This is a genomic window from Pedobacter polysacchareus (assembly GCF_019802255.1).
Classification (GTDB): domain Bacteria; phylum Bacteroidota; class Bacteroidia; order Sphingobacteriales; family Sphingobacteriaceae; genus Pedobacter; species Pedobacter polysacchareus.
In genome coordinates, this window is record NZ_JAHYSS010000005.1 from 634,387 (window position 1) to 675,269 (window position 40,883).

Consider the following 40,883-nt stretch of genomic DNA (forward strand, 5'->3'; position numbering starts at 1 on the left):
TTCCTTTTAATGTGTTGATGACTATCCTCTTGCCTTTGCCTCGTGAAAATCTTCAAGCTTGGTTAGTATTTTGATCAATTGCATTTTTTCTTCATGCGACAAGGGTGCAGTGACATTCTTTGTTGCAGCTCTTATATTCTCCATACTTTCATCTAGCAGCTGGGTTCCTTTTGAAGTAATGTGGATCATTCTATTCCTTTTGTCTGTATCAATCGTAGTTTGTTCCACCAATTCCATGCTAATTAATCTGTTGATGATTTGTATCCCTGCGGATTTTTCATGAACATTCAATTTTATCAAAGCGGTTTTTGTCATGCTTCCAAATGCAACCAGACTGATCAAATAAATGAAATCATCAGGAGTGGAAAATGCAGTGTCGGCAATCGCCGCCTTTGCCTGTAATTTCGCATACCTGGACAGGTGCACTAATGAAGTGTTGATCACACTATCAGCCGATCGTCCTTTGGATTTTCCCGGCCATTCAGGCTCTGAAGACATCTGCATACCTTCTTTTTTGGAATATTCATTTAGCCATTGCCCAAATGAATGGACATCCTGTGGATGCTGATCATTCTTCCCTTCATAAATCTCTACTAAACTAATCAGGTCCTTTATTAAATCGTATTGCATATTGCTAAAATCATGGTAGGCTAATAATTAGGCTAATATAGTATTATATTGTACTAATAAGTAAATTAAATTAGTTTTGTGTGCTTAAATAAGGTGTATTAATATACTAATATTAGCCTGAACAAATTTACACTGAGGCTGTTATTCAGTACAGAAAATATATTGAAAAAATAGGGATATTGGAAATAACAACGCTATTTAATACAAAACAACATGAAGAAAATACTTCCTTTCGCCAATGGCATCGCTTTATTGATCACAATTTTGGTCAACTATCTTTCTAATTCAGGAATGCTGAATGGCAATACCATGAAAACAATTTCAGATCGGTATTTCAATTATTTTACTCCTGCAGGGTATGCATTTTCAATATGGGGACTGATTTACATTGGTTTGATCGCTTTTGTATTTTACACATGGCGAGATTTTTCTAAAAGGAAGGACGAAGAATCCATCGTGTTGAAAATAGGGTGGTGGTTTGTACTTTCTTGCCTGGCAAATTCTCTTTGGGTACTGGCCTGGTTGTCTGATGATACCGCCTTATCTGTTCTGCTAATGGCAGTTCTGCTGATTTCTTTGTGTAAGATCATCATCAATACCCGTATGGAATTAGATGCACATCCATTTAAAAGCTACCTTTTTGTTTATTGGCCTTTTGCCCTGTATTCCGGATGGATATCTGTTGCTTTTATTGCGAATATCGCCGCCTACCTTACCAAAATTCAGTGGAATGGCTGGGGGATTTCTGCAGTCACCTGGACCATTATCATGATCGTAGCAGCAGGATTGATCAATATTGTGATGGTTAGGCTGCGAAATATGCGTGAATATGCATTGGTTGGTATTTGGGCATTAATCGCGATTGCGGTCTCCAATGGCAAGAACAATGGTCCTGAGTCAATTGTATATGCCTGTTATCTAACTGCAGTTATTATATTTGTTTTCATTAGTATCAGTGCGATGAAAAATCGCCAGAGCTCTTTAGAAAATATGTAAAACAATATGATGAAACGCTTTAAAAATAACTTCCTGTTTGCCAGTTTAATTCTTGTCTCTTGTGCTGCATTTGCTCAAAAGAAAGCCCTAAAACCGGAATTAAAGCCTAACATCATTTTCATTATGGCCGATGACCATACTTCCCAATCCTGGGGGATCTATGGCGGGGTATTGAAAGATTATGTAGTCAATAAGAATATAAAAAGAATGGCAGCTGAAGGTGCCGTTTTAAACAATGCTTTCTGTACAAATTCTATTTGTGTGCCTAGTAGGGCCACGATCATGACCGGTCAGTACAGTCAGAAAAATAACGTCTATACTTTAGGTGATGCTTTGGATCCCGCACATCCAAATATTGCTAAAGTATTGCAGGGAAATGGCTATCAAACCGCACTAATTGGCAAATGGCATCTTAAAAAGCAACCCACAGGCTTTGATCATTTCATGGTTATGGACGATCAAGGCGTATATTTTAATCCGACATTTAAAACAGAAAAAGACTGGAAAGACGACGGTGAAAAGGCTGGTGTGGTACACAAAGGATACAATACAGATCTGGTGACGGACTACTCCATAGACTGGCTGAATCAGCGGGATAAAAACAAGCCTTTCTTCATGATGACACATTTTAAAGCTACACATGAACCCTGGGAATATCCGGAAAGATACAATAACCTGTATGACGGGCTGACCATTCCTGAGCCGGTATCTATACTTGATTTCGGACCGGAAACTAATGGCCGGACTTTTAAAGGACAGGATTTAGAAGATCTGGAAAAACGCTGGGAACAATATCAGAAAAATCCCGACAAGTATTGGACTACTTATCCCGGAATGCCCTTTACCATTAATGGTTTAGACAGTGTTCAGGCCCGTAAAAAGATCTATCAGAAGTTTGTTAAAGATTACCTGAGGTGTGCTGCAGCAATTGACGACAATATCGGCAGGCTGCTGGACTACCTGAAAAGCAATGGCCTGGCGGAAAATACCATTGTGATTTATACTTCAGATCAAGGTTATTTTTTAGGCGAACATGGCTTTTTTGATAAGCGGATGATGTACGAGGAATCGTCAAGGATGCCTTTTGTGATCTGCTATCCTAAGGAAATTAAAGGTGGCAGCCGTGTAGATGACATCATCCTAAACATCGATTTTGCCGCGCTTTTCGCAGATTATGCAGGCCTGAAAAAACCAGAATTTATTCAAGGGGAAAGCTTTAGAGAGATTTTAAAAGGCAAAACTCCAAAAAACTGGCGTAAATCTATGTACTACCGTTATTGGGAGCATAGTAAAGACAGACCCGCTCATTTTGGAATTAGAGACCAGCGTTATAAACTGATTTTTTACTACGGAAGGGGGCTTGGAATGAAAGGTGCTTCAATTGAATCCACTCCAGCCGCATGGGAGTTTTATGACCTTTCAAAAGATCCAAAAGAGCTGCACAATGCGATGAGTGATCCAGCGTATAAACAGCAGATCGGCAGGATGAAAATCGAGTTGTTGAAACAAAAGGAGCAGAGTGGTGATGACGATTCCGGCAGGCCTGAGATGAAGGCCATGATGAACAGCTCGTTTTAGTATAATTTAACCTGCATGATTTTTACAATTTTTACTCTTCGGGAATACTTTCCTTTGCAATACAAAATTGTAAATGATGAAAGTAATTCTCTCTATAGCCCTGATTTTCATAACCAACCTGGTTGATGCACAAAGTACCTGTGAATGTGGTGTGACTTTAGATCGATTGATAAAAAAAATCGAGACTGAATACCCGGGATTTGAAGAAAAGACGAAGGATAAGATATTATATGAAAGTTTTAAAGTACAGGTAAAAGAGGAAGCCAATAAAACTGAGAAATCCTCCTGCTTTGCTATTCTTAAAAAGTATACAGCTTTCTTCAGAGATGGTCATATCTGGATAAATCCAGCAACGGCTATAAATAAACCAAAAGAAACAGTCAGTACCACGATGGTCGATGTTGATATCGAGAAGTTTCGGAAGAGGAGCAAAGCGACTGCTGATCCGGTCGAAGGAATTTGGAAAAACAAGTTTGAATGGACAGGAGGGGCGCTCTATGAAATAGGAATTACCAAAAATAAGGCTGGTGTGTTGGTCGGGTTTGTGATGAGTTCCAACTCTGCTTTTTGGAAACCAAAAGAGACGAAATTCAGGTTGTATCCTGATGGGAAGTTTGAATTTTACACCTTCGACAAGAAAATGAAGACAGGGACTTATGAGATTTATAACCACAGTATTGTCTATTTTAAAGAGGCAAGGGCTGCTTTTATAAAAGAATCACCAACATCAAACCTGACACAGGAACAGATAAAAAGAAAAGTTGCTGCATATTTTGGGTTTGGGGCAAAAAAGCTCAGCGATAAAACCATGCTGCTCACCTTGCCATCTTTTGATTATCCTTTCGTAGCGATTATTGAAGATCTTTTAACAAACAACCGTTCTCAACTCGAAACCAGTAAAAACTTAATCATCGACATTAGGGGTAATTCTGGGGGGACAGACAATGCCTATCAGTTACTATTACCTTACATTATGACCAATTCCATCAGAAATATGGGAGTGGAATACCTGGCTACGCAAACTTTGGTAGTGGGACTTAAAGGTTACCTGAAAAACTTGCCTGAAGATAAAGAGCGACAAGGAGAAACGGAGCGGGTGGGGCGATGGATTAGTCTTTTTGAGGAAAATATGGGAAAATTCGTAAACCTCAAAGACAGCACTTTTTCCCTGCAAAAAGTTGTGCCTTCCGAAAAGAGCCCTGCTCAGGTATTGATCCTGATCGATAAAAGAGTTGGAAGTGCTGCAGAAAGCTTTACTATGATGGCGAAACAAAGTAAAAAACTGAAAGTAGCAGGTACGGTCAGTTCCGGAGGATTGGATTATGCAGCAGCAAGGATGTTCAATTTTGGCTGTCCCGAATATCTACTGCAATTGCCAACCTACCGTTCTTTAAGGCTGCCGGATTATCCAATTGATAACATTGGCATTCAACCAGACATTTTCCTGGACAAGAGCGTCCAGGATTGGCTGCAATTTGCCTTGGCATATTTGGAACAATAGGGAAACTGATCCTGGGAATCGTGTGGACAAAAAATCAGCGCAATGCTAGTTTTGCGCCGTATAATCTGCTAGTGTACTAGAGATTTCTTTGATCGTTTTCAGACTAAAAGGATGTCTGCCAATCAGCCATCTTTTGATTTCATCAGGATTGATATCCAAGGCCACAGCTAGATCATTTTCTGAAAGAATGTGATCGGCTAACATTTTTGAAGCTTTGCTGGCAAGATCCTGGTTCAGCTGTGTCAATTCTTCTATAGCGGGGTTTCCACTTTCCTCCAGCCAGATGGCTACAAAGTCGTTCTCTTCCATTGATGTTCTACGTAATAATTTAAAGTATTGCAGGCCTTCTGCACCGTTTGCCTCATTTGGGCTCCAAATTTAACGATATTCCTAGTAATATTGCAACAAGAGTGACAGCCAGCCAGGTTATAATGGAAAAATTGTAGCTTCGGCAGGTGTGATGGAAGCGTATTGCCGAAGGAAATGTGATCATGTTATAGTGTGAATGAATATGGAAATAAAAAACTTAGAAAATATAGATCTTGAAAAATTAGTGGCAGTAATAAATTTATCATTTTCAGATTATATCGTGCCTCTCCGGCTGGATTTAGAAATATTAAAAGCCAAAATTAAAGCAGAGGATATTAAGCTGGAATTGTCTGTGGGCGTGTTTGATGGCGATGAAATGCTCGGTTGTATGTTACATGGATTACGGGATGCGGAGGAAGGATCAACAGTGTACAATGGTGCTACAGGGGTAATTCCAAGCCATAGAGGGAAAGGATTAGTCCGGAAAATGTATGCACATCTGCTGCCGGAATTGAAAAAGCTAGGGGTAAAGAATATGGTGCTGGAAGTGATCACTGGAAATCATCCTGCAATAAAAGCATATGAGAAAATGGGATACACTGTACTTAGGACGCTAGACTGTTATAGAGGGGAAATTCAGGTCAAAAATCACAAGCCGGTCAGCACATTGAAAGAAATTGATTTAGTGGAATGGCCTGAATTGATGTCTTTCTGGGATACAACACCCTCCTGGCAGAATGCAGTTCAGTCCTTAGAAAACAGCAAAGAAAATTGTCGGTTTGTGGGTGCTTATCGGGATGATTTATTAGTCGGTTATGCTGTCTTTAATCCAACATCAAGAAAAATAAATCAACTTGCCGTCGCTAAAAATTACCGAAATAAGGGAATTGGTACGGAGCTGTTTGCTCATATCAATGAGGTGGTTGATCAGCAAGAAGTTTTTGTCTTCAATGTAGACCATCATGCGGCCTCCACTTTGGCATTCTTAAAAGCTCAGGGGCTTCGAGAACACATCTCGCAGTTTCAGATGAGCAGAATGGTCTAATGCTTAATGCCCATCAATAAAAATGATAGGCATTAAACATTTAGCTTCCTGGATTAAACCTATTGTAGATTAGAACTTATAGCCCAAACCTACGCCTAGTAACCATGGTTTTATTTTCACATCTGCATTGATGCTGCCCAGTACTGGTGCTAACTGCGGACTTGCTGCTGGTGTCAGGTTTGAAGCATCAACCGTTGCTGTGGTAGAAAGGAAGATCTTCTTTAAATCCACATTAATAAAGAATTTATCGCTGATATCGTAGTCAAAACCAGCTTGAGCTGCAAAGGCAAACTTATCTTTGTACTTGATATCTTTTACAGTTGGCCCCGCATCTGCACTATAAAAGATGGTATAGTTGATCCCTGCTCCCAGGTAAGGATTAAATTTTCCAACAGGGTAATGATATTGTAAGGTCAGGGTAGGAGGAAGCAGCCATACTTTTCCCAGATTTACATTTGCGGAATTGGAGGCGCCGATCGCACTAAGATCGGAACCGACTGTGCTCACTTTATGTCTGGTGGTACCGAGAATCAGTTCTGCCGCGAAATTTTTGTTAAAGAAGTAAGTGAAATCCAGCTCAGGAATGAAAGAATTGGAAATCTTTGCATCGCCACCAATCACGCCAATTGTAGCACTTTCCTGAGGCATTACCGCCACACCTCTTAATCTAATTCTCCATTTTTCAGCAGGCTGACTGCTTTGTGAAAATGCGCAAAATCCGGTCATCAATAGGACCATAAGTATACTTAACCTTTTCATAATTTTGATATTTATTTAGGACAAATCTATCCTGGAATACCGATCAAAAAAATGTGCGAAAACATCGATTAAGCTGATCTTCGGCAGTTTTTAGCAATTGATGATTTCGACAATTTGATTGAGATCATATTTTATCAGGTATGAAGATATCATCCCTCAGTTCAATAACAATAGGGTGGGTTTATCGGATGTCATTGTAAGAAACAACTGAGATTATAGCTGGTTAAATAGGCATTGACTCAGGTAATTTTATGTAAATTGCTGCATGAGTTTTTTAACAGCCGAATGGAGAAAACTAGCTATTGCAAACTATGTAGTAGATCCAGCGCTCCTCTATCCTTACTTGCCAGCAGGCACAGAGATTGATTTATTTAATGGAAATTGCTATGTAAGTTTAGTTGGCTTTCTATTTAAAGAAACCAGGTTACTAGGGGTTCGTGTTCCTTTTCATGCTAATTTTGAAGAGCTGAATTTACGATTCTATGTGAAGTATAAGGAAGGAGAGGTTTGGAAAAGAGGGGTGTGTTTTATAAAAGAAATCGTACCAAAATTTGCACTGGCATTCATAGCGAATACAGTTTACAATGAAAACTATGAGGCCATGCCGATGAAACATCGTTTTTCCGAAACTGAGAAAGAGTTAAGCGTGGAATATCAATGGAAGTATAAAAATAAATGGCAATTATTTGGCCTGAAATCAGCCCTGACCTTGTCGGAAATTGGGGAAGGAACTGAAGCGGAATTCATTACAGAACATTATTGGGGGTACGCAAAATTTACGGATACAGTAACGAACGAGTATGAAGTAAGGCATCCAAGATGGATGGAATATAAAGTAACAGCTTCAATATTGCGGTAGACTTTGAACTTAATTACGGAAAGGATTTTAAGTTTCTGAATGAAAAGAGCCCTGCGTCAGTCATGCTGGCAGAGGGCTCAGAAATAACGGTGGAACGGAAGAATACCCTGCGCCTGATTTAGCTTTTCCTGCTTTGTTCATAGGTAGGCCCATAGATACTGGGCACTATATTTCCTGTTGCACGCAGGTATACAATCAATTCGCCGCGGTGATGATAGATGTGGTTAAATAGAAATCCACGAGTCACGATGCCTCTTGGCATTGGGCCAAGAATGGTATGGTCACCGGCCTTCATGGTCCAATTGTCCTGCAATTTTTGTTCTGTAAGCGAGGCTAATGCAGCCCTGGCTTTTTCAACATTGCGTTCAAAAAGTGCCAGGGTCGATTTAATATCATTGGTGTCTCCACGTTCCAGCTTATCTTTGCTTATATCGTATACATCTTCGGTTAATGCACCCACATACCAGTAATAAATGGTGGCAATATGCTGGGCGAGTTCGCCCATGGTCCAGGAGATTTCAGCGGGTTTATACCCAAGGTCTTTTTCCGGAACTGCCTGGAGTAATTTACGTGTATTGTTTACTTCGCTTTCAAATTCACTTTTAAGATATTGGATGATCATAGCCGTACTTCTTTAAAATTTAATAAAAAATAATAGCTATAAAACACCAATATTGCTCATAAGTTTTTACACTTGGCTAGTTTTTTTCTTTTTACGGCCGCGCCAGATCAGGAATCCTGTTATAGGCAAACTTGCCGCAATTAAACTCGCCAGAAAAGCCAATATTTTACCGGGTAGGCCAGCTATTGCCCCAACATGGATGTCGTAGTTCATTCTGGTTATTTTATCTGCAGCACTTGCATTTTTTAGTTTTCCAAAACTATGGGTAACTTCCATTTCCTTTAAAGTATATTGGTCGTAGTAAAGGTAATCAGCTTTCCAGTACGTGTCAGTATCTGGATTTATTGCTACTTCTATGGCCGACTTTGCATTTTCAGGAACATGTACTTCCAAGCCTCCAGTGTAACCTGGTAAACCTTTTAAAGTCTTTGCCCATAAGATGTCCATCGCTGGCTGCGTCCCTTTTAAGCTATTTACCTGTGTCGTATCCGAATAACTTTCCGCAAACTGTTTCATCTGGTCTCCACCCGAGGAAATCCAATACACCGATTTTGCAAACCATTGAAAGCCCATTACGAGGCCAGATATGGCTATAAAAATCAGGATCCAGGTCATGTAAAAACCCAATACATTATGTAAGTCGTAGTTGACGCGTTTCCATTTTGCATTCCATTTAATACTAAACCTTTTCTTACTCGCAGCTTTGTTTTTTGGCCACCACAATACCAGACCTGAAATCAGCAAAAAAAGAAACATTAAGGTGGCTGAGGCGAGGATCGGCTGACCGATATGCGCCGGGAGCCAAAGGTAATAATGACCCATGATCATGATCCTGAAAAAGTCATCCTCCATATTTTTAACCTTCAGTACCTCTCCGGTATAAGGGTTTAAAAATACGATCCAATAATAAGATGGGCTTTCTGCAAAATAAACCACCTGTGAAGATTTACCTGCCTGATAACCCACACTATGGGCATGTTTACCGGGCAAGGCTTCATCGGCAATTTTTTTAAGTAAGGAGGGGGCCATCAAGGCACGCTGCTCTACTTTTGTGAAGCGATAAGGCTGTGTAATGTTTTCAATTTCGCGTTCAAAGGCTAATATACATCCGGTAATCCCTAAGAAACACACAAATAGGCCGGATGTTAATCCGAGCCATAAGTGCAATTGTCCTGTCCAATATTTGAACGTCTTTTTTTTATGGTTCAACACAGATTTCATTAAAATTTGTAAGCAATGCTTAGTCTGTAATTTCTTGGTGCTTCAGTTTGCCAGTAGTAATAATCGCCATAAGAAGCGCCGCTATATAGGTATTTGTCCAGGATGTTGAATACATTTCCTGTTAAGCGGATTTTATCTTTTTCCCAAAATACGCCACCGTCTAATTTAAAGTAGCTAGGCATTTCCTGAGTTCCTGCACCTCCCCATGACCATGAACTGCGGTCGGCCAGGTAGCTGAAACCACCACTTACGCCAACGCCTTTTAAGTCGCCATCCTGAATTTTATAGCTCAGCCAGGCATTTGCATTATGTTTAGCATAACCTGCGATTTTAGTTCCAACAGGAATCAGCACGCCATAAACTTCAGTCGCTTTACTTACTCTGGAATCGGTAAGCGCATAGTTCGCAATCAGATTTAACCCAGGTAAAATCTCCCCACGAAGGTCAAATTCGATCCCTTTTGTTCTGCTTTGTCCCAATTGTAAAGAGTACGGGGAGGCAGGTGTACTGGTTGGATCTGGCGACAATTCATTGTTTTTAAGGATGCGGTAAGCAGCAATAGTCGTGTTCCAGCGGCCATCAAACCAATCTTTCTTGATGCCGAATTCGATGTTGTTTCCGGTGATCGGTTTAGGCTGTGCTCCGCTTTTAAGCGCACCTGTCTGCGGAATAAAAGTCTGGTCAAATAACCCATAAACAGAAGTTTCTTTATCAATGGATACACTTAAACCCACTCTAGGGGTGAATCTTTTGTCTTCTGTGTCTACGCCATATTCAGATTGTTTGACATACGTGAATCTTCCGGCTAGTGTTAAGCGGATTTTGTTTTCCAGAAAGCCAAGCTCATCCTGCATGTACAGGCCAGTATAAGATTGATTCACACAGCTATTTGCACCTCTTTGGTATAAGCTCTTACTGCGGTCGAACTGAGGAATCCCATTTGCAGGAGCACCATATACTGGATTGTAAATGTTAAACGGTTTAGCAGCATTGTCAAGTTTAGCTGATTGTCCAAAATCATAATAACGCTCTTTATCACCTACATCGAGGCCTACTAAAATACGGTGACTGATGCTTCCGGTGGTTGCTTGTCCATTTAAAAATACCTGACCGAATTTATAGTTCAATGCGGCATCGAACAGGTAAAGATCACGAATGATATCGCCATTGGCAGCTACAGATGCTGGCCATATATCACTTGACTTCTGACTGAAATTTACATACGCTAATTGTGCGGTAAGTTTCCAGTTTGCATTAAAATGGTGCTGCATGTTTAAGAACAAGCTATGCTCTTTCGCAAGGTTAGGCTCTAAACCAGGTTCAGACATGGTGAAATTTCTAGGTAATGTTGCATAGCCATCCGGAGCGAAAACATAAGCTGAACCCAGGTCTGATAGCTTAACATGCTGATAATTGTATTCCGCAGTGATCAGGGTTTGATCATCCACCTGGTAGCTAATCACGGGGGCGATGCTATATCGGTCGTTATATTCATAAGCACGATGTGAGTTTTTGCTTTGGCCCATTAAGTTTAGTCGGTAGGATAATTTCCCGGATTTGTTCAGTTTTCCATCCAGATCAAGCGTGCTGCGGTACATATCGTAACTGCCTAAAGTAAAAGAAGCTTCACCATTAAAGTCTCTTCCAGTAGGTTTTTTAGTGACTACGTTGTAAATACCGCTTGGTTCACCGTTAGACATCATAAAGCCAGATGGGCCTTTCACAAATTCAATATGGTCTACAAAACTCATGTCTTCAGTAAGCGGACCCCAATCAGAGGTTAAATTTATCCCATTTCTAAAAGCGGCTGCTCTTGCGCCACGGGTGTTTACGCGGGTGTATAAATCTCCCCAATGCTCTAATCTGGTGACCCCACTAACATTTCTGATGACACCATCACTCATACTGGTAATTTGCTGGTCGGCAAGCGTGGAAGAAGTAATGATTTGAATGTTTTGTGGGACCTCTAATAGTGGTTCGTCCAACCTCAATGAGGAGGAGGGGGCATCCACTTTATATTTTCTTTTGTTACCAGAAACGACTACCTCTTTTAATTGATCGGCACTTTCTGATAAGCTGAAATTGATATAGATCGTTTGATCACCTGATACGGTTACTGCTTTTTCTGCACTTTTTAAACCTATCGCGGAAACGCGGATGATGTAATGGCCGTCTTTTATTTTTACAAAGCTATATTCTCCTTTATCGTCTGTAGTCACTGCAATTCCTTTACCCTTCAAGCCTACGCTAACGTAAGCAGCGGCTTGTCCGTCGGCGGTAAGTATTTTGCCTTTAATGCTATTATTTTGCTGTGCATTGGCTGCAATCGAGCATAAAGAGAGCAGGAATATTAAATTTAGTAGTCGAAGTATATTCATGTTTTTATTTAGATTAATTCTAATTGACGGCAAATATTGCATCTATTTCGTTACGAACAAAATTTATTTAGAATTATTCCATTTAAGGGTCTTCCCTATAATTAGCGCTAGGATTGGCTGAATGCTTTTTGGTTCTGCCGGAGATGAGCCCCTCTGGAAATTGTTGTTATAGTTGCTCAAATTTTGTGTTGCTGTATTCAAGAATTTATGTATAATTGCGCCAAAAAAGCTGTAAATTTATACTATAGAAACGATCATGTTTGCTAGGCCTCTTGATAATGAAAATGAGCTATTGGCTGAAATTGCAGGGGGCGACAAGCGGGCATTTGAGATTCTGTTCAAAAATTACCACAAATATGTTCTGGCTTTCAGTAAAAAAATCACCCGTTCTGAGGACATGGCGAAAGAGGTGGTTCAGGATGTATTTCTCAAGATCTGGTTAAGCAGAGATAGATTACAAACGCTGGAAAGTTTCGGCTCTTATTTAAATACGGTGGTCCGCAATCATTGCTTCAATAGATTGCGTCAGCTTTCCCAGCAAAATAAATCCACTGAACTCCTTCGACTTGAGGTTACTGAAGTTTGTGATGCTACTGTCCAGGAGCTAGATTATCGGGAGGCGGAAAGCATTTTGAATCAGGCCATTGAGACCTTATCCCCACAGCAAAAAATGGTCTACCAGCTCTGTCATCAACAAGGACTTAAATATGAAGAAGCAGCACTGGCAATGAACATTTCGCCCCAAACTGTTCATGCCTACATGAAAGATGCCCTTCGGAAAATCAGGACCCATTTTAAAAATCATGCAATTGGTTATACCGTTTTCTTTTTAAGCCTGTTTAAGTAGTCAATTGGTGTTAAAAACATCATAGGAAAGCCATTATTAAGGTGTTTTTTTTAAAAAATATCACTGTAAATCAGTTGGTTGAAAATTTATTTTGTTTTCGATACCCCCGCGCTATAGGGTTGTGGGTCAATGTTATTTAAAGGTTAAGTTATTATTTAGCCCACAACAACATTGAGCATATGAAAAATCTAAGGCTTCAGGAATTACTAAAACTTTACCTTGATGGTGCGATTTCAGATTTGGATCTGGCAGAGTTATGGGATTATGTACAAGATCCAATTTTTGAAGCAGAAATTAAGCAATTTATTGGTCATGCTTTTGACCTGCATCATCAAGCTTTGGAGCTTGATGATGCAGAACAGCAGCTGATGCTGGAGTCTATCTATGCAGCAGATCCGACCAGCATTCCTAAAGCACGTAAACTTTGGCCTTTCGTATCCGTTGCGGCCACGATTATCATTGCATTAAGTGCAGCATTGATCTTTTATGTGAATGAGCTGAAGCAGAAAAATACAGACAATATCGGTTCCGGAAAGGACATTTCTCCTGGTAAAGAGGGAGCGACCCTCACCTTGGCCAATGGCAAACAGATTAAATTGTCTGATGCGCTGAACGGCCTAATTGCTAAAGAAGATGGCATCAGTGTATCTAAGACTGCAGCGGGAGAACTTGTTTATGAGCTGAAGAACAGCAGTGCTGAACCCGGGATGATCAATACTTTGAGCACCGGGAGAGGAGAAACCTATGTGCTGAGCTTACCGGATAAAAGTAAAGTCTGGCTTAATGCTGCAACTAGCCTGACTTATGCAGCTGGTTTAAATGAGGCAGGAATCCGCAAGATAAAACTTAAAGGGGAAGCCTACTTTGAAGTCGCTAAAGATAAAAAACGACCTTTTGTGGTGGAAACCGAGGATCAGCAGATCGAAGTTTTAGGGACGCATTTTAACATCAGCAATTATGAGGATGGCGTAGCAGTAAAAACAACACTATTGGAAGGATCTGTTCGCGTAAAAGCTGGTGCTCACTCCTTGGAGAAAATCCTGGCACCGGGCCAGCAGGCTATCATACAAAATAAGGTCATACAGGTACTTCCTGCTGATACTGCCTCAGCTGTGGCCTGGAAGAATGGTTTCTTCCGTTTTAACGATGAAAATATTGAAGATGTGATGCAGCAAATTTCCCGCTGGTATAACGTCGACATCAGCTATAAGGGCAAACCTGTTGAAGAGCGATTTACAGGAAAGGTTTCCCGGGCAAAAAACCTCAGTGAGGTACTTTTAATTCTTGAAAAAACGAAAGGTGTTCACTTTAAAATTGAAGAAAGGAGGATCTCTGTTATGCGATAATGGCTAAATGAAGGCCTTTCAAATAAAAAAGCCACCCCGAATGCAATCGGGATGACTTGTAGTTTGGAACGATGCCTATAACGAATTACATGATCAACTCCGCTGTGCCCGCTCATCTGGAAAATGTGAAGCACAGCGAAAAACCAAACTAAGCAAATGTATAAATTTTACACCAGGAATATTAGGGTGCGGCTACGCATTTCTATCAAATTAATACGGATTATGAGACTGACCACACTCATTCTGATCAGCGCCATGTTACAGGTAAGTGCAAGTTCCTTTGCACAGCGAATCACTTTGTCCGTGAAGAATACGCCACTCTTTACTGTCTTTGAAAAGATCAGTGCACAAAGTGGCTATGATTTCATGTTTAGCAGTTCTACGCTAAGCAGCGCAAAAAATGTAAACCTTAACCTCAAAAATGTTCCGCTAAATGAGGCCTTAAAACAGATTTTTGAAGGTCAGCCTTTAGAATATGTAATCGCGGTTAAAACGGTTGTAGTCAGCAAGAAATCAGCTGATCTGAAGGATAATCCGATAGATCGAGTCTCAAATATCGAGGTTCAGGGTAAAATCATGGATGAAAATGGGAAACCTTTGCCCGGAGCAACAGTGCAGGTAAAAGGTTCGAAACGCTTTACGCAGACGAACCATGCCGGCGAGTTTATCCTGAAAGACATCCCAGATCATGCTACGCTGGTGATCAGTTTTATTGGCTACAAATCAAAGGAAATTGAAGCTTCTTCGGTTACCGCCTCAAAACCGATCCTCATGCAGGAGGATGCTTCTAAATTGAATGAGGTCGCTGTGATTTCTACTGGTTATCAGAACATTCCTGTAGAACGTGCTACTGGCGCATTCTCTATGATAACTGCCTCAAAACTGGAGAATAAATTACGTCCGGACCTGAAAGCCGCCCTGGAAGGCCAGGTGGCAGGGATGGTAGTCACAAAAGAAGGAAACGTTGAAATTCGTGGCGTTTCCACTTTTCAGGGAGAAAGAGCACCATTAATTATTGTGGATGGATTCCCGCTTACCGGAACCACCATCAATCAGGATGGGATACAAGTCCCTACGGGTTTAGAATCTTTAAATATCGACAATATTGAATCCGTTACGGTGTTAAAAGATGCGGTTGCTGCGTCAATATACGGCGCACGCTCCTCGAATGGGGTAATTGTGATCACCACTAAATCTGCGAAAGGTGGAAAACTGGCTATTGACTACAGAGGTTCAGCAGGGGTGACTTTAAAACCAGATCTGAGGTATTTGAACCGTTCCCGTACGGCGGATTATGTTGATGCGGAGGTCGATGTGTACGCGCTCAATCCGGTTACAGCCCTGAACGACTACAACAACAATAGTGCTTTAACAAGAGTTCAATACCTGTTGGTCGCTAGAGATCAAGGGCTGATTACTGCCGCCGCTGCCAATGCAGAAATTGAATCGCTAAAAAACAATGATGGCTTGAAGCAGGTGCAGGATCATGTGCTGCAAAATAATTTTATGCAGCAGCATAACCTTTCTTTTACTGGTGGAAATGAAAAAAGCCAGTCGAATGCAGCAATTAAATACATCGATAGCAGGTCTAATATTAAGAATGGGCGCGACAGCAGGTTGATTTTCGACATGAAGAACGATTGGAAAATTTCGGAACGCTTGTCGGTCAAACTGCTAACCAATGCTAATTATGCAACCTCCCGCAGACCTGGCCGCAGTTTAAATGACTTCGTGAATTTTACGCCGCCGCTAACCACTGGTGCAAATACCCGTCCTTACGATTTGCTGGTAGACCCGGCCACTGGATTGCCACAGGATATCTTCCAGGTTAATCCGAAAAAGATCAGCGCTTACCAGGCCATTGACGGTTTAAAACCTTTGAATTTTAATCCTATTGCAGACCTGGATCTGGAATCAATCCTACAAAAAAGCCTTCAAGTAAGAATGGGAGGAAGTGTAAACCTGAAACTTATTGATGGATTAAGCGCAGATGTAGGCGGATCATGGACATTAGGTTACAATACCTCCAATACTTTATATGATAGTGAGGCTTTTAGAGTTAGACAATGGTTTGATGATGGTCGTTCTAAAACGAATCCTTCGAAATATTATATTCCAGATGGCGAGTATCTGAATGAAAGCAGGAACACCAATGAGGCTTTTACCATCAGAGCACAATTGAATTTGGATAAAAAGATCGGTACCAGGCACCAGGTGAGCGCTCTACTTGGTACTGAGGTGAACAAGGATGTTTTCAACAACAATGCTTATCCTACAAGGCTCGGGTATAACGTGCAGGCTGGAACCTTTGCCCAATTCAATTATGAAGACTACATTTCTGGGGCCTATACTACAGATATGCTTGGCGGAGCGACTGGCTCACGTCCTACAGATCCAATGATGACTATAGGAAGTATGGCTTTGAGGGACAACCGCTTTGTTTCCATGTATGCCAATAGCTCCTATGAATTTGATAACCGTTTTATTTGGAGTGGCAGTATCAGGATGGATCTGGCGAATTTTTTCGGAACTGATCCTAAATTCAGGTATAAACCGATCTGGTCCGTAGGAGGAGTGTATAAACTCGGACAGGAGAAATTCATGAAGATCAGTTGGCTGGACAAATTAAATGTTAGGTCTACTTATGGAATTAATGGAAATATCTCCCTCAGACAAGGGCCTTTTCTAGTGACCAGTCCGGGTGTGTATAATCAATCGACAGGAGCGATCAGTTCGTCTATTATCACGCCTCCAAACTCTACCCTGAGATGGGAGAAAACGAGCACGATCAATTTGGGCTTAGATATCGGCCTTTTCCGCAAACTGAGAATCACCGCAGATTATTACAGACGAATGAGTACAGATTTACTGGCGCCAGAAACGTATGACCCAACACTTGGTGTTAGCTTAATCACAGGATTGACACGCAATATTGGTAAATTGAAAAATACTGGACTTGAGCTGCTTGTGGAGGCTGATGTGATTAAAAACGATTCCTTTAGCTGGACTACAAATGCCACTTTGAGCTTTAATGTCAATAAGGTGCTGGAATACAATTTCAACTTTACGGGACCAGTACAGCTGGCGGCTTCTGGCAGTGTTTACAAGGAAGGATATCCAATAGACGCGCAGTTTAGTTATCGTTTTGCAGGCTTAAACGCGAATGGAAATGGTACCTATTATACTAAAGATGGGAATGTAGTATTGGGCAGCAATACAAAAATTGAGGACCTTGTTTTCTCTGGAACCTTACGTCCAAAATATGTAACCGCGATCACCAATTACTTCCATTATCGTGCATTTGACCTTTCCTTTATGCTGATTGCCAAATTTGGCAATGTGCTGAGGAGGGATGCATTTGGGGGTTCTAATTATCAAAACAGATATGTGGCTGAGCGTTGGAGAGTTCCTGGTGATGAATTAACCACCATCTATCCAAAATTAACTCAGGGGCTTAGTGGTGATATGGCTTACTTCCCATTCGCAGATGTATTGGTGGAGTCGGCAAATTACATGAAATTAAGAGATGTGACCTTTAGTTACGACCTCAATAAAAAGGCGGTCAACCGTTTAGGAATCTCAGCGGTGAAACTCTATCTGCAAGGCAGAAACCTACTTCTGGTAACTTCTAATAAGGATAAACGTGATCCAGAGACCTCGGAGATGAACCAGTCGATAGGAAGAAACGCCTTTACAGAACAAGGATTTACCTCGCTTCCATTGAGGCCAGAATTCTATGCAGGCTTTTTAATCAAGTTTTAATTCAAAAAAAGATGAAAACATATATCATATATCCGATCATGATCGTCTGCCTGCTGGCAGTATCGTCCTGTAAAAAATACCTGGATGTAAAACCTGTGGGCAAAATTATTCCTGGCTCTGTGGGAGAATTCGATGCCTTACTGGATAATGACGCCATTGTCCGCTGGAATTTTATCGACAATAACCTGGGCTCAGCCATAGGTTTTCTTACCGACGACCTGCAACTGTCGGATGGCCTGGGAAAGGTCCGTTATGTAGGGAACAATCACCCGAATCTGGAACGTTTTTACGCTTATATCTTCAGGCAACCTTATAAAAAACATTCCAGCACGGATTTGTTCTGGAGTTATGGCTACCGCAATGTATTCTATTTTAACAATGTGATTGACGGCATTGAAAGTCTGAAATCAAAATCTGCAGTGGAAGAAGCGAATGGGAAGGCGGTTATTGCGCAAGCCTTAGTCAACAGGGCATGGTGGTATTTTAATGCGGCATTGGTTTTTGGACCTGTGTATAAGCCAAATGGAAACAACACTGAAAAGGTGATTCCTTACCGCACGCAATCAGACATCAATGCGCCTATGGAGGAGCTGAGCAGTCAGGAAGAAATGTTTGCGAAAGTAGCGAAGGATATCCACACAGCGCTTCCGAATATTCCTGAACATGTAAACTGGCCTTCACGTCCAAATAAAGTAGTTGCGCAAACCTTGATGGCCTATTATCATTTGTTTACGCAGAAGTATGATAGCGTGGCCTATTATGCAAATCTGGCATGGACAGCGGCATCATCAAAAGGAGTGGATGCGGTGATTTATGATTATAATACGCTGTCATTGGCCACACCTTCCAATCCTGCGGGAAGCCTGCTGAATTCTCCTGATGGCCTCATTAGAGCCGCAAACAGCAGGGAAATGCTGTATTATAGAACTCCTGATTTTGGCGCAGGCAGCGTTACCGGTACGCCAAGTTATCCTTCTGACGAGCTCATCGCGCTGCATGACAAGAACAATGACATGCGTTACAAATGGTTTTACACGCTGACTGCCGGGTACAAGAGCACTTTTAATGGGGTCACCTATGACGATGGACAAAGGGTACAGAATTTTCGCAGTGCTTCAAATGCAACTTCTACTCAGAATGGCAAGACAATCATGACCGTTGGTTTTACCTACCCGGAACTTTTGCTGATGCGGGCAGAAGCTTATGCGCGTACCAACCGTTTGGCTGATGCGATTGCCGATGTGAATACCTTGCGTAGGTATCGATACAAACCAGGGACACCAGCATTAGTGGTAGGCAGCCAGGACGAGGTGATCACAGCGGTGCTTGATGAAAGAAGAAGGGAACTTGCTATTCTTGGTCTTAAGCGGTTTATGGATTTGAAAAGATTTAGTCTGGAGGTGGGTAAACCATGGTGTAAAACGAGAATCAGCCATCAGTTTGACGGGCAGACTTATCAGGGAACGGTAGATTCTAAAGATTTTATTTTCCCAATACCAAATACAGTTATTCAATATAATCCACAGTGGGGTGTTCCTTTAGACAATAGGGTATGGTAAAGTTTTTTAATCGCATCAATGTATGCTGGTCCTTACTCTTCTGTTTGATGAGTATGACCCTAAGTGCCCAAACACCGGAAGGGAAAAATATGACCATCATCGGTCATGTAAAAGGGGATACTAAAGGGTATCCTCAAATCTATTATTACAGTAAAAATGTCAAACCGGATTCTGTTCAGATCAAGGGGGGGAAGTTCAAAATCATATTGCCATATAATGGGAGAACCACCTGGTTTTTTTATAGCCAATATGAGCGTAAGACTAAAAAGTCTTATCGTCCATTTCCTATGTTGATTGACCAGCCAGGGACAATCAACATTGATTTTAACATTGAGAATGGCTTTTACAGCTCCACATTGAAGGGAGATAAAACTGCAAAACTGTATGCTGAATTTTTTACAAAAAAAGATCAATTATCTTTGCTTTCTAAAGCTGAAGCCCCTAAGAAAAGAGATTCTTTAAGAAAAAGCTGGGTAGCAAAATGGTGTGCAGACTTTGTAGAAAGTAATCCTGATGAGTTTGTGAGTGCTTATGTGCTGAATACTTCCGGCAAATCTGTCATGACCATGGAACAGCTTGAAAAAAGTTTTAACAAATTGTCTGCTGAACTTCAGCAATCTAATGAGGGTAAGAATGTTGCGACATTTATCAGAGGCATGAAGCAAATTGGTTCTGGTAAGCCCATCAAGAATTTTGTTCTGAATGATCCTGAGGGAAAACCTATTGATTTTTCAAGGTTCAAAGGGAAATATGTATGGATCGATTTCTGGGCAAGCTGGTGTGGTCCTTGTAAAAAAGCCTTTCCACATATGCGTGAGCTTTATGAAAAATATCGGGGAGCACAGTTCGAAATTTTAGGGATTTCTACGGATTCAACAATCGAGCCCTGGCTTAATATACTGACCGAGATTAAAAATCCATGGCCGCAGGTTTGGGATTCGAGGAACATCGCATCAGAATTTACGGTGACTGCTTTTCCGACCTCATTTCTAATAGATCCAGATGGCAGCATCATTTTAAAAGAGATTGGATTCGAACCTAATGGTGCAATGGAAAGAAAATTAAGGGAGATTTTCGGGAAGTAAATAGGAGGAGGAACCTTTATGACCAGGCTGTTCGCTGCGTTTCGAAAAAAAGCACCAGCAGCTGTATTTAGAATAAGGTAAAAATGGGCTAAAAGCCCATTTTTACCTTATCGATTAATATCGGGATATAACGGTCCCGATAATAAGTAGTGATGCCCGGAGTTTTCCTCGAGGACAGATTGATGATTGCTATCTTCGGATTTTCCAGCCATTCCTGACCGTTTGCTGGGCTAATTCCCATGGCTATTAAATCCTCCAGGGTGGAAGGAATTATAAATTTAGCGGTATAAAATTTACCTGCTTCTTGAATAGGAGCTGAGGAGGATGGAATCCGATGCCACTCATTTAATCCTATTGGTATTCTGATCCCTATTTTCACTTCATCAATGCCGGTATTAAAAGGCAATAGGTTTACGCCAATGGATCGATCGGCACTTACATCTGAAAATATAGTAGGACCAACACTTTTACTCGCTGCAAATGTAATTTCCACCGCTTTCAATCCTTTTAATTTCAATTTTTCATAAGGAATGAGCCGAAGCGTGGAGGAACTGGAATCTTTCGGTAAATAAGGATAGATCTTTCCTGATTTTGTAAATAATAGGTCTGCGGCATTTGCAAACTGCTTCACCGCACCTTCCTTTTGATCTCCATACCAGTCTGCGACTTCAGTTTGCAACATAAATTGGATCGTGGTAGAATTATTATCCACACTTGTATTTATCCACTTTGTAAATTCATCTGTGACATATTTTAACGGAAGGATTTCTTGCGTATTAAGGGGGGCTAATTGTACTTCATCGCCATTTAAACGTACAATCCCCAGAACACTGCTGATATCCAGGGGTAGCTCCTGGCTGTTAAATGCAGCATCTTCGTGGACGTAGGAAGCAAGGGTCATTTTTCCATCTCTTATTTTCATTTTCCCTGAATAATTCCCATTATCAGAGGTCAGTTCGCATGGGGCAATGCGTACTAAACTACCTTCCCAGTCCTTTTTATTTGCTTGAAGTTCTCTCACACTAGTTACCCGGGGGATAATCTTTCCAAACCCTAGTTTTTTCACCAAGTTATTTGCGACATCCTGCAGGACGATTGCACCATTCAATTTTGTGACCATCTGGTCGAAAACAGCTATTTCCAGGCTGTCATTTAAGACAAAATTATGGTCAGTTTTTAACTTGATCATGATTCCGCTTTTGCCGCTGCCTTCCTGTAGAAATAAAGTTTTATTGTTATCGACATTTTTTGAGCTGGCATCTGAAATCACTACGCCTCTTATTACACTCTCGTCTTTAATTTTCACAAGCTCTGCTGTACTTAGCGCCTTTATCGCAGCAATTGAAATCTGTTTGGCATCAGGAGGGATCGGAATTAAATCCGGGATCTTATTTTTATCTTTTGAGCAAGAGGCGATACTCGATAGGAAGATTAACAGAATGGATACGGTTATCAGATGACTTGTGTATGTCTTTTTCATAGCTAAATTTTAGAGGTGATTTAATGAAATCTTCTATTCGGTTGGCGTAACCAGGAGCAGCAAAAAACTTAAAGCATATAGGATCGGATCTGTGTTGGTGCGGTAATTTTGTTTAATCTGTAGGATATTTTATTCCTAAAAATTTAACAGTAATAAATATATGATATTTTTATGTGAAAATATTATCTAAATAAATATTTGAGTAATTTATTTATTTTTCAAAGAAACACAAGGGGGCTGTTCATCGTAAACCTTAATGATGAAGCATGACCCATTTAGGTTTCTAGGAGAGTTGATGTGAGGTTCTTTGCACTGACTGGGCTAAAGAAGTTGATCAAATTCCCATCGGGATCGCGAAATAGTAAGGAGCGATTTCCCCAGGGCATGGTAGTCGGCTCCTGAACAATTTCAGCTAATGAACCTTTAATCTGGTTGTAATCTTCATCCACATTCTTCACAAGAAATTCTATGATGACACTTTTGTTACTTGCTGGTTCTGCGAAATCTTTTCCGAACAAAGTCATAGTCCGTGTACTTCCTATGGCTAAATTACCCTGGCCGATTTTGAGCTCTGCAAAGTCTGCTGTTGACCAATGAGCAGTTAAACCAGTGATTTTTTCATAAAACTGAACCAGTCTTTTGATGTCTGCCGTAATGATTCTTAATGATGCTAAATTCATGATGCTATTGTTTAATTCTTTAGCACAAAAATAAATTGGCCCGGTGACAGCTATATGTCAGCAGGATTTAAACCATCAAAACCACTAAACAAAGTAAGATTAACACCATAAATACAAAAAGGATAATCTTGGTCCAACTTAAAGGGCGTTCTCCAATGACTTCACCGGTACTGGCATTGATCGTAAACTGATAGATTTTCTTGTTGTAAACATAAGCACTAACCCATACTGGCAGCATGATATATTTGATCGCTTTCTTGTTGAAATCGGTATAGAAACCGCTAATCTGCTGTTCATCTCCGCCAATCTTAGATTGTATGGTGAACCTGATGCTATCCTTGGTTTGGTCTGAGGCTAAGGAAAAGCCCTGTTCAGGGCTAATCTGATAGGTTTCAGAGCGGAAGCCACTCATATAGCGCTCGTCGAACTTCACCAGCAGGTCAAAATTCCAGGGCGACAATGCCTTTAATGTTTTATGAGGAAGCGACTTACTGGCAGGTACCATTAAGTCATTAAAGATGTTATCGACTTCACCTGTAACAGGGGTCCAGCGGGTATGGCGCACTTGCCTGGTCCTGTTTTCCGTTTTGCCATTCTCCGCAGTCACTGTATAGTTTTCTGTGGTGTAATAATAATCGCCTCGATTTCCAGTAAAAGCGCTGGTTGTGGTGGTATCAAAAGACCAGTGGGGTAGGTAAACTCCCTGAATGGCTGAAGTACTGGATTTTACCTGTTTGATCAGGTCACTTGGAGTCCACCAAAGTTTATTGAGCCAATTTTGAAAGAAATAAGTAGCTTGTTCCTTACTAATTTCGAATGGTAAAATGTAATGTGGAGGCACATATTGCTGTCCATTTTGTGTACTCAACACCAATGGTGCGGTACAAAACGAGCACCTATCTGAAGTGGTAAAGGCGCTGAGTACAGTTTCCGAACCACAGCTGCTGCATTTGACCATTTTAAGGTCCTCATTTTTTTTGCTCTGATCGATGTGGTCTACAAAAAGCTTATAATCAAACGACTTGATAGTGCTGGCATTTTGGTCAGTTGCTATAGGATTGCTGACCCCGCAATGATCACATTTGAGGTTCCCGCTGCCGGGTATAAAAACTAGCAATGCACCGCAGCCATTACATTTTAAAGAAGAATTAAGGACCAGAGGTGGTACTGTGTTGTTCATGATTTAGATTAGTGGTGGTGGTTCATGGTCAAATAACTCGGTCAGGGTTCCTGCAGGAGCCCATGTCGCCATTCCCTTTTTCCAAACCTGAGTTTCTCTATTGATCACATTTGAAGCAATTAAGGTTTTAATAGAACCAAGGCTGTGAGGGCCATCAGGTTTTCCATCTTTTGCGAAATGATATTCTACCGCATTTAAAGATGGGGGAGCATCCGCGCCTTTTGCATTGGGATCAAACTGGTTTTGCTGAAAAATATTGCCCACCTGACCCATCATCGCTGCGCCAACGCCGATTCCCATACCTGCTGCACCGAGATTACCTCCAATGGTGTTTTCCGCAGATTTTTCGATCGCATTTGCGGCCTGAAACTGCGCATAAGCGCCCAGGTTTCCGATGATGCCCATCTGACTACGTTTGTCTAGTGCCTCCTCTACTTCAGGAGGTAAGGATATGTTTTCAACCAATAATTTGCTGAGCTCAAGTCCGAGTTCGGCAAAATCAGGCTGTATATGTTGTGTCACCAGAAGTCCCACTTCATTGTAATTGGCAGCCAGATCAAGTACGGGTATTTTGGACTCTGCTACCGTATCCATTGCACGTGAAACTACGGTATTGCGCAGCTGCTCGTTAATGTCGTCGATACTGAAATTGGGATTGGTGGCAGAGATCTGTGTAAGAAATACTTTGGCGTCCAGCACTTTAAAGTTGAATGAACCAAAAGCACGCAGTCTAACTGGGCCGAATTCTGCATCACGTATCATCACTGGGTTTTTAGTACCCCATTTTTGGTTTAAAAAAGTGCGTGTGCTGACAAAATAAACGTCTGCCTGAAAGGGACTGTTGAAGCCATATTTCCAACTCATCAGCGTGGTCAGAATCGGGATGTTCTGCGTACTGAGCTCATACATCCCCGGAAGGAATACATCCGCAATTCGACCTTCGTTCATAAAAATGGCCACTTGCGATTCCCGTACGGTCAGTTTAGCGCCCATTTTAATGGCGTTGTCGTTACGCGGGAATTTCCAAACCAGGGTATCCTGACTATGGTCTACCCACTCAATAACATCTATAAACTCGCCTAATAATTTGCTGAATAATCCCATTGGATGATAATTTGTAAGTTTTTTTTGATAAATATAGTTTTATTCTGCAATCTGTCAAATATTACCTTAGAATCACAAAGGTTTAATTGTTACCGAATTTTTCAATAAAAATGAGGGTGTATAAACACCTCACACAATTGCATCAATGCTTGCGGTCTAATTATTACCTCCGTTATAGGGTAGAGTTGTTTTCTGAAATCCTTATGTTAGCGAAAAATTATGATCAGATGGTTCGTATATTGTTATTATTAATCTTGCTGAAGATGCCTGTTTATGGTCAGGACATGAAATCGCTGGAAAACAAGCTACATCATTTATCTCAGCAACGGGAGAAATGGAGTCACAGCCAGGAGGATAAATCATATGATTCGCTTGCCAGGTATAATAAGGAATTGGAAGCATTGATTCTGAATTTTACTGCCAATAACCCTAAAACCTTAAGCCATCAATTTGACAAAACAAAGGTTGGATTGGATATTCTTACTTCTAGTGATGGTCTTTTTAGAATCTACACCTGGAATACGCTGGAAGGTGGAACTATGCAGTATTTTAAAAGTGTTTACCAATATAATGCTGCGGGGAAAGTATCTTCAATGAAGAGTGATACCCCAGAGGAAGAAAACGGATGTCTTTTTATGGAAATCAATGACCTTACAGCTGCAGGTAAACGGTATTATCTAAGCACTAGCATCAGTGTTGGAAGTAGCGCCTTATACGATTACCAGGCGAAAATATTCTCCATTGAAAATGGAAAGTTAAATCCAAATACCAGGCTGATTAAAACTAAAACTGGGATCAAGAATGTAATCGGTTATGAAGTTGATCTTTCCAGCTCGTCTAACAGGGATAGAAAAGATGGGGTGGAACCTAGAGATTATATGAAATTGCTTTATGATCAGAAGAATCAAACGATTCTGATTCCTCTGATCAATGCAGACGGCAGAGTGACGAAAGGCAAAATCAAGTACCAATTGAAAGGACAATACTTTGAAAAGATCTAATTTTTTCCATCAATTCATCTGAATTTATTGATCTCATCAATGCTTTTGCTTCAGATGAAATTTTAAATAAAATGAATCTTACTGATTTTAAAGATAATTAATTATAATTGTCTAATTAACCAATCAACATCCACCATTATCTATCTGAAAAATTAATGAATCAAAAACCATCAAGTGCATTTATTGGGGCCTCCTGGGTCGCTTTAATGGCAGGATTTGCTGCTTATAATATCGGTCTTTTCAATGCAACCATGCAATTGAATGAAAAGGGATATTATTTTACCATCCTTATTTTCGGTGTATTTGCCGCAATTTCTGTACAAAAATGTGTTCGTGACCGATTAGAAGGCATCCCAGTAACCAATATTTATTATGGAATCGCCTGGTTCTGTACGATCCTTTCCATTGCATTATTAGCGATAGGCTTATGGAATGCTACGCTTGCTTTAAGTGAAAAAGGATTCTATGCGATGGCATTCTTACTGACTATTTTCGCTTCTATTGCCGTGCAGAAGAACACTAGAGATAGTATCTCTGCGGAACCTAATAGCGACAAAGGAATTTAATCATTTGCAGTAAAGCCAGAAATATTGGTGCTGCAGTTATTTATTTAAGCCTCAGCATAAGCTGGGGCTTTCTTGCTTCTTATGGCTTTTTAAAGAACTTAGGGACAGTTATAGGTTTTAAATTTTCCGAATTCTGCTTTGTGATGATGAAAAGGATCAGCATGCTCAATATCGAGCCGAAGAAGCACCATACAGAGGTAAGGTAATTGGTATAGAAGATTGCCGTCACCACATAGGAAATCACAAGCGTCCAACCCAACAGTCTGAGCAATTTATGACTGGAAAAGAATGGTGAAATTGCCGTAGCCAGCATGTAGGGGATGCCTCTGAGCAGTTTGCTTTGGATAGGGAATTCCAGGGAATATCTGATATGGTGCTCCTCTATTCTAGCCGAAGCTTTAAAATTCAATAGCGAATAGCCAAGGTATAAAGCAGCCAATACACCTGTGGCTAACAGACCGAACAAAATTTTCTTTCTAAGGGGATCCTTTTCGAACAGCAGCATCGATAAGGGAACCAATATGGGCCAGACGGTCTGGGCAAATGCCAGAAACACGTACATGGTAAGGTCAGTCCAGGGCGCATAGGTCGCATGTGAAAGAGTCAGCCATAAGAATCCCTCCATAGTCTGCTGCACTGCAAAAAGGATCGGAATGCAAGCCAGTACATATTGTGGAGTTGTTTTAGCTTTTGTCAAGGCAACACTGCCTACCAATAGCAGGCCAGCACCTGCTGTAAAACTCGCTGTAGCGGAAAAACACATCAGCCATTTCTTTATATCTGAGGAAAATTCATCAGGTATTAGACTAACGTTCCAGCATGATAAAAGTTTACTGACCGGTTAGAATCATTTGCTGCTATGTGATTTTAAAAAAGATTTTGACGTTTTAGATTGATGTTTGTCATGGTTTACATTGATGAGTGTCATGGCTTAGGTGTTAATACTTGTTTAAATTAGAGTGAAACGAATAAATACGCTATAGTCATGAAAACTATCCTTGTGCTAACAGATTTTACAAATAAATCACTTATTGCAGCAGAAGCAGCTGTATTATTGGCGGGAAAAATCCATGCTGATGTATTGGTCATGCACTCAGACAATAATATATCCATTATACCTTATTATGAAGGTGGTGTAATGATTACTGAAAATGTTAGTTGGGAAAACATGCAAAAAGAGCAGCTAAGTAAATTGATCGTACATCTTAAGGCTTTTGCCAGTCTCCATTTAGAACAGCATCTCAAAATTAATATTCGTGGTAAGTTAATGCCAGGGGAGCTTTTGACGAATGTTCAGGAAATTGTTAAACACCATGATATTGAATTCATTGTTACGGGTACCCGATCGGGTTCTAAAATCGACCATATCTTGTTTGGGAGTGATATCAGTACCATAATTGAACATGTCGATCGGCCAGTATTGATCATTCCCAAAAATTATAATTTCTTAAGATTGGATCGGGTCATTTTTGCGACAAATTTTAATGAAACAGATATTGATGCGATAAATGATCTTCTTGCACTCGGGGAACTATTAGAATATCAATTGGAGATTGTTCATGTGAGCCTTTATGGAAGTAAACAGAGGATGAAGAACGAAAAGGTGAGGAGCTATATTAACGAAATAAGTGAGGAAAAATATCCTACTGTGATGTTTAAAAACATAAAAGGCAAACGACTTTTGCCAAGGTTAATAAAACAGTTTCAGGAAAGAGAAGCTGATTTACTGGTTTTTAGCCATCAACATCATTCATTTTTTACGCAAATACTTAAAGAGGGAACCACAATAAATGCGCTTCGTCAACAGAAAATCCCTATAATGGTTGTTCCCATTGCCCAGATAGAACACAAAAAGAATAAAAATTAATTTAATAAGTAACCAAGGCGATGTGTTCATAGTTATTTAAAGTACCGGAATCTACGAAATCTACATCGCCTCCATTTAAAATAACTTTTTCAATGATATCGTCAACAGCGTCCCTGATATAAGAAAATTCATTGTAATTTTCCGTCAGTTCTTCTATCATATTTGGTTTTGCGGCCCTTTGAGCGGAAAAGACAAAGTCGCTTTCAACAAAAACTTTATTGCCAAGATTATCCATTACAGCCTCCCAAACTGGTTTTATTCCCGTTATGAGTTTGTTTTCCCCTTCGGCATTATCGAGGATCTGAACTATTTCTTTATCTTTTTTATGCCATAATACTGCTAAATGTGATTCCAATATTTCCGCTAGTTTGGCAAAACTAAGTTTATCGTAGTTACCAGTGATGTAGTCGGCAATAAAGTCCTGATGTTTACTGATTTTTTTAAAATGTCCCAAAATCTTTTTTACGCCCATCACAAAAACGGGTAGTTCATGGTCGTTTAGGATCCGATTAAGTTCTTTATCGATATGCTGTAAAAATTTTTGGACAATAATTTGATTCTTATCAATCGAATCCGTGAAATTTGCTACTTTTTCAGGCCATTCGTTGATATACGGGGCTATATTTTCTGGAATCGTTGTTTCAATTTTGGTAAATTGATCGCCATTAACCAGATAAATATTAAACTGTTTTGAACTCAATAAGAGCAATAGATATTTGCTGCAACGTTTCTTACTATAAATCAAGTCGCGGATTTCAAATGATTCATCAATTACAATCCGTTCCTGGACAGCTGTATCCAAATAAACTATTTTCTCAAATACTGGTGATACATAAACAGCTACCGCTTTTTTATGTAGATTCAGGTCAACTTTTTTAAGGGCTAATTGTAGTTTCTTGATCATCAGATTGGACATTTCCTCTGAATAATTGCTTTTAAGCTCACGCCCTACTTCATCTACTTTAAAATTGAATGATTGCTCCAGCTCTTTTTCCGCATTAATTTTAGCTGTAAGAGGCATTATTAGAGAGATTGAAGGCCAATAGTGAACAGCTTCAATAATTTCCTGTACTTCTGGGTTTAAGTGCTTAATCATGATATTCTAGTTAGATAAGTGTATTCTAATTTCAGTATTTATCAAGAGTATCTCCGTGACAGTCATCAGCTAACCTTATGATATTCATCATCGTACATGCCCGAGCAAGATCACCTGCCTAGTTCTGTCCGGTAAAATACAGGCAGTTCGATATTATTAATTGAATCTACAAGCTCAAAAAAAGTGATTTTTAATTTCCTGTATGCTTCGCAGAAATCTCGCATGATGTATTCCAGATGTATCTGTCTACATTCAAGCGCTTCAGTATCTTCTTCAATTTTGTCTTCAATCACCAAACAAAGACGGTCTAGCTGGTGCTCAATCATGAGCTGAATTCTTCCTAGATCCTTTACTAATTTCAATAAATTCATCCTCATCCAATTCGTCTTTTTTTCATAATAAGAACATAAATGGTTCGAACTATAATTTTCAAATTCCGAACTCAAATAATTGGCTTCTAACCTATAGTATCTTGTATCATCAAGCCATGCTAAGGTTACTGCATAATGTTGGAGAGATCGTGTTAATCCATTAGCTATCGTTCTCATAACCTGATTCTTAACAGAACAAGTTCCTAAAATAAATTTAGGTTCTGAATGACAGCAGTCAATTCACAGTATGATACTCATCATCTCGGTCTTCTGGATTTGTTTATCATGTTGATTGTCATTTGTTTGTGTGACTGTTGTCATGCTATTTTTAGTTTTTTTTTAGAAGCTTTGGTTGGGTATAATGAAGGTTAAAATGCTTAAAAGATCATGAAAAAAATACTTGTTGCCACAGACCTTTCTCCTGCTGCGGAAAATGCGGCACGTTACGCATTACATCTCGCTTATTATTTGCAGGTTAATATTGAGCTACTTCATACATTTGAAGTTCCAGCGACCTCATTGTTGCTACAATCATTTACAGGGAATGTTGAAAAACATCAGGCTTTTAAAAATGGTAAAATTGTTCAGCTTAATGATTTTGTGAAAACACTGGATAAAGAGAATCGTGAGGTTAGACCAGACCTTCCATGGATTCCACAAATTAGCAGTAGTTGCGAGGAGGGAAAGGTCTTTGAAATGATCAGTCATCGGGAGGATTTTAATGATATTAATTTCCTGACGATAGGGATCTCCAGTGCAGGTAAGACAAATGGCTTCTTCTTTGGAAGTAAAATTCGCAAAGCGATTAATAAAACCGGACTTCCCATATTAATCGTTCCTGCTTTAGCCACTTTTAAAAAAATCAATAAGATTGTTTTTGCAACAGATTTTATGGGAAATGATCTGGAGATACTTGCTCTGCTTTCTGATTTGGTCCGGCCATTTAATGCTGAAATATTAATTGTACATGTGAAGGTAGGAAAGGAGCGTGCTAAGGACTTGCAGCAAAAAATGGATACTTTAATCGTGGGGGCTATCGCAAGGACTAATTACCATAGGATCTATTATAGAAATTTTACCGGTATGACAGTTGAAGAGGGCTTGTCATGGATCGTTGAACATGGGCAGACAGATGTATTGGCTATGGAGTATAGGGAAGATGCTTTGTTCCATCAATTGTTTAAGGAGAGTCATACCATGAAAATGGTGGATCTCATGTCTTTGCCTATGCTAATATTTAAAACTCGAAAGGATAAGTTTCTTTAAATGGGCTCTTGTTACAGATCATTTATATTTATGATGGTTATCACCTAATTACTTGATCGTCTGTGCTAATTTTATAGGGCCATTAAAATTAAAAGCATGGAATACTTTATTAAATTAATGACGGGGAATTTGCTGCAGATCGGGAAATATCAAAAAAAGATAGCCAAGTATTAAAGTTTAAAAATATGGAAACACTAACTAAACTTCCAGAGCGAGCCCTGGAGTATTATATCAATGTCCGGCGCTGGAAAACTTACCTAGATTTCTTTAATCTGGAGGTTGTTTTTTTGAACCGTTTGATGGAAGAGCATTTTTTACAATTGTCTGGCGAGCAACGCATTAAGAAATTGACTCAACTCGGCAGTAAATTGTCTGCATTAGTTAATGAAAAGCATCGTATTAAAGGATTATTGGATCAGCATCTGAAGAATTTGGAATTGCTTGCAGAAGATTTGCTGCATGTTAGTTTGGATGAACTGTCGGAAAAACAAGCAGATTTAGAGTGTCGTATGACAGACCTAATTCATCAATATCGTGAAGTAAAAAGAGAGTTGTATTTGATAGTTGAAGAAATATTAGATGAACGCAAATTGTTAGTTAATTAAATGACTGATTAAAAAAGATTTTGACCTGCATTTTCTGCATATTGCTTTATAGTGAGATTGCGCTTCATTAATAAAGTTTCCATGTATCTCTTTAAAAAGAGATAATCTACAACTTTCCCTAAGATTCCTAATGGGGATACGTAAGAAAAAATATCAATCATATTAGTTCCCTTGCCTGCTAGTTCGAATTTATGGATATGCTCAAATGATTTGAATGCACCAGAAACCATTTCATCCGTAAATGAATTTGGTTTTTCAAAAGCGGTAACTTTAGAAGTTAATTCCTGAAAAAAACCAAAGTGTTTTGCTCTCCATGTGACAGATTCTCCCAGTTCTATCAATCCAGACATCCTACCGGCTATTACTCTTTCCTGGGTTTGTTGTGTAGAGATCTGATGTAAGTCAATACTTCTGGATAGATCAAATACAATAGCGGGTGTAGCTAGAATGAACGTGCTGAGATATAGTGTAGGCATGAGCACTGCTCAATTATATGGATAGGCAGATGTTATCTACAATGAAACCGTCAATGCAGCTGGATATAGCAGAACTGCAATCTGCCACTAATTTCGGCTATTTAATGGCTGTATTTTTATGGGTATACGGATTTATGAGCCCCATTTCAGGAATTATTGCAGATAAACTTAATCGCAAATGGCTTATTATCGGAAGTTTGTTTGGTCAGCGGTTACTTTTGCGATGGCTTATGCAACTAACTTTAATCAATTGTATGTACTCAGAGCTGTTATGGGGCTGAGTGAGGCTTTATATTTACCTGCCGGCTTGTCATTAATCGCAGACTTTCATGGGACTAAGACGAGGTCTCTTGCAATAGGTATCCATATGACTGGTTTATATATGGGGCAGGCACTGGGTGGTTTCGGAGCTACCATTGCATCAGCATATTCATGGCAGCAGACATTTCATACCTTTGGATTGATAGGGATATTGTATGCGTTGGTTTTAATTTTTTTCTTAAAAGAGAAGAAGAGTTTTGTTGCAGATTCTGGATCAGAAGATTTCATTCCATTGGGAATTAAAACTTCTTTATTTAAAGGTATTGGGTTGTTGCTTAGTAACGTTGCTTTCTGGGTGATCCTGTTTTATTTTGCTATTCCCAGCTTGCCGGGATGGGCGGTTAAAAACTGGTTACCTACATTGTTTGCAGAAACATTAAATATTGATATGGCAACTGCTGGGCCTTTTTCTACTGTTGCCATAGCGACTTCTTCCTTTTTAGGGGTAATCTTAGGTGGGCTCTTGTCCGACAGATGGGTACAAAAGAATCTGAGAGGAAGAATATATACCAGTGCAATAGGTCTTTCATTAACCATCCCAGCATTGCTCTTAATTGGTTATGGGCACACGTTTTTTCATGTAGTAGGTGCGGCTGTTTGCTTTGGTTTTGGGTTTGGCATGTTTGATGCCAACAACATGCCCATCTTATGCCAGTTTGTATCGGCTAAGTATAGGGCTACTGCTTATGGTTTGATGAACATGGTAGGCGTATTTTCTGGTGCGCTTATCACGGATGTATTGGGGAAATATAGCGAAGCAGGTACCTTGGCTGAAGGTTTTGTTATGTTAGCCGGAATGGTTGCGATGGCATTGGTTGTTCAGCTTTATTTTCTTCGGCCCAAACAGAATGATTTTACGGATGAATAAAAATGATCACAGATTAATAATAGATTTATAACACATACAAAAGAAAAAATGAACAGAATTACAATTATTTTATTAGCATTACTATTTTGCTTAAAGCTTAGCGCCCAGCAAAAGAATACCCCTGTATTTGTTTCAGGAAAAGAAGGATATAAGAGCTTCCGTATCCCCGCAATTGTAAATTTACCAAACGGCACCTTATTGGCCTTTTGTGAAGGCAGAGTGAACGATTCAGGTGATTTTGGAGATATTGATATTGTCATGAAGAAAAGCACGGATAATGGCAAAACCTGGTCTGACTTACAGGTAGTTGCAGAATTTGGGCACCTGCAATTGTGTAATCCAGCTCCGGTGGTGGATCTGACTGATCCAAGGTTCCCTAAAGGTAGAATTTTCCTGTTTTATAATACTGGTACACAGAGTGAAGGCGATGTCATAAACGGGAAAGGAATTAAACTGTGTATGTATAAAACTTCTACAGATGGCGGTCAAACCTGGTCTGATCAGGTGGATATTACCAGTCAGGTGCATCGCCCTAAGCAACCTTTGATAAGTCCAGCATATAATTTTGATGAAGATTGGAGGTATTATGCAAATACTCCTGGGCATGGGATGCAGTTCCAGTCTGGAAAATACAAGGGTAGAATTTTTATAGCGGCGAACCATACTGCCGGAGATAGGAAAGCCGGAGCTGGTCATTATGTAGCCCATGGTTATTATAGCGACGACCATGGTAAAACATTCAAACTTGGCAATAGCTTAAATCTTCCTGGAAGTAATGAGTCTATGGCCGCTGAGCTTTCTGATAGCAGATTAATGATGAATAGCCGCAATCAGAATGGCGACAAAAGGGAAAGGATTGTCTCTATTAGTAGTGACGGGGGAGCAAGCTGGGATACCACTTATTTTGATCCTAATTTAATAGATCCGGTTTGTCAGGGTAGTATTTTAAATATAGGTACTAAAAAAGGTAAAAATATACTGGCATTCTGTAACGCAGCAGATACCAAACGTCGGGACAACCTCATGCTTCGTGTTAGTTTTGATGAAGGAAAAACCTGGCAGGTAAATATTCCAGTTTATAAAGGGGAAGGTAAGGCTAATGTTTCTTATGCCGCTTATTCTGATTTGGTTAAGCTTAGCAGCAAGAAGATCGGAGTTTTGTTTGAAAAGGATGATTATTCAGAAATTGTATTTTCAGCGATCCAATGGAAATAATTAGAAAGTATTTATTTTTTGTTTTTTATTCGCATGAATTGTACTGGTAATTACACTAGGTTATTGACTAATAATGCAAGATTCGATCTTTGGAACGGAAGCTTTAACATAGTTAAACCGGTAGTCATTGTTTTGTATACTCCTGTAACGAAAAACAAGTAATATCGCATAATAAAGCCTAGAAAACTTTTTGACTAAAAACGAAACCCTGCAAATCAATTGATTTGCAGGGTTTTGATTGTCTTTTTTGTTGCTATTTCTAGTGATCCCGCTGGGATTCACACCTTTGTAAAAATCAACGGTTATTCATTATCTGGGAGGTTTTGGAATTGGCACTAACCGAATCACTCACCTTTAATTTGTACGTTTTTGCTGCAAATGCTATATTTTAAATATACATAAAATGTGATAATAACTGAGTTAAACTAGTTTTGGTTGTTTTGGAGATGCTGCTGTTTCGTATTTATAGTGTCTACTATCAAACCACTTCCACCGATATATTTCAAAGCCTAAATGTTTGTACCCACAGTTAAGTAATACAGGTTCAATCTCTTTGAAGTTGAAATAGCAAAACTGGATAAGTTCTATCTTTTCATTATTTTTTAGATAAACTATGATTTGTGAAAAACTGCGAATTTTATATGGTATTACAGAGGTGCTAAATCCAATGATATCGTCTTTTGTTATTAACCTAGTGGTATTCCTTAAATAATTGATTTCTTTTAAAAAGTCTTTTGTAACGGCAATTTTCTTAGTTTGGAGAAAGAATGATTTTGTAATTACATGACTATAGGAATAAAACAATATTAAGCCTAATAGAATAGCACCGATTTCTAGTGGGGAGCGTTCTGTGTCCATAATGCTTAGGACTAAATGGTAGGCAAATATGACAGTAATTCCCGATAGAAAAACGCAATAAATCAATCGAAAAATTGGAATTAGGAAGTTAAATTTAGGTTTAAATTCTTGGGACATTGAGCATTTCTTTATTTTGGAGTATCTTTTATTATGAATAGGATGGTAACTTAATTATTAAGCAGAAATTAAAGTAAAAGAATAAAGTAGTTTTTTCTGAGGTGAAGTGCTTGGTGTTGTTACGTACAAATGTAAATAATTATCTTCTAATGGAAAATTTTGAGGTGAGTGCAGACTTTTTTCAATAGGGATGGTGGTTAGGGTTAATTAAAAACAATGGGTAGTAAACAGCCTATATTTTTTATAACAAAACCGGATATTGAATCTATTTTAAAAGAAATAGAAGAAATTTTCGATATTCGATATTTTTTAATGGGGCTTTTTGATAGTCCTGAAATAATTCATCATAATTCAATATTTGATGACCCAAAAATTGGATTAACATCTTTTGTGATTGGAATCTTATTGATCGGTATCTGATTATTCCACAGATTAATGAAGTCGGTATTCGAGTGGTTGATCAAAAAAAAGGAGGAGTAAAATATGCTGTTGATTTACTAATTAATCCCAAAGGAATTGAATTGAAACTAGGAGGTATCTATGTTGAGAAGGGTAATATTATCATTGGAGGGAGAATTGGAATAACTTCCGATGATCCTTTTTCAATTAATTTGTATAATTCTTTTTCGAAGAAGATTAAGCAGAAATTTAAACGTATCGGCACATCGTATGTTGGAAAAGATGCAGAAGTTAAGCTAAACGCGGGTTGGCATTTGGTGACAAGTGTTAATTCGATAGAAGCATTTGGCTCATCCAGATCAAGAAATAACGAGGAAAATGAAAGTTGAGTACACATGCACTTACGGGTACTAAAAGAGAAATATTGACTAATTACATTATGGATATATGATTTAATTACTTGGGTAAATTACACTCAACCTTTAAGAAGTTGGCTCGTAGATCGAATAGCAGTACATAATATTTGAGCCATTATTCTTAGTGGTATCATTATTAAAGAGATAATTCAGAATACTAATTAAATTATGAAATAATTGCATCCTTTACAAAGGGTATTCTACCTTGTTTTTCGGTTATACTTGCATTTTTAGTTAGGTATAGTAGTAAAATGTTTTTATTAAAATTTAACATGCCTTTTTATGAATTATATAGCTGTATTAACCTATTCCCAGCAATTTAGCGAGAAACCTCCTAAAGATCCTTTGATCTTTATTCGACCTTACCCAACTGACTTTATCTTATTGAAGCTCTCGAAGATTAATGCCATCTTGTTCCAGGAAGGAGATGAGAAAACAGAAAGTATGAAGGTTCTGAAGGAGGTTATATATGTTGATACCTTTATGCAAAAGAAGAATTCCTGAGGGCGATTATGGATGGCCAACCAGACCACATGGCATTGTTTTCAGCGTCGGCTGTTTCCTTACTAATAAAGACATGCCTGGAGAATTACGTGGAGTATATTCCAGATTTGATTGTTAATTCCGCTAAATTATCCAGTGATCTTTTTAAGACACTTTTAATTTTTAATGAGCTGTATTATTCTAGATTTCAGGAACATGACTTGGAAAGCTTTCATGGAATGTTTCACCTAGAGATGATTCAGCAGAATCATCTCGGTAAAGGCATTTATGATAAGTTCACTGCTTTGATAAAAATAGGATTTATTAGCAAGTTTTTATCTGAACATGATCTGGTAAAGGATGAATGTCAGGAATTTTGTAGGTATTATGGTATTAATAATCCGTGGTTGTATGGTAAGTTCTTTCTGGAAGTTGTTGGCGCACCTTCTAAAAGCGATGAGTTTGTTAAACACGTATTAGACGTTAATGGTATTCCCAAAAGGTTGATTTCAGATTTTACGCTCGACAAAAATGAGCTTAAAAAGAAAGAAGGATTATCGCTGAATATGGATATAGTGCCTAAACCTTTTTACCTTTTGGGAGATGAACATCCAATTATTCTTGACTATAACTATTTTCAGTATGCAATTGAATATGGGGTGTTTTTTTCGTTTTATAACCAAACTTCTTTGAGAAATGGATTAAAGTTCAAAAATTATAATGCATTTAAAGGGTTTATCGGCTTGAACTATTTTGAAAAGTTTTTTGTTAGCAAATATATTCATGCAATTTTTAGCGAAAGGAATCAGAAAGTTATTAGTGAGGAATTATATCAAGATTTTATTGTTCGTTCATCAGCTGACAATATTTTTATTTTTGAGGTTAAAATGACTGATTTCAATATTAAAAACGTGGAGGCACTAGATTTTGAAGCTTTTAAAGATTTTATTGATCGAAACTTCTTAACTACCAAATCCTTATCTGGGAAAAATAAAGGAAGTACTCAAATTGTGAAACAAATGGGGCATCTATTAAGAGAGGATTCTCCTCTTGTAGGTAAGCTTGGTGTGAAATCAGCTAAAAGGCTGAACATTTATCCTGTTCTGATTTATTCAGATAATAATCTTGATATGGCAGGTGTTAACTTGTATGTGAACGAGCGGTTTGAGCAACATGTGAATGGCGTAAAGGGAGGCTTTCAATCAGTTAAGCCTGTGTTAATGATGAATGTAAATGTACTTGTTGAGTATTTTTGTCTTTTCAAAAGTGATACTGCCGTATTGACTGGCCTAATAGGTGATTATTTCAAAAGTATTGAGAGTTTAAAAAGAAAATACAATCGCAATAAAGAGCCGGATACATATATTCGGATGAATAAGTCATTTGCCACTTATTTAAATTCCCGTGTCACCAAAGATCAGTTGGGTAATAATCTTTCTGAGATGGGTAAGTTTTTTGATCTTAACACCAAAGGTGTCTTTGAATCTGCTTCTTAAAAGATATGAGTACAAATGCATTTCAAAGAGCAAGTGTCTATTAACTAAATGTAAGTATTTGCAGCAAATAAACACGAAATAAAATTAATATTCATGTATCCAACAGGTTCTACTCTGGTATAGGTGGAGAGAGGGGAATCGAACCCCTCAAGCCCGCATTTTGGAAAGATAGTATAACCTTGATCTGCACTTCACTAAGCTATCTTGGGGTGGTATTTCATGCCAATATCTCCGCTAAGGCTAGTTCAACCGCAAAACCCATGGCTAAAAGAGGGCTTTCCCTCTCTATGCCCCGAAAGAGCGAAAGCCTTCGTTTAGGAATGTATAGAAGTATCTTAATGATGCAAATAAGAGTAATATAATATCGTTATCTTGCACTTGCTAATATCAGCTATACCCCATTAACGTTACTAAGCTTATTCTATTAATAAATGGTTATTTAATTCAAAAAAGTTGTGGAAGTAGTTGGAATCAGTTCAGGTATAATCGAGGCGAAAGAACTTAATCATATAAACGCTAGCTTGGCTAAGTGGGATTTAAGTGCCGTAGAGGGCGAAGCTCTTTTTATTGGTTCTATGCACAGCAAGTATGCTCATGTGAAAATAAAGATGTATGCACCATCTGATGATTCTAGTAGGATTATCTGGAATGTACCGGAAACCGAGTTGCCTTTAGAATTCAGGGGTACAATTACCAAAGGACTTGAATTTTTTCTAGGTTACTTAGCAGGTATTAAAGGTCAATCTATATCATTAGCCTTCGAGATTAATGATGGAAGTTACCATCCTGTAGATTCGAATTTACTGGGTTTTAATCTTGTGACGACACGTGCGATCATTGATTGCTTTGACCCTGATTATTCTAAATTTGATGCTCAACGAATCTTCAGAAAGACATCTTTTAGAGGGCATGATGCTGGATTGTAAATTAGTTTATGTTGAAATATTATAATAATGAACTTTGACTAAATCTCCCCTTTCTCCTTGTTAGCACCAAATGAGAGAGGGGAGCATTTAGGATGCTGTTACCATTGAATTTGTTGATATCGTCTGCAACTTTTCAACATTATTACCGTAATCCTGTCAAGTCTAAACCTTTACTATTCCTTTCAAAATCTTGGAAAGATCATAATTAATTTAGATAAAAGATATGGTAATGCGCAATATATGCATGGTATTTCTGAACAACATATGAATAGGTTCATTCATTCAACAATAACAATTCAACGTAAGAAAACTCATATTAAAAATGTTGCATGTGAATTAATGGAATGTCTTGACGGGTTACCTTCACCAACAAATGTAACGCTCAATTTGAAGGATTATATGGCTCATTGTGTGGGGGGCATAGAGCATACGGTGAAATTTACAGTAGTCAAGAAGTGTTTTTTAGAATTGAAAAATTTAAATTATTCAAACATGGAAAAGCAATGATTATGAAATGTAAAATTTGTTGTTCTGCTGCTGATTTACCAAGTCTTTTAGCCCTAGGATACAACATAATAACTGAAGAAGATAATCACTTTTGGACGGAAACATATGCATTACCTACATATACGGTGAGCAGAGATGCCTATTATCAATTTTCAACTATTCTTAGAACAAAAGGAATTTGGTGCTACATTGGCAACGAGGGGTATACATTGTATATTTCTAATCATCCTACAAGTAGGTATTCGTCTGAAATGATTATCTATAATTCTATGTTTTTTCTTGGTTCTATAACGAGGTGTCCTCCATATATGTTTGACAGAATATTCTCAGATAAAGAACAGTGGCTCATGAGCGAATTCTTAACAACTCAGCCGAAACAATTTTTATATTTAGCGACTGCTTAAATTTTAGGTCAGAGTGTTTTAAAAGCTTATTCAAGTTTTTAAAACACTCTTATTTGGAAAATGAATAAAATTATCTACTATTGGTAGTGTGGTTGTGACAGCTCCTTTAATACGATCTTTAAGAAGTGTTCTATGCTCTCAAAGGCTACCTGTCAATTGAGAGTGCTACGGTGTTACAATACAACTGCCTTTCGTCACGTGTTCAACATGTCCCACTGAACTATCGTTAAACCAGTATAGGCTTCATCCTTGTGTCTGCCTTTCTCCCCAGCGATGCACTCAACGGCTTGGGTTACAATCCCTGCTGGTCGCAATTTCTGCACGTTTACCGTCTACCGTAATTCTCATGTAAATAGGGGTGTTGCCACTGATGTAGTTCTTTTGCTTTTTCAGATAAAAAAGCAGGCTGAAGTTCGTTTTCATCATTTAATGATTAAGGGTGAAACAAAAATAGCTTTGCAGTTTAACGGTTACAAGATGTTTAGTGTGTAACTACCTGTTCAGTAGTTAAATATGTGCTATTCGGTGAGTAGGGTGAATTTTCCAAATGACTCACCGAATCGCTCAATTTTTTATGAGAATTGGTGCAAGTTTTGGTACCCCCGTATGTCACGTCCTGAAATAGGTTGACATAAATTTAACCATAAAAATCCTTATCCGTTTATTCAGGTAGGGATTTTTTGT

At 39.0% G+C, this 40,883-nt stretch carries 38 protein-coding genes and 1 pseudogene; 23 read left to right on the plus strand and 16 right to left on the minus strand.

Features of this window, described 5'->3' with window-relative positions:
* Positions 1 to 21: 21 nt before the first annotated feature.
* Entirely contained in the window at positions 22 to 630 is a 609-nt protein-coding gene (locus K7X70_RS17255) for a MarR family winged helix-turn-helix transcriptional regulator (protein WP_222538217.1), read from the minus strand.
* 213 nt (positions 631 to 843) lie between these two features.
* On the opposite strand from K7X70_RS17255, the gene K7X70_RS17260 reads away from it, so the two are divergent.
* The 3 genes from K7X70_RS17260 to K7X70_RS17270 all read left to right on the plus strand — a co-directional run bounded on the left by K7X70_RS17260 (position 844) and on the right by K7X70_RS17270 (position 4,705).
* Complete coding sequence (locus K7X70_RS17260) at positions 844 to 1,626, plus strand: TspO-related membrane protein (RefSeq protein ID WP_222538218.1); 783 nt, start codon at positions 844 to 846, stop codon at positions 1,624 to 1,626.
* Positions 1,627 to 1,632: 6 nt separating this feature from the next.
* The gene (locus K7X70_RS17265) at positions 1,633 to 3,204 is read left to right on the plus strand and encodes a sulfatase family protein (protein ID WP_222538219.1); all 1,572 of its coding nucleotides are present in this window, start codon (positions 1,633 to 1,635) and stop codon (positions 3,202 to 3,204) included.
* Positions 3,205 to 3,277: 73 nt separating this feature from the next.
* Positions 3,278 to 4,705: a S41 family peptidase gene (locus K7X70_RS17270; protein ID WP_222538220.1), complete on the plus strand. Its 1,428-nt coding sequence runs from the start codon at positions 3,278 to 3,280 to the stop codon at positions 4,703 to 4,705.
* Between the two features lie 45 nt (positions 4,706 to 4,750).
* Here the strand turns inward: K7X70_RS17270 and K7X70_RS17275 are convergent, their stop codons facing one another.
* Positions 4,751 to 5,014 (minus strand): hypothetical protein, encoded by a 264-nt coding sequence (locus tag K7X70_RS17275; RefSeq protein WP_222538221.1) that lies wholly within the window; start codon positions 5,012 to 5,014, stop codon positions 4,751 to 4,753.
* Between the two features lie 202 nt (positions 5,015 to 5,216).
* Between K7X70_RS17275 and K7X70_RS17280 the strand changes: the two genes are divergently transcribed.
* Positions 5,217 to 6,059, plus strand: coding sequence for a GNAT family N-acetyltransferase (locus K7X70_RS17280; RefSeq protein WP_222538222.1), 843 nt, complete (start codon positions 5,217 to 5,219; stop codon positions 6,057 to 6,059).
* 69 nt (positions 6,060 to 6,128) lie between these two features.
* Here the strand turns inward: K7X70_RS17280 and K7X70_RS17285 are convergent, their stop codons facing one another.
* Complete coding sequence (locus K7X70_RS17285) at positions 6,129 to 6,818, minus strand: OmpW/AlkL family protein (RefSeq protein ID WP_255607346.1); 690 nt, start codon at positions 6,816 to 6,818, stop codon at positions 6,129 to 6,131.
* Between the two features lie 265 nt (positions 6,819 to 7,083).
* Between K7X70_RS17285 and K7X70_RS17290 the strand changes: the two genes are divergently transcribed.
* Positions 7,084 to 7,677, plus strand: coding sequence for a YqjF family protein (locus K7X70_RS17290; protein ID WP_255607347.1), 594 nt, complete (start codon positions 7,084 to 7,086; stop codon positions 7,675 to 7,677).
* 118 nt (positions 7,678 to 7,795) lie between these two features.
* Here K7X70_RS17290 and K7X70_RS17295 read toward each other — a convergent pair whose 3' ends face one another.
* The 3 genes from K7X70_RS17295 to K7X70_RS17305 all read right to left on the minus strand — a co-directional run bounded on the left by K7X70_RS17295 (position 7,796) and on the right by K7X70_RS17305 (position 11,898).
* The gene (locus K7X70_RS17295; protein ID WP_222538223.1) at positions 7,796 to 8,299 is read right to left on the minus strand and encodes a DinB family protein; all 504 of its coding nucleotides are present in this window, start codon (positions 8,297 to 8,299) and stop codon (positions 7,796 to 7,798) included.
* A gap of 66 nt (positions 8,300 to 8,365) precedes the next feature.
* A complete protein-coding gene (locus tag K7X70_RS17300) occupies positions 8,366 to 9,520 on the minus strand; it encodes a PepSY-associated TM helix domain-containing protein (protein ID WP_222538224.1) in 1,155 nt (384 codons plus the stop codon).
* Positions 9,520 to 11,898 carry a TonB-dependent siderophore receptor gene (locus K7X70_RS17305; protein WP_222538225.1) on the minus strand — a complete coding sequence of 793 codons (2,379 nt, stop codon included), beginning with the start codon at positions 11,896 to 11,898 and terminating at the stop codon, positions 9,520 to 9,522. The genes K7X70_RS17300 and K7X70_RS17305 overlap by 1 nt, the downstream gene beginning before the upstream one ends.
* Positions 11,899 to 12,154: 256 nt before the next feature.
* Here K7X70_RS17305 and K7X70_RS17310 point away from each other — a divergent pair, with 256 nt between their 5' ends.
* The 5 genes from K7X70_RS17310 (at position 12,155) to K7X70_RS17330 (ending at position 20,497) form a co-directional block, all read left to right on the plus strand.
* On the plus strand, positions 12,155 to 12,745 hold the full coding sequence (locus K7X70_RS17310; RefSeq protein WP_222538226.1) for an RNA polymerase sigma-70 factor: 591 nt from the start codon (positions 12,155 to 12,157) through the stop codon (positions 12,743 to 12,745).
* Positions 12,746 to 12,924: 179 nt separating this feature from the next.
* On the plus strand, positions 12,925 to 14,091 hold the full coding sequence (locus tag K7X70_RS17315; protein WP_222538227.1) for a FecR family protein: 1,167 nt from the start codon (positions 12,925 to 12,927) through the stop codon (positions 14,089 to 14,091).
* 222 nt (positions 14,092 to 14,313) lie between these two features.
* On the plus strand, positions 14,314 to 17,853 hold the full coding sequence (locus tag K7X70_RS17320) for a SusC/RagA family TonB-linked outer membrane protein (RefSeq protein ID WP_222538228.1): 3,540 nt from the start codon (positions 14,314 to 14,316) through the stop codon (positions 17,851 to 17,853).
* A gap of 11 nt (positions 17,854 to 17,864) precedes the next feature.
* A complete protein-coding gene (locus K7X70_RS17325; protein ID WP_222538229.1) occupies positions 17,865 to 19,412 on the plus strand; it encodes a RagB/SusD family nutrient uptake outer membrane protein in 1,548 nt (515 codons plus the stop codon).
* Positions 19,406 to 20,497 (plus strand): TlpA disulfide reductase family protein, encoded by a 1,092-nt coding sequence (locus tag K7X70_RS17330; protein ID WP_222538230.1) that lies wholly within the window; start codon positions 19,406 to 19,408, stop codon positions 20,495 to 20,497. The genes K7X70_RS17325 and K7X70_RS17330 overlap by 7 nt, the downstream gene beginning before the upstream one ends.
* An 88-nt stretch (positions 20,498 to 20,585) precedes the next feature.
* Here K7X70_RS17330 and K7X70_RS17335 read toward each other — a convergent pair whose 3' ends face one another.
* From K7X70_RS17335 to K7X70_RS17350, 4 genes are all read right to left on the minus strand, one after another.
* A complete protein-coding gene (locus tag K7X70_RS17335; protein WP_222538231.1) occupies positions 20,586 to 21,977 on the minus strand; it encodes a DUF5689 domain-containing protein in 1,392 nt (463 codons plus the stop codon).
* A 275-nt stretch (positions 21,978 to 22,252) separates the two neighbouring features.
* Positions 22,253 to 22,657: a VOC family protein gene (locus tag K7X70_RS17340; RefSeq protein ID WP_222538232.1), complete on the minus strand. Its 405-nt coding sequence runs from the start codon at positions 22,655 to 22,657 to the stop codon at positions 22,253 to 22,255.
* A gap of 67 nt (positions 22,658 to 22,724) precedes the next feature.
* Positions 22,725 to 23,837: a hypothetical protein gene (locus K7X70_RS17345; protein ID WP_222538233.1), complete on the minus strand. Its 1,113-nt coding sequence runs from the start codon at positions 23,835 to 23,837 to the stop codon at positions 22,725 to 22,727.
* A gap of 3 nt (positions 23,838 to 23,840) precedes the next feature.
* Positions 23,841 to 24,941, minus strand: coding sequence for an SPFH domain-containing protein (locus K7X70_RS17350; RefSeq protein WP_222538234.1), 1,101 nt, complete (start codon positions 24,939 to 24,941; stop codon positions 23,841 to 23,843).
* Positions 24,942 to 25,168: 227 nt separating this feature from the next.
* Here K7X70_RS17350 and K7X70_RS17355 point away from each other — a divergent pair, with 227 nt between their 5' ends.
* Positions 25,169 to 25,942, plus strand: coding sequence for a hypothetical protein (locus K7X70_RS17355; protein WP_222538235.1), 774 nt, complete (start codon positions 25,169 to 25,171; stop codon positions 25,940 to 25,942).
* Positions 25,943 to 26,097: 155 nt separating this feature from the next.
* Positions 26,098 to 26,508, plus strand: a complete 411-nt coding sequence (yiaA, locus tag K7X70_RS17360; protein ID WP_062548308.1) for an inner membrane protein YiaA — start codon at positions 26,098 to 26,100, stop codon at positions 26,506 to 26,508.
* Positions 26,509 to 26,587: 79 nt separating this feature from the next.
* Here the strand turns inward: yiaA and K7X70_RS17365 are convergent, their stop codons facing one another.
* The gene (locus K7X70_RS17365; protein WP_222538236.1) at positions 26,588 to 27,271 is read right to left on the minus strand and encodes a DUF6629 family protein; all 684 of its coding nucleotides are present in this window, start codon (positions 27,269 to 27,271) and stop codon (positions 26,588 to 26,590) included.
* A gap of 222 nt (positions 27,272 to 27,493) precedes the next feature.
* Here K7X70_RS17365 and K7X70_RS17370 point away from each other — a divergent pair, with 222 nt between their 5' ends.
* Positions 27,494 to 28,375 (plus strand): universal stress protein, encoded by an 882-nt coding sequence (locus tag K7X70_RS17370; protein WP_222538237.1) that lies wholly within the window; start codon positions 27,494 to 27,496, stop codon positions 28,373 to 28,375.
* A 1-nt stretch (position 28,376) separates the two neighbouring features.
* On the opposite strand, the gene K7X70_RS17375 is transcribed toward K7X70_RS17370, so the two are convergent.
* Together K7X70_RS17375 and K7X70_RS17380 are read right to left on the minus strand one after the other, a co-directional pair.
* On the minus strand, positions 28,377 to 29,471 hold the full coding sequence (locus tag K7X70_RS17375) for a baeRF3 domain-containing protein (RefSeq protein WP_222538238.1): 1,095 nt from the start codon (positions 29,469 to 29,471) through the stop codon (positions 28,377 to 28,379).
* Between the two features lie 110 nt (positions 29,472 to 29,581).
* Positions 29,582 to 30,019 (minus strand): hypothetical protein, encoded by a 438-nt coding sequence (locus K7X70_RS17380; RefSeq protein WP_222538239.1) that lies wholly within the window; start codon positions 30,017 to 30,019, stop codon positions 29,582 to 29,584.
* Positions 30,020 to 30,229: 210 nt separating this feature from the next.
* Between K7X70_RS17380 and K7X70_RS17385 the strand changes: the two genes are divergently transcribed.
* Together K7X70_RS17385 and K7X70_RS17390 are read left to right on the plus strand one after the other, a co-directional pair.
* A complete protein-coding gene (locus K7X70_RS17385; RefSeq protein ID WP_222538240.1) occupies positions 30,230 to 31,108 on the plus strand; it encodes a universal stress protein in 879 nt (292 codons plus the stop codon).
* A 185-nt stretch (positions 31,109 to 31,293) separates the two neighbouring features.
* Complete coding sequence (locus K7X70_RS17390) at positions 31,294 to 31,713, plus strand: hypothetical protein (RefSeq protein WP_222538241.1); 420 nt, start codon at positions 31,294 to 31,296, stop codon at positions 31,711 to 31,713.
* A gap of 8 nt (positions 31,714 to 31,721) precedes the next feature.
* On the opposite strand, the gene K7X70_RS17395 is transcribed toward K7X70_RS17390, so the two are convergent.
* Positions 31,722 to 32,189, minus strand: coding sequence for an SRPBCC family protein (locus K7X70_RS17395; protein WP_222538242.1), 468 nt, complete (start codon positions 32,187 to 32,189; stop codon positions 31,722 to 31,724).
* A 53-nt stretch (positions 32,190 to 32,242) separates the two neighbouring features.
* Between K7X70_RS17395 and K7X70_RS17400 the strand changes: the two are divergent.
* Positions 32,243 to 33,378: pseudogene (locus tag K7X70_RS17400) on the plus strand (MFS transporter).
* Between the two features lie 48 nt (positions 33,379 to 33,426).
* Complete coding sequence (locus tag K7X70_RS17405; RefSeq protein ID WP_222538243.1) at positions 33,427 to 34,593, plus strand: sialidase family protein; 1,167 nt, start codon at positions 33,427 to 33,429, stop codon at positions 34,591 to 34,593.
* A 420-nt stretch (positions 34,594 to 35,013) separates the two neighbouring features.
* Here K7X70_RS17405 and K7X70_RS17410 read toward each other — a convergent pair whose 3' ends face one another.
* Positions 35,014 to 35,451 carry a hypothetical protein gene (locus K7X70_RS17410; protein WP_222538244.1) on the minus strand — a complete coding sequence of 146 codons (438 nt, stop codon included), beginning with the start codon at positions 35,449 to 35,451 and terminating at the stop codon, positions 35,014 to 35,016.
* Positions 35,452 to 35,784: 333 nt separating this feature from the next.
* Between K7X70_RS17410 and K7X70_RS17415 the strand changes: the two genes are divergently transcribed.
* From K7X70_RS17415 to K7X70_RS24570, 6 genes are all read left to right on the plus strand, one after another.
* A complete protein-coding gene (locus K7X70_RS17415) occupies positions 35,785 to 35,988 on the plus strand; it encodes a hypothetical protein (RefSeq protein WP_222538245.1) in 204 nt (67 codons plus the stop codon).
* Positions 35,989 to 36,020: 32 nt separating this feature from the next.
* Positions 36,021 to 36,356, plus strand: coding sequence for a hypothetical protein (locus tag K7X70_RS17420; protein WP_222538246.1), 336 nt, complete (start codon positions 36,021 to 36,023; stop codon positions 36,354 to 36,356).
* 309 nt (positions 36,357 to 36,665) lie between these two features.
* Positions 36,666 to 36,887 carry a hypothetical protein gene (locus K7X70_RS17425; protein ID WP_222538247.1) on the plus strand — a complete coding sequence of 74 codons (222 nt, stop codon included), beginning with the start codon at positions 36,666 to 36,668 and terminating at the stop codon, positions 36,885 to 36,887.
* Between the two features lie 8 nt (positions 36,888 to 36,895).
* On the plus strand, positions 36,896 to 38,362 hold the full coding sequence (locus tag K7X70_RS17430) for a hypothetical protein (RefSeq protein WP_222538248.1): 1,467 nt from the start codon (positions 36,896 to 36,898) through the stop codon (positions 38,360 to 38,362).
* Between the two features lie 455 nt (positions 38,363 to 38,817).
* Positions 38,818 to 39,288: a hypothetical protein gene (locus K7X70_RS17435; protein ID WP_222538249.1), complete on the plus strand. Its 471-nt coding sequence runs from the start codon at positions 38,818 to 38,820 to the stop codon at positions 39,286 to 39,288.
* Positions 39,289 to 39,797: 509 nt separating this feature from the next.
* Positions 39,798 to 40,199 (plus strand): YaaC family protein, encoded by a 402-nt coding sequence (locus K7X70_RS24570; protein ID WP_222538250.1) that lies wholly within the window; start codon positions 39,798 to 39,800, stop codon positions 40,197 to 40,199.
* A 279-nt stretch (positions 40,200 to 40,478) separates the two neighbouring features.
* On the opposite strand, the gene K7X70_RS17445 is transcribed toward K7X70_RS24570, so the two are convergent.
* Positions 40,479 to 40,622 carry an Arm DNA-binding domain-containing protein gene (locus K7X70_RS17445; RefSeq protein ID WP_222538251.1) on the minus strand — a complete coding sequence of 48 codons (144 nt, stop codon included), beginning with the start codon at positions 40,620 to 40,622 and terminating at the stop codon, positions 40,479 to 40,481.
* Positions 40,623 to 40,883: the final 261 nt, after the last annotated feature.

Bases quoted from the DNA above. Each gene is read 5' to 3' on its own strand.
- K7X70_RS17300 (WP_222538224.1), bottom strand. From the start codon at position 9,520: ATGAAATCTGTGTTGAACCATAAAAAAAAGACGTTCAAATATTGGACA.
- K7X70_RS17390 (WP_222538241.1), top strand. From the start codon at position 31,294: ATGGAAACACTAACTAAACTTCCAGAGCGAGCCCTGGAGTATTATATC.
- K7X70_RS17430 (WP_222538248.1), top strand. From the start codon at position 36,896: ATGGATGGCCAACCAGACCACATGGCATTGTTTTCAGCGTCGGCTGTT.
- K7X70_RS17310 (WP_222538226.1), top strand. From the start codon at position 12,155: ATGTTTGCTAGGCCTCTTGATAATGAAAATGAGCTATTGGCTGAAATT.
- K7X70_RS24570 (WP_222538250.1), top strand. From the start codon at position 39,798: ATGAAATGTAAAATTTGTTGTTCTGCTGCTGATTTACCAAGTCTTTTA.
- K7X70_RS17385 (WP_222538240.1), top strand. From the start codon at position 30,230: ATGAAAAAAATACTTGTTGCCACAGACCTTTCTCCTGCTGCGGAAAAT.
- K7X70_RS17320 (WP_222538228.1), top strand. From the start codon at position 14,314: ATGAGACTGACCACACTCATTCTGATCAGCGCCATGTTACAGGTAAGT.
- K7X70_RS17350 (WP_222538234.1), bottom strand. From the start codon at position 24,941: ATGGGATTATTCAGCAAATTATTAGGCGAGTTTATAGATGTTATTGAG.
- K7X70_RS17265 (WP_222538219.1), top strand. From the start codon at position 1,633: ATGATGAAACGCTTTAAAAATAACTTCCTGTTTGCCAGTTTAATTCTT.
- K7X70_RS17330 (WP_222538230.1), top strand. From the start codon at position 19,406: ATGGTAAAGTTTTTTAATCGCATCAATGTATGCTGGTCCTTACTCTTC.
- K7X70_RS17445 (WP_222538251.1), bottom strand. From the start codon at position 40,622: ATGAAAACGAACTTCAGCCTGCTTTTTTATCTGAAAAAGCAAAAGAAC.
- K7X70_RS17340 (WP_222538232.1), bottom strand. From the start codon at position 22,657: ATGAATTTAGCATCATTAAGAATCATTACGGCAGACATCAAAAGACTG.
- K7X70_RS17410 (WP_222538244.1), bottom strand. From the start codon at position 35,451: ATGGACACAGAACGCTCCCCACTAGAAATCGGTGCTATTCTATTAGGC.
- K7X70_RS17365 (WP_222538236.1), bottom strand. From the start codon at position 27,271: ATGTGTTTTTCCGCTACAGCGAGTTTTACAGCAGGTGCTGGCCTGCTA.
- K7X70_RS17355 (WP_222538235.1), top strand. From the start codon at position 25,169: ATGGTTCGTATATTGTTATTATTAATCTTGCTGAAGATGCCTGTTTAT.
- K7X70_RS17295 (WP_222538223.1), bottom strand. From the start codon at position 8,299: ATGATCATCCAATATCTTAAAAGTGAATTTGAAAGCGAAGTAAACAAT.
- yiaA (WP_062548308.1), top strand. From the start codon at position 26,098: ATGAATCAAAAACCATCAAGTGCATTTATTGGGGCCTCCTGGGTCGCT.
- K7X70_RS17375 (WP_222538238.1), bottom strand. From the start codon at position 29,471: ATGATTAAGCACTTAAACCCAGAAGTACAGGAAATTATTGAAGCTGTT.
- K7X70_RS17345 (WP_222538233.1), bottom strand. From the start codon at position 23,837: ATGAACAACACAGTACCACCTCTGGTCCTTAATTCTTCTTTAAAATGT.
- K7X70_RS17380 (WP_222538239.1), bottom strand. From the start codon at position 30,019: ATGAGAACGATAGCTAATGGATTAACACGATCTCTCCAACATTATGCA.
- K7X70_RS17325 (WP_222538229.1), top strand. From the start codon at position 17,865: ATGAAAACATATATCATATATCCGATCATGATCGTCTGCCTGCTGGCA.
- K7X70_RS17370 (WP_222538237.1), top strand. From the start codon at position 27,494: ATGAAAACTATCCTTGTGCTAACAGATTTTACAAATAAATCACTTATT.
- K7X70_RS17335 (WP_222538231.1), bottom strand. From the start codon at position 21,977: ATGAAAAAGACATACACAAGTCATCTGATAACCGTATCCATTCTGTTA.
- K7X70_RS17415 (WP_222538245.1), top strand. From the start codon at position 35,785: ATGGGTAGTAAACAGCCTATATTTTTTATAACAAAACCGGATATTGAA.
- K7X70_RS17270 (WP_222538220.1), top strand. From the start codon at position 3,278: ATGATGAAAGTAATTCTCTCTATAGCCCTGATTTTCATAACCAACCTG.
- K7X70_RS17315 (WP_222538227.1), top strand. From the start codon at position 12,925: ATGAAAAATCTAAGGCTTCAGGAATTACTAAAACTTTACCTTGATGGT.
- K7X70_RS17255 (WP_222538217.1), bottom strand. From the start codon at position 630: ATGCAATACGATTTAATAAAGGACCTGATTAGTTTAGTAGAGATTTAT.
- K7X70_RS17395 (WP_222538242.1), bottom strand. From the start codon at position 32,189: ATGCCTACACTATATCTCAGCACGTTCATTCTAGCTACACCCGCTATT.
- K7X70_RS17260 (WP_222538218.1), top strand. From the start codon at position 844: ATGAAGAAAATACTTCCTTTCGCCAATGGCATCGCTTTATTGATCACA.
- K7X70_RS17405 (WP_222538243.1), top strand. From the start codon at position 33,427: ATGAACAGAATTACAATTATTTTATTAGCATTACTATTTTGCTTAAAG.
- K7X70_RS17275 (WP_222538221.1), bottom strand. From the start codon at position 5,014: ATGGAAGAGAACGACTTTGTAGCCATCTGGCTGGAGGAAAGTGGAAAC.
- K7X70_RS17290 (WP_255607347.1), top strand. From the start codon at position 7,084: ATGAGTTTTTTAACAGCCGAATGGAGAAAACTAGCTATTGCAAACTAT.
- K7X70_RS17305 (WP_222538225.1), bottom strand. From the start codon at position 11,898: ATGAATATACTTCGACTACTAAATTTAATATTCCTGCTCTCTTTATGC.
- K7X70_RS17280 (WP_222538222.1), top strand. From the start codon at position 5,217: ATGGAAATAAAAAACTTAGAAAATATAGATCTTGAAAAATTAGTGGCA.
- K7X70_RS17425 (WP_222538247.1), top strand. From the start codon at position 36,666: ATGAATTATATAGCTGTATTAACCTATTCCCAGCAATTTAGCGAGAAA.
- K7X70_RS17285 (WP_255607346.1), bottom strand. From the start codon at position 6,818: ATGAAAAGGTTAAGTATACTTATGGTCCTATTGATGACCGGATTTTGC.